The 57671-nt window shown below is 64.1% G+C and carries 53 protein-coding genes and 1 other RNA gene (1 of these 54 running past the window's edge); 34 read left to right on the forward strand and 20 right to left on the reverse strand.

Translation table 11 applies throughout. The annotated features are described in order from the left end of the window. The first annotated feature begins 112 nt into the window (after positions 1-112). Together ACTHN9_RS01980 and ACTHN9_RS01985 are read left to right on the forward strand one after the other, a co-directional pair. On the forward strand, positions 113-739 hold the full coding sequence (locus ACTHN9_RS01980) for a DUF47 domain-containing protein (RefSeq protein ID WP_440535074.1): 627 nt from the start codon (positions 113-115) through the stop codon (positions 737-739). Between the two features lie 18 nt (positions 740-757). Further along, a complete protein-coding gene (locus ACTHN9_RS01985; RefSeq protein ID WP_440535075.1) occupies positions 758-1768 on the forward strand; it encodes an anion permease in 1011 nt (336 codons plus the stop codon). 125 nt (positions 1769-1893) lie between these two features. Here the strand turns inward: ACTHN9_RS01985 and ACTHN9_RS01990 are convergent, their stop codons facing one another. The 11 genes from ACTHN9_RS01990 to ACTHN9_RS02040 form a co-directional block, all read right to left on the reverse strand. Next, positions 1894-2967 (reverse strand): C40 family peptidase, encoded by a 1074-nt coding sequence (locus tag ACTHN9_RS01990; protein ID WP_440535076.1) that lies wholly within the window; start codon positions 2965-2967, stop codon positions 1894-1896. A gap of 305 nt (positions 2968-3272) precedes the next feature. Further along, a complete protein-coding gene (locus ACTHN9_RS01995) occupies positions 3273-5093 on the reverse strand; it encodes a PhoH family protein (RefSeq protein WP_440535077.1) in 1821 nt (606 codons plus the stop codon). 326 nt (positions 5094-5419) lie between these two features. Further along, positions 5420-5881, reverse strand: coding sequence for a peroxiredoxin (locus tag ACTHN9_RS02000; RefSeq protein ID WP_440535078.1), 462 nt, complete (start codon positions 5879-5881; stop codon positions 5420-5422). An 87-nt stretch (positions 5882-5968) separates the two neighbouring features. Continuing rightward, on the reverse strand, positions 5969-6865 hold the full coding sequence (locus tag ACTHN9_RS02005) for a polysaccharide deacetylase family protein (protein ID WP_440535079.1): 897 nt from the start codon (positions 6863-6865) through the stop codon (positions 5969-5971). Positions 6866-6929: 64 nt separating this feature from the next. Next, positions 6930-8006 carry a bifunctional UDP-4-keto-pentose/UDP-xylose synthase gene (locus ACTHN9_RS02010; protein ID WP_440535080.1) on the reverse strand — a complete coding sequence of 359 codons (1077 nt, stop codon included), beginning with the start codon at positions 8004-8006 and terminating at the stop codon, positions 6930-6932. After that, the gene (locus ACTHN9_RS02015; RefSeq protein ID WP_440535081.1) at positions 8003-8980 is read right to left on the reverse strand and encodes a formyltransferase; all 978 of its coding nucleotides are present in this window, start codon (positions 8978-8980) and stop codon (positions 8003-8005) included. The genes ACTHN9_RS02010 and ACTHN9_RS02015 overlap by 4 nt, the downstream gene beginning before the upstream one ends. Continuing rightward, entirely contained in the window at positions 8977-10020 is a 1044-nt protein-coding gene (locus ACTHN9_RS02020) for a glycosyltransferase (RefSeq protein ID WP_440535082.1), read from the reverse strand. Before ACTHN9_RS02020 ends, ACTHN9_RS02015 begins: the two co-directional genes overlap by 4 nt. A gap of 6 nt (positions 10021-10026) precedes the next feature. Continuing rightward, positions 10027-11181 (reverse strand): DegT/DnrJ/EryC1/StrS family aminotransferase, encoded by a 1155-nt coding sequence (locus ACTHN9_RS02025; RefSeq protein ID WP_440535083.1) that lies wholly within the window; start codon positions 11179-11181, stop codon positions 10027-10029. Between the two features lie 126 nt (positions 11182-11307). Then, complete coding sequence (locus ACTHN9_RS02030) at positions 11308-11679, reverse strand: SMR family transporter (RefSeq protein WP_440535084.1); 372 nt, start codon at positions 11677-11679, stop codon at positions 11308-11310. Positions 11680-11716: 37 nt separating this feature from the next. Then, on the reverse strand, positions 11717-13453 hold the full coding sequence (locus ACTHN9_RS02035; protein ID WP_440535085.1) for a glycosyltransferase family 39 protein: 1737 nt from the start codon (positions 13451-13453) through the stop codon (positions 11717-11719). Positions 13454-13570: 117 nt separating this feature from the next. Next, positions 13571-13945: an Mth938-like domain-containing protein gene (locus tag ACTHN9_RS02040; RefSeq protein ID WP_440535086.1), complete on the reverse strand. Its 375-nt coding sequence runs from the start codon at positions 13943-13945 to the stop codon at positions 13571-13573. 351 nt (positions 13946-14296) lie between these two features. Between ACTHN9_RS02040 and ACTHN9_RS02045 the strand changes: the two genes are divergently transcribed. The 6 genes from ACTHN9_RS02045 to moaE all read left to right on the forward strand — a co-directional run bounded on the left by ACTHN9_RS02045 (position 14297) and on the right by moaE (position 20684). After that, the gene (locus ACTHN9_RS02045; protein ID WP_440535087.1) at positions 14297-15544 is read left to right on the forward strand and encodes a pyridoxal phosphate-dependent aminotransferase; all 1248 of its coding nucleotides are present in this window, start codon (positions 14297-14299) and stop codon (positions 15542-15544) included. A 94-nt stretch (positions 15545-15638) separates the two neighbouring features. Further along, positions 15639-16964, forward strand: coding sequence for a homoserine dehydrogenase (locus ACTHN9_RS02050; protein ID WP_440535088.1), 1326 nt, complete (start codon positions 15639-15641; stop codon positions 16962-16964). 34 nt (positions 16965-16998) lie between these two features. Then, positions 16999-18450, forward strand: coding sequence for a threonine synthase (gene thrC / locus ACTHN9_RS02055; protein WP_440535089.1), 1452 nt, complete (start codon positions 16999-17001; stop codon positions 18448-18450). Between the two features lie 151 nt (positions 18451-18601). Further along, positions 18602-19858, forward strand: a complete 1257-nt coding sequence (locus ACTHN9_RS02060) for a molybdopterin molybdotransferase MoeA (protein ID WP_440535090.1) — start codon at positions 18602-18604, stop codon at positions 19856-19858. Positions 19859-19898: 40 nt separating this feature from the next. Beyond that, the gene (gene moaD, locus ACTHN9_RS02065) at positions 19899-20156 is read left to right on the forward strand and encodes a molybdopterin converting factor subunit 1 (RefSeq protein ID WP_440535091.1); all 258 of its coding nucleotides are present in this window, start codon (positions 19899-19901) and stop codon (positions 20154-20156) included. Positions 20157-20192: 36 nt separating this feature from the next. Continuing rightward, positions 20193-20684 carry a molybdopterin synthase catalytic subunit MoaE gene (gene moaE / locus ACTHN9_RS02070; protein WP_440535092.1) on the forward strand — a complete coding sequence of 164 codons (492 nt, stop codon included), beginning with the start codon at positions 20193-20195 and terminating at the stop codon, positions 20682-20684. 109 nt (positions 20685-20793) lie between these two features. Here moaE and ACTHN9_RS02075 read toward each other — a convergent pair whose 3' ends face one another. Beyond that, positions 20794-21432 carry a group III truncated hemoglobin gene (locus tag ACTHN9_RS02075; protein ID WP_440535093.1) on the reverse strand — a complete coding sequence of 213 codons (639 nt, stop codon included), beginning with the start codon at positions 21430-21432 and terminating at the stop codon, positions 20794-20796. 229 nt (positions 21433-21661) lie between these two features. On the opposite strand from ACTHN9_RS02075, the gene ACTHN9_RS02080 reads away from it, so the two are divergent. From ACTHN9_RS02080 to ACTHN9_RS02095, 4 genes are all read left to right on the forward strand, one after another. Then, the gene (locus tag ACTHN9_RS02080; RefSeq protein ID WP_440535094.1) at positions 21662-22153 is read left to right on the forward strand and encodes an Rrf2 family transcriptional regulator; all 492 of its coding nucleotides are present in this window, start codon (positions 21662-21664) and stop codon (positions 22151-22153) included. 101 nt (positions 22154-22254) lie between these two features. Further along, entirely contained in the window at positions 22255-24852 is a 2598-nt protein-coding gene (clpB, locus tag ACTHN9_RS02085; protein ID WP_440535095.1) for an ATP-dependent chaperone ClpB, read from the forward strand. A 152-nt stretch (positions 24853-25004) separates the two neighbouring features. Further along, positions 25005-25475, forward strand: coding sequence for a MerR family transcriptional regulator (locus ACTHN9_RS02090; RefSeq protein WP_440535096.1), 471 nt, complete (start codon positions 25005-25007; stop codon positions 25473-25475). Continuing rightward, the gene (locus ACTHN9_RS02095; RefSeq protein WP_440535097.1) at positions 25415-25831 is read left to right on the forward strand and encodes a carboxymuconolactone decarboxylase family protein; all 417 of its coding nucleotides are present in this window, start codon (positions 25415-25417) and stop codon (positions 25829-25831) included. Before ACTHN9_RS02090 ends, ACTHN9_RS02095 begins: the two co-directional genes overlap by 61 nt. 89 nt (positions 25832-25920) lie before the next feature. On the opposite strand, the gene ACTHN9_RS02100 is transcribed toward ACTHN9_RS02095, so the two are convergent. The 6 genes from ACTHN9_RS02100 to trxA all read right to left on the reverse strand — a co-directional run bounded on the left by ACTHN9_RS02100 (position 25921) and on the right by trxA (position 32489). Beyond that, positions 25921-27285: an MATE family efflux transporter gene (locus ACTHN9_RS02100; RefSeq protein ID WP_440535098.1), complete on the reverse strand. Its 1365-nt coding sequence runs from the start codon at positions 27283-27285 to the stop codon at positions 25921-25923. Between the two features lie 4 nt (positions 27286-27289). Beyond that, positions 27290-29050: an ArnT family glycosyltransferase gene (locus tag ACTHN9_RS02105; RefSeq protein ID WP_440535099.1), complete on the reverse strand. Its 1761-nt coding sequence runs from the start codon at positions 29048-29050 to the stop codon at positions 27290-27292. Positions 29051-29297: 247 nt separating this feature from the next. Then, the gene (locus tag ACTHN9_RS02110; protein ID WP_116136379.1) at positions 29298-29561 is read right to left on the reverse strand and encodes a type B 50S ribosomal protein L31; all 264 of its coding nucleotides are present in this window, start codon (positions 29559-29561) and stop codon (positions 29298-29300) included. Between the two features lie 240 nt (positions 29562-29801). Next, positions 29802-30653, reverse strand: a complete 852-nt coding sequence (locus ACTHN9_RS02115) for a M90 family metallopeptidase (protein ID WP_440535100.1) — start codon at positions 30651-30653, stop codon at positions 29802-29804. A gap of 60 nt (positions 30654-30713) precedes the next feature. Continuing rightward, entirely contained in the window at positions 30714-31976 is a 1263-nt protein-coding gene (gene rho / locus ACTHN9_RS02120; protein ID WP_102646963.1) for a transcription termination factor Rho, read from the reverse strand. A 186-nt stretch (positions 31977-32162) separates the two neighbouring features. Beyond that, positions 32163-32489, reverse strand: a complete 327-nt coding sequence (trxA, locus tag ACTHN9_RS02125) for a thioredoxin TrxA (RefSeq protein ID WP_102647006.1) — start codon at positions 32487-32489, stop codon at positions 32163-32165. A 438-nt stretch (positions 32490-32927) separates the two neighbouring features. Here trxA and ffs point away from each other — a divergent pair. From ffs to ACTHN9_RS02175, 10 genes are all read left to right on the forward strand, one after another. Beyond that, positions 32928-33026: signal recognition particle sRNA small type (gene ffs, locus ACTHN9_RS02130), an RNA gene on the forward strand. 220 nt (positions 33027-33246) lie between these two features. Continuing rightward, positions 33247-35775 carry a DNA polymerase III subunit gamma/tau gene (locus ACTHN9_RS02135; protein ID WP_440535101.1) on the forward strand — a complete coding sequence of 843 codons (2529 nt, stop codon included), beginning with the start codon at positions 33247-33249 and terminating at the stop codon, positions 35773-35775. Between the two features lie 132 nt (positions 35776-35907). Then, positions 35908-36234 (forward strand): YbaB/EbfC family nucleoid-associated protein, encoded by a 327-nt coding sequence (locus ACTHN9_RS02140; protein WP_277426993.1) that lies wholly within the window; start codon positions 35908-35910, stop codon positions 36232-36234. Positions 36235-36276: 42 nt separating this feature from the next. Next, the gene (recR, locus tag ACTHN9_RS02145; RefSeq protein ID WP_440535102.1) at positions 36277-36873 is read left to right on the forward strand and encodes a recombination mediator RecR; all 597 of its coding nucleotides are present in this window, start codon (positions 36277-36279) and stop codon (positions 36871-36873) included. A 54-nt stretch (positions 36874-36927) separates the two neighbouring features. Then, entirely contained in the window at positions 36928-38133 is a 1206-nt protein-coding gene (locus tag ACTHN9_RS02150) for a CaiB/BaiF CoA transferase family protein (RefSeq protein ID WP_440535103.1), read from the forward strand. A gap of 183 nt (positions 38134-38316) precedes the next feature. After that, a complete protein-coding gene (gene surE, locus ACTHN9_RS02155; protein ID WP_440535104.1) occupies positions 38317-39075 on the forward strand; it encodes a 5'/3'-nucleotidase SurE in 759 nt (252 codons plus the stop codon). Beyond that, positions 39072-39932 (forward strand): protein-L-isoaspartate(D-aspartate) O-methyltransferase, encoded by an 861-nt coding sequence (locus ACTHN9_RS02160; RefSeq protein ID WP_440535105.1) that lies wholly within the window; start codon positions 39072-39074, stop codon positions 39930-39932. The genes surE and ACTHN9_RS02160 overlap by 4 nt, the downstream gene beginning before the upstream one ends. Before the next feature lie 5 nt (positions 39933-39937). Then, positions 39938-40894 carry a peptidoglycan DD-metalloendopeptidase family protein gene (locus tag ACTHN9_RS02165; RefSeq protein WP_440535124.1) on the forward strand — a complete coding sequence of 319 codons (957 nt, stop codon included), beginning with the start codon at positions 39938-39940 and terminating at the stop codon, positions 40892-40894. A gap of 11 nt (positions 40895-40905) precedes the next feature. Beyond that, positions 40906-42003 carry an RNA polymerase sigma factor RpoS gene (gene rpoS / locus ACTHN9_RS02170; protein WP_440535106.1) on the forward strand — a complete coding sequence of 366 codons (1098 nt, stop codon included), beginning with the start codon at positions 40906-40908 and terminating at the stop codon, positions 42001-42003. A 40-nt stretch (positions 42004-42043) separates the two neighbouring features. Further along, positions 42044-42853, forward strand: a complete 810-nt coding sequence (locus ACTHN9_RS02175; protein ID WP_440535107.1) for a 3'-5' exonuclease — start codon at positions 42044-42046, stop codon at positions 42851-42853. 38 nt (positions 42854-42891) lie between these two features. On the opposite strand, the gene ACTHN9_RS02180 is transcribed toward ACTHN9_RS02175, so the two are convergent. Further along, the gene (locus ACTHN9_RS02180; RefSeq protein WP_440535108.1) at positions 42892-43746 is read right to left on the reverse strand and encodes an endonuclease/exonuclease/phosphatase family protein; all 855 of its coding nucleotides are present in this window, start codon (positions 43744-43746) and stop codon (positions 42892-42894) included. Positions 43747-43819: 73 nt separating this feature from the next. Here ACTHN9_RS02180 and rlmD point away from each other — a divergent pair, with 73 nt between their 5' ends. Then, positions 43820-45214, forward strand: a complete 1395-nt coding sequence (gene rlmD / locus ACTHN9_RS02185; protein ID WP_440535109.1) for a 23S rRNA (uracil(1939)-C(5))-methyltransferase RlmD — start codon at positions 43820-43822, stop codon at positions 45212-45214. A gap of 170 nt (positions 45215-45384) precedes the next feature. Here rlmD and ACTHN9_RS02190 read toward each other — a convergent pair whose 3' ends face one another. Next, complete coding sequence (locus ACTHN9_RS02190; RefSeq protein ID WP_440535110.1) at positions 45385-46086, reverse strand: Bax inhibitor-1/YccA family protein; 702 nt, start codon at positions 46084-46086, stop codon at positions 45385-45387. Positions 46087-46323: 237 nt separating this feature from the next. On the opposite strand from ACTHN9_RS02190, the gene ndk reads away from it, so the two are divergent. The 11 genes from ndk to hflK form a co-directional block, all read left to right on the forward strand. Further along, positions 46324-46749 carry a nucleoside-diphosphate kinase gene (gene ndk / locus ACTHN9_RS02195; protein WP_440535111.1) on the forward strand — a complete coding sequence of 142 codons (426 nt, stop codon included), beginning with the start codon at positions 46324-46326 and terminating at the stop codon, positions 46747-46749. Positions 46750-46860: 111 nt separating this feature from the next. Further along, complete coding sequence (gene rlmN, locus ACTHN9_RS02200; protein WP_440535112.1) at positions 46861-48063, forward strand: 23S rRNA (adenine(2503)-C(2))-methyltransferase RlmN; 1203 nt, start codon at positions 46861-46863, stop codon at positions 48061-48063. A 139-nt stretch (positions 48064-48202) separates the two neighbouring features. Beyond that, positions 48203-49372: a helix-turn-helix domain-containing protein gene (locus tag ACTHN9_RS02205; RefSeq protein WP_440535113.1), complete on the forward strand. Its 1170-nt coding sequence runs from the start codon at positions 48203-48205 to the stop codon at positions 49370-49372. 92 nt (positions 49373-49464) lie between these two features. Continuing rightward, positions 49465-50769 carry a flavodoxin-dependent (E)-4-hydroxy-3-methylbut-2-enyl-diphosphate synthase gene (gene ispG, locus ACTHN9_RS02210; RefSeq protein WP_440535114.1) on the forward strand — a complete coding sequence of 435 codons (1305 nt, stop codon included), beginning with the start codon at positions 49465-49467 and terminating at the stop codon, positions 50767-50769. Between the two features lie 18 nt (positions 50770-50787). Continuing rightward, entirely contained in the window at positions 50788-52128 is a 1341-nt protein-coding gene (gene hisS, locus ACTHN9_RS02215) for a histidine--tRNA ligase (protein ID WP_440535115.1), read from the forward strand. A gap of 57 nt (positions 52129-52185) precedes the next feature. Further along, positions 52186-52815: a tetratricopeptide repeat protein gene (locus ACTHN9_RS02220; RefSeq protein WP_440535116.1), complete on the forward strand. Its 630-nt coding sequence runs from the start codon at positions 52186-52188 to the stop codon at positions 52813-52815. Positions 52816-52883: 68 nt separating this feature from the next. Beyond that, positions 52884-54029, forward strand: a complete 1146-nt coding sequence (gene bamB / locus ACTHN9_RS02225) for an outer membrane protein assembly factor BamB (RefSeq protein WP_440535117.1) — start codon at positions 52884-52886, stop codon at positions 54027-54029. Positions 54030-54345: 316 nt separating this feature from the next. Further along, complete coding sequence (gene der, locus ACTHN9_RS02230) at positions 54346-55683, forward strand: ribosome biogenesis GTPase Der (protein ID WP_440535118.1); 1338 nt, start codon at positions 54346-54348, stop codon at positions 55681-55683. Between the two features lie 142 nt (positions 55684-55825). Further along, on the forward strand, positions 55826-56062 hold the full coding sequence (gene hfq, locus ACTHN9_RS02235) for an RNA chaperone Hfq (protein WP_102608263.1): 237 nt from the start codon (positions 55826-55828) through the stop codon (positions 56060-56062). 76 nt (positions 56063-56138) lie between these two features. Beyond that, complete coding sequence (hflX, locus tag ACTHN9_RS02240; protein WP_440535119.1) at positions 56139-57338, forward strand: GTPase HflX; 1200 nt, start codon at positions 56139-56141, stop codon at positions 57336-57338. 32 nt (positions 57339-57370) lie between these two features. Then, positions 57371-57671 carry the start of an FtsH protease activity modulator HflK gene (hflK, locus tag ACTHN9_RS02245; protein WP_440535120.1) on the forward strand. It continues 1064 nt past the right edge of the window, so the window shows 301 of its 1365 coding nt (coding positions 1-301); its start codon is at positions 57371-57373; its stop codon lies off the right edge, out of view.

Raw genomic sequence — 57671 nt, forward strand, 5'->3', positions numbered from 1 at the left:
GCCGCTGCGCACGCGTTCGACCCGAACGCGTGCGCAGCGGACGCTTTTCGGTCCGGCGGTGCACGCCGCGGCCGCGTTGGGGCGCCCAATATGACCACCTATCGGGATCTCAATGTTCGGTCGTTTCATGCCCACCGAGGGCAAGTTCTTTGAAATTTTCAACGAGCACGCGAAGTGCATCGTCTCCGCCAGCGAGGAGCTGGAGCGTCTGGTCGACAATCTCAGCGAAGCCGAAGTCCACAAGCAACGTGTGCAGGCCAGCGAGAAGGCGGCAGACAAGCTGACGCACGAAACGATCGATCTGCTGCACAAGACGTTCATCACGCCGCTCGACCGCGACGAAATCCACAAGCTCATCACGACGATGGACGACATCCTCGATCTGATGGAGGACGTCGCCACGGCCGTCTCGCTCTACGACGTGCAGGCGATGACGTCGGAGGCAAGCCAGCTCGCACACATCTGCACGCAAACTGCCAAGCACGTCCAAAATGCGGTGAGCATGCTGTCCGACATGAGCCAAGCTCGCCAGATCCTCTCGGCCTGCGAGGAGATCGATCGACTGGAATCGGAAGCGGATCGCGTGTTGCGCGCGGCGATGTCGAAGCTGTTCCGCGAGGAAGACGACGTCAAGACGCTGATCAAGCTGAAGGCCGTCTACGAATTGCTCGAGTCGATCACGGACAAGTGCGAGGATGTGGCGAACATCATCGAAGGCATCGTGTTGGAAAACGCGTAAGGCGGGCGGACCACACCGATGCAATCGATACAGATCGCCACTTGGGGGCTTGCGACGCTGATCGTCGTCGCACTGGCCTTCGACTTCATGAACGGCTTTCACGATGCGGCCAATTCGATCGCGACCGTCGTCTCGACGGGCGTGCTCAAGCCGCAGCAGGCCGTTGCTTTCGCGGCGGCGTGCAACGTCATCGCTTATTTCATCTTCCACTTGAAGGTTGCGCAAACGGTCGGCAAAGGCACGATCGATCCTAGGATCGTGGATCACTACGTGATCTTCGGCGCGTTGGCCGGCGCGATCGTCTGGAACATCCTGACCTGGCGCTTCGGCATTCCCGCCAGCTCGTCGCACGCGCTGATCGGCGGGCTCGTCGGCGCCGCGTTGGCCAAGTCGGGCTGGTGGGCGCTGAACATCGACGGCATCCTGAAAACCGTCGCGTTCATCTTCATCTCGCCGTTGCTCGGGTTCATCCTGGGGTCGTTCTTTATGACGGCGGTGTCGTGGATCTACTTCAGAACGCCACCCAGTAAGGTCGACCGGCGCTTCCGACGTTTGCAGTTCCTCTCAGCTGGTCTCTATAGCCTCGGGCACGGCGGCAACGACGCGCAAAAGACGATCGGCATCATTTGGATGCTGTTGATCGCGACCGGCTACGCGTCGGCGACGGCGGCGGCGCCGCCGGTCTGGGTGATCGGCGCCTGCTACCTGTCGATGGGCCTCGGTACGCTGTTCGGCGGCTGGCGAATCGTGCGGACGATGGGGCAAAAGATCACGAAGCTCAAGCCCGTTGGCGGGTTCTGTGCCGAAGCGGGCGGGGCGATCACGCTGTTCGTGGCGTCGGCCATGGGCGTACCCGTGTCGACGACGCATACGATCACGGGCGCGATCGTCGGTGTCGGTGCCACGCGCAAGCTGTCGGCCGTGCGTTGGGGCGTCGCCGGCAGCATCGTATGGGCCTGGGTATTGACGATTCCCGCCTCGGCGCTGCTTTCGGCAGCTGCCTGGTGGCTCGGCCGGCGCTTTCTCTAAGCGCGGAACCGATCCCGTCACGCGAAAGCGTCCGTCGTCCGAGGGGCGATGCATGGGCTCACCGCCCCATGCATCGCCCTTGTCGTTTCGGCCTTTCCCTTGTCGTGGCTAGCCGAGCTTGGTCGTCAGTCGCCGTTGTTGGCGAATCGGGCGATGGGGTCGTCGTTCGTCGACGTGGGTGCGGATGCGGGCGCGTTTGCAGAAGAAGCTCGCATGACCGGTACGCTCGATTCCGTGGACGAGGGCTGCAGCGGCATCGCTCCGGCTTGCCGAGCCTGGCGAGCCGCCTGCAGGGCGGCGGGCGGAGGCGGTTCGAAGGCGTCCGCTGCCGCATCGATCGCATCTTCACGAGGGGGTGGGGTGGCCGCCCTGGTAGACGCCTTTGACGCGGCCGGAGCGTCGCTGAGGATCGGCGTAATCGGCGCAATCGACGCAACCGGGCTAACGGGTACGCTCGAAGCGTTGGCCGAGGTCGAGGCCGCCGCCTGCGCGGGCATGGGGGCGATACCATTCGACGGCACCGGCATAGACGACGTTCGGGGGCGCGCGCTTGAGGCCGCCGCGGCGGTCCGCGCGGGCGGCTCGGCCGGCATTGCGGGTGCGGGGCTCGACGGCGTTCTAGGCGCGGCCAATTCGGTCGGCGCATCGAATGGCGAGGGGCTCGTCAGCGGTGGGGCAACGCGTCGAATGCCGTCGAAGTGCCTAGCCCAATAAGGGTTCGTCAGATAGTCGAGCCGGACGGTGCCGCCCGTCGACGGTGCATTCACGAAACGCAGCTTGCCGACGTAGATGCCCACGTGCGAGTGCGCTCTGCCGGTCGTATTGAAGAATATGAGGTCGCCCGGTGCGATCTCGTCGGGTTCGATCGGCTCGCCGCGGCGGCTCATATCGGCTGTCGTTCGCGGCAGGTCGATATCGGCCGCGCGGCCCACTACATATCTCACCAAGCCGCTGCAATCGAATCCGCTATTGGGCGTGTTGCCGCCCCAACGATAGGGGATGCCGATGAGGCTCATGGCTTCGATCGAAATCTCTTCCCGGCCAATGCTGTGATCGACGAACCGCGGCGAGCCCGGCGGCATGGTCCGCAGCGCGTTCTCGCCGTAGGCGCCGCCACCCGTGCGCGCACTCTTTGGCGGTGCACTGGAGCATGCCGCCAACGAGAGCACGACGAAAATGACAAGCCAAGATCGCAGCATGGAGTAATAGCCCCGGCGCCCTGGCACCAGAAGCGGATAGACGAACAAGACGAATAGGTCGATCGAACGGCGCGCGGCCCGCTTGGCTCGCGCGCCCGCCGTTGCGGCCGATAGTAGCCCTGCTGGCGGGGCTTCGGCAAGAATTCTTCATAATTTACTTGAAGTTGTGGGCGCAAGCGTTGCCTAGCCGATACGCTTGCGCGCCATCGGATGGGCCCGGGTGTCCCCAAAAAGAAAAGCGCCCGGGGCAACCGGGCGCCGAAGTGAGCGTGAGGCCAGGGCGAACGCTTCGCCCCGCCGATCGTTCAGAGAATGTCGGAAGCGTAATCCGCAAGCCGCGAGCGTTCGCCGCGGGCCAGCGTGACGTGCCCGCTATGCGTCCAACCCTTGAAGCGATCGACGACGTACGTGAGGCCCGAACTACCCTCGGTCAGATAAGGCGTATCGATCTGGGCGATATTGCCGAGACAGACGATCTTCGTGCCGGGACCCGCGCGCGTGACGAGCGTCTTCATTTGCTTGGGCGTCAGGTTTTGCGCTTCGTCGATGATGAGGTATTTGTCGACGAACGTGCGTCCACGCATGAAATTCATGCTCTTGATCTTCAGGCGCGAGCGGATGAGTTCTTGCGTGGCCGCGCGGCCCCATTCGCCTGCACTGTCGTCGGTCCGTTGCAGCACTTCGAGGTTGTCATCGAACGCACCCATCCAAGGCTGCATCTTCTCCTCCTCGGTGCCCGGCAAAAAGCCGATGTCTTCGCCTACCGGCACGGTGGCGCGCGTCACGATGATCTCGTTGTATCGCTTTTCGTCGAGCACTTGCGCAAGGCCGGCAGCCAGCGCGACGAGCGTCTTACCGGTACCGGCTTGACCCAGCAGCGTCACGAAGTCGATGTCGGGGTTCATGAGCAGGTTCAAGGCGAAATTCTGCTCGCGATTGCGCGCCGTAATGCCCCAAACGTTGTTCTTGTTGTGGCTGTAGTCGCGCAGCGTCTGCAACACCGCCGTCTTGCCGTTCAGTTCGCGCACGATCGCCTGGAACGGCGGCTCGCCCGTTTGCGGTTCGAGATAGACGAACTCGTTGACGAGCAGGGACGGACACAACGGGCCGGTCACGCGGTAATAGGTCGTGCCCGTCTTGTTGTCCTGCCAGCTTTCCATCCCCTTGGCGTGCTTCGTCCAGAAGTCCTGCGGCAGGGCGCGTACGCCCGAGAACAGCAGATCCTTGTCCTCGAGCACCTGGTCGTTGAAGTAGTCTTCGGCCGGCAGCCCGAGCGCGTGGGCTTTGATCCGCATGTTGATGTCTTTCGACACCAACACGACTTGGCGATCCTCGCGGTCGCGTTGCAATGCGCGGACGACACCGAGAATCTGGTTATCGGCCTTGCCCTGCGGCAGCCCTTCGACCGGTTCGATGTCGGTGAGCTTCGTCTGGAAGTACAACCGGCCCAGCGCTTCGCGGCTACCGAGGCCGGCGAGCGGCAGTCCTTCCGAGATCACGCCCGCATTCGCCACGAGCGCGTCGAGCGTGCGGCTGACCTGACGCGCATTGCGCGCCACTTCCGACATGCCCTTCTTGTGGTTGTCGAGTTCTTCGAGCGTCATCATCGGCAGATAGACGTCGTGTTCCTCGAAGCGGAACAGGCAGGTCGGATCGTGCATCAGCACGTTCGTATCGAGTACGAAGAGCTTGCGCAACTCGGTTTCGACAGCGGCCGCCTTGGTCGTGCGAGCCTTGACGGCGCCACGCGGCGCGCTCGCTCGAGCCGGCTCGGCGGGGGCGGCAGGGGTTTGCTGGCGCGCTTGCGCCGGGACGGGCGCGGAAACGGGCACAGGTGCGGGCGTCGCGGGTTGCAAGAGCGCGGCGGTTTGCTTCGACTTGCGGCTGCGCGCGACGGAAGCAGGTTCGGCGGCGGGCGAGGACGGCAACGGGCGCAGCGTTGCGCCGGCATTGGCGGCCGTGCCCATCGGCGCGGCGACGTGCGTGGTCGAGCCGTACTCGGCCGCCTCGGTTTGATCCCCCATCGACCCCTGTTTTTTGGCGCCGCGCGCCGGCCTGGCTTTGGCTTTGAATTCGTCGGGCGGCAACAAGCTGCCGAGTTTGCTGGGCGGGGTAGGCAAAGGCATGGTTTCCCTCAAAGAATCGGGTCGCATCTCGTGCGCCGCCGGACGCTCGGTCCTCGTTCGCGGGGCGAGCCATCAAGCAGCGCGTTTCAGGTTTCGGTTCGCCGGTTCGCCTAGATTTCGATCAGCTCCTTCGCAAGAATCCGGCGGGCGGGAAGCACCCTGCCGCCGAAAAACAAAAAAGCCGCCGCTCCTGTTGCAATTGGAGCAAGCGGCTCGGTTTCGAGCATCGCGCAGCGCCGGACGGATAAAACGTCGATCGGATCGACGGCGCTCGAGCGAACAAGACGAAGTGAACGGGAACTCATTGCAACGCAATATAACGCGCGTCAAAGTGCTTGTACAGCCTCCAGCGTTTCGTCCACATGGCCCGGTACTTTTACCCCTCGCCATTCGCGCCGAAGGACACCTTCCGCATCGATCAAAAACGTCGAACGCTCGATGCCGCGCACTTCCTTGCCATACATCTTTTTCATCTTGATGACGCCGAACAACGAGCACAGCGCCTCGTCGGCATCCGAAATGAGCGGAAACGGCAACTCGAGCTTCGCCTTGAAGTTCTCGTGCGAACGCAAGCTGTCGCGCGAGACGCCAATAATCTCGGCGCCGGCCTTTTTGAACTTCGGATAGAGGTCGCGAAACTGCAAACCCTCAGTGGTGCACCCGGGCGTGTTGTCCTTGGGATAGAAATACAACACGAGCTTCTTGCCGCGCAGGCCGGACAGCGTGATATCGCCGCCCGTCGCAGGGGCTGAAAAATCGGGGACGGGTTGGTCGACTGCAATGGGCACGTGTTTCTCCTGTTGTTATCGCGCAAAGGGGCCAGCGATTCGATACGCCGAACGGCTAGGCGGCGGCGCCCCGGTGCCGGTGGGCCGTCAGTCCGGCTGGACGATCAACTCGCCCGAACGGCCGGGAATCTCGCCCCAGGTGACAGGGTACGATGGCAGCTCGTCGCGGTCCAGCGCGGCATGGTAATCGCCCATCGTCGCGAACGTGTGACCTTGCGCATGCCAGCCCGCCAGCAACTGCTCGAAGATGGGCGCGAGCTTCTGTCCTTCGAGTTCGGCGTGCAGCGTGAACACCTGATCGTGCGGGCTGCGTTCAGTGGCCGCCAGCAACCGCCCGGCGACGTTGCCTTCGTCGCAGCCGTCCACGCCGATCAGCTCGTCCAGCGTCGGCAAGGTGGTGGGCAACTGCACGTGGTCGAGCGTCTTACCATTGACGACAGGCCGATACGGCGAGTGGCCGCGCCCGTCCGAGGCGTAGCGCATGCCCCATGCGTCGATTTGTTCGAAGGCATGCTCGTTCATTTGCCAACCGGCCGAACCGTGCGTGGCGGGCGGCGTCCCGAAGATCTCGACGAAGCGCGCAAAGCTTTTTTGCATCTCGCCGGCGGTCCATTCGCGGCTGCGCGCACGGACGTTGTCCTGCCAATACACGTGATCCCACGTATGGATGCCGCATTCGAAGCCGGCTTCGTGGATCGCGCGCATTTCCGCCGTCGCGCGCCGGCCGATGTCGGGCCCCGGCAACAGCACGCCGTACATCAATTGCTTGATGCCGTAGTGTTCGACCACGGAGGTGCGCGAGACTTTCTTCAGGAAGCCCGGCCGCAGCACGCGCCGTAGGGCCCAGCCCGTGTGGTCCGGGCCGAGGCTGAACAGGAACGTCGCGCGCGCCTTGTAGCGGTCGAGCATGCGTGCGAGATTCGGCACGCCTTCGCGCGTGCCGCGCAGCGTGTCGACGTCGATTTTCAGAACGATACGGGGCAAAGGCGGTCCTCGGCGAGACGGTAGGCTGCGGGCAGACTACGGGCGGGCGACGGCTGCGCCGCGCTTACTGCTGCTCGACGAGTGCGCGGGCCTCGGCCACGTGGCCGCGGTACGCCTCGAAAATCTTGCGCAACGCTTCGTCGAACGTCGCCTTCGGCGCCCACCCGAGTTCAGCCATCGTGTTTTCGATCTTCGGCACGCGATTCTGCACGTCTTGATAACCCTTGCCGTAGTAAGCGCCCGACGACGTTTCGACGAGGTTCACGGCCTTGGCCGATTCGGCGTACTCCGGATACTCGGCGGCCAGCGCGAGCATCTTGTGCGCGAGTTCGCGCACCGAGAAGTTGTTCGTCGGATTGCCGATGTTATAGATCTTGCCCGAGGCGATGCCGTTCGGATTGTCGATGATCTTCATCAGTGCGCTGATGCCGTCGTCGATATCCGTGAACGCGCGCTTTTGCGAGCCGCCGTCGACGAGGCTGATGTTCTCGCCGCGCACGATATGGCCGAGGAACTGCGTGACCACGCGCGAGCTGCCTTCCTTCGGCGTGTAGATCGAATCGAGGCCCGGCCCGATCCAGTTGAACGGCCGGAAGAGCGTGAAGTTCAGCCCTTCTTGCATGCCGTAGCCCCAGATCACGCGGTCCATCAACTGCTTCGAGCACGCGTAGATCCAGCGCGGCTTGTTGATAGGGCCATACGTGAGCGCCGACGCTTCGGGATCGAATTGCTCGTCGGCACACATGCCGTAGACCTCCGAGGTGGACGGAAACACGAGGTGCTTGCGGTACTTGACCGCCGAGCGCACGATCGGCAAGTTCGCCTCGAAATCGAGTTCGAACACGCGCAGGGGCTGCTGCACGTAGGTGGCGGGCGTCGCGATGGCCACGAGCGGCAAGATCACGTCGCACTTCTTGACGTGATACTCGACCCACTCCTTGTTGATCGTGATGTCGCCTTCGAAGAAGTGCATCCGCTCGTGTTGCGTCAGATCGCCGAGGCGGTCCGTCTGCATGTCCATGCCGAACACTTCCCAGTCGGTCGTCTCGAGGATGCGCTTGGACAGATGGTGGCCGATGAAGCCATTGACGCCGAGAATCAGGACTTTCTTGGCGGAACGTTCGGTTTTGGCGGAAGTCATGGATGAGGGGAACGATAAGTGAGCTGAGCGAACTGCTGGGGCGTGACGACGGTTTCTTGCCCGTCGCGCTGGTGCCGCAGCTCGGAAATGACGATGGCGCGCGCGTCGCCGCAAACGCCGAAACACGCATTATCGCTTACGTGCAGACCCGGGGGCAAATCGGTGGGGCCGCCATCGGTCGGGCCGCCGTGGGCCGCGCCGATGCGAGCGATGTCGTCCAAGCCGGCCAAGCGCGCACGTGCGATGACGAAACGCTCCCCGTTCACCTCCGTGAACGCGCCCGGATACGGCGGCGCCACGGCGCGGATCAGGTTGTAGACCTGCTGGGCGGGCTTGGACCAGTCGATGCGGCCGTCCTCGGGTTTGCGTCCGCCGAAGTAGCTGCCTCGGGCGAGGTCGTTAGGCAGATGCGGGGCCTCTCCGGCCAAGAGCGCCGGCAGGACGCGCCAAAGGGTCTGCTCGGCCGCGACGGTCACTTTGTCGAACACTTCTTGCGCCGTGTCGTCGGGCAGAATCGGTACGCTCGTTTGCGCGACGATCGCGCCGGCGTCGGGCTTGGCCGCCATTTCATGCAGCGTCGCCCCGGTCTCGGTCTCGCCGTTCAGGACCGCCCAGTTCGTCGGCACCCGGCCGCTATATTTCGTCAGCAGCGAGCCGTGCATGTTGTAGGCGCCGCGCGGCGCCAGCGCAAGCAACTGCGCCGGCAGCATGTGGCGATAGTAGAACGAGAAGATGAACTCGGGGCGCGCGCGAGCGACGGCCTCGCGCAGCTCGGCGCTTGCCGGGTCGGCCGGCGTGATCGTTTCGATCCCGTGCTCCGCGGCCACTTGCGCGACGCTGCCGAACCAGATGCGTTCGGCCGGATTGTCCTCGTGCGTGACGACGAGCGCCACGTCCACGCCGCGCGCGAGCAGCACGCGCAGGCAACGCACGCCGACATTGTGATAAGCGAAGACGACGGCGCGCGGCTTCATCGGTTGCGCTCCTCGGGATGGACGCGGGGCCCGGCGGCGAATTCGCCGGTCACGGGTGCGCGGGCCGCGGGCGCCGTGTCGCCCGGGCGCGCTTCGAGCACCGTTTGCACGAGGTAGCGAGGCCGTGCGCGCACTTGTTGATAAATGCGGCCGATGTACTCGCCGAGCAGCCCGAGCGCAAAGATGATGACGCCGAGCATGAAGAAGGTGATGGCGAATAGCGTGAACACGCCCTGAACCTCCGCACCGATGACGAAGCGCCGCACGACAAGCAGCAAGAACAGGCCCGCCGAGCCCATCGACAAAATCACGCCGATGAACGAAAGCCACTGCAGCGGCACGACGGAGAAGCCTGTGACGAGATCGAAGTTCAACCGGATGAGGCTGTACAGCGAGTACTTCGACTCGCCCGCGAAGCGCTCTTCGTGCGCCACCTCGACTTCGATCGGATTCTGGGCGAACGTGTAGGCGAGCGCCGGAATGAACGTATTGACTTCGCCGCAACGGTTGATCGTATCGATGATCTGGCGGCTATAGGCGCGCAGCATGCAGCCTTGGTCGGTCATCTTGATATGCGTGATGCGCTCGCGCAGGCGGTTCATCGCGCGCGAGGCCTTGCGCCGCCACAGCGTGTCCTGGCGCTGCATGCGGATCGAGCCGACGTAATCGTAGCCCTCGCGCATTTTGGCGACGAGCTTGCCGATCTCCTCGGGCGGATTCTGCAAATCGGCGTCGAGCGTGATGACGATCTCGCCGCGCGACGCTTCGAAGCCGGCGAGGATCGCCATGTGCTGCCCATAGTTGCCGTTGAGCAGCACGACGCGCGTCGTATCGGGGCGCGCGCGGAACTGCTCGGCCAGCAGCGCGGGCGATTTGTCGCGGCTGCCATCGTTGATGAAGATGACTTCGTAGGTTGTGCCGAGCGCATCCAGCGCCGGATACAGGCGCGCGTACAACGCGTGCAGCCCCGCCTCCTCGTTGTAGACGGGGATGATGATCGAGACTTCCGGTTGGTCCGGTCGGTGTTCCGAATAACTCATGTCCGCTTATTTCCCATATTGTTCGCAGATCTCGTTGACGGCGCCGCACACGCGCGCCACGTCGTGCTCGGTCATCAGCGTGAACAGCGGCAGCGTGACCGTCGTCGCGCAGAAGCGCTCGGCATGGGGGAACATGCCGGGCGCGAACCCGCGCGCGCGGTAGAGCGTAAACAAGTGGATCGCCGGGTAATGCACGCCCGAGCCGATCCGGTAGTCGTCGTTCAGCTTCTGCATGAAACCGGCGCGGTCGATCGTCAGGCGCTCCAGGGGCAGCGTGATCTGGAACATGTGCCAGTTGCCGTTTTCGAAATCGGCTGTCGGCAGACCGACACCGATCGCCGCCGCCGCACCGCCTTCGAACCCCGCGAAGTAGGCGCGCGCCAGCGCCTTGCGCCGAGCCAGGAAGCGCTCGAGATGCGCGAGCTGGCCCAGGCCGACGCGCGCCGCCACGTCGGTCAGATTGTACTTGCCGCCGAGGACGTCGCAATCCATGCCGTCCAACCCCGTACGCGTGACGCCTTGCAGCCGGTATTTGCGCGCCAGCTCGGCTTCGTCTTCGTCGTTGAGCACGAGCGCGCCGCCTTCGATCGACGTCAAGTTCTTGTTCGCATGGAAGCTGAACGAAACGAGGTCGCCGAGCTTGCCGATCCGCTCGCCTCGCCAAGTCGAACCGAACGCCTGCGCCGCATCTTCGATCACGCGCAGCTTGTACGCTCGCGCAATCTCGTAGAGCCGATCCATGTCGACGGGCAGCCCGGCCAGATAGACGGGGATGATCGCCTTGGTGCGCGGCGTGATCGCTTTCTCGAGCAGATTCAAATCGATGTTGCGCGTGACGGGATCGATGTCGACGAAAACGGGCGTGGCGCCCACTTCGAGAATCACGTTGGCCGTCGCCACCCACGAGGCGGGCGTCGTAATGACTTCGTCTCCGATCCCCACGCCTGCAATGCGCAGCCCGATTTCGAGCGTGGCCGTGCCCGAGTTGAAGGTACGCACGGGGCGGCCGCCGCAAAACGCCGAAAGCTGCGCTTCGAATGCCTGATTTTGCGGACCCGTCGTAATCCAGCCGGAGCGCAAGACGTCGGCGACCCCGGCGATCGTCTCTTCGTCGATCTCGGGACGCACGAACGGCAGGAAGGGAAGTGAGTCTTGGGTCATGGGCTTCGCTCGAGTATTTTGTGGTCTTAGGATGTTGACGGCGCGTCTGGCGCCGTGGACTTGCTTGCGTTGGGTGGTTCGGGGCGCGCCGCGACGCGAAGGGCGATTATCCCTTCGCCGCGCCGATCAACTGCGTGCCAATACGAGCACGCCTAGCAAAATGATGCCGATGCCGACGAGCCGTTGCAGACTCAACGCTTCGCCGAACAGATACCAGGCTGCGAATGCGTTGACGACATAGCCGAGCGAGAGCATCGGGTAAGCGATCGAAACATCGACGCGCGAGAGGCCGACGATCCAAACGACGACGCTGATCACATAGCAAGACAGGCCGCCGATGATCGGCACCTGCATGGCGAGTTTCAGGCCGATCGGCACAATATTCGCACGGGTGAATTCGAAGTGTCCAACGGCGTTCACGCCGGCCTTGAGCAGCAATTGCGCGCAGGCGTTCAATGCGACGCCTGCCAGGATACAAAAAAGAGAGATCGGATTCATCGAGTCGGAAAAAAGGTGGGGGCGGCCGAGATTGCAATCAAGGCTTTTCGACGACGACGCGCCGCGCATCGCGCGCGATGACGCGCATCGGGACGTGCTGGCCCTCGAGTTCGGCGTAGCGGTCGGGCCGCATCACGGCGAGCGCGTGCGGATCGGCCTTCCAGCGCGCGATCCATTCGGAAACGGTCGGTACCCACTTCGAGGGCTCTTGGGATACGCCGAAACCCAGCTCGTCGGCGCTTTCGACCATGGTCGTCGTGTGGCCGACGTAGAACGGCAACGTGTGATCGAGGTAGCCGACCGAGTAGAACGGCGTATCGGCCGGCAGCTTGGCGAGCGCCGCCTTGACCGCGGGCGCGAGCAGGGCCCCGGAGCTTTGGCGCCCGAATACTTCGTGCCCGCAGCCGGCGATCGTGCAGAGCATGATCCAAGCCGCCGCGAACGCCACGGCCGAGGGCAGGATGCTGCGCTCGGTGCGCCGCAGCACGGCCAGCGCGGCGAGCGTCAGGACGAGGGCGACGCCGATCGCGGCGAACACCCAGAGTCGGAATTCGCGATACAGCGCATTGGGGGTGCGCGCATCGCCGAAGCGGGCGATGAAGATAGCGCCGATCGCCGCGACGAGGAGGAAAACCGCATAACCGATCAGGTGGCGGCGCCAAGCGGCGCGCGAGACGTGCGGCAAGTACATGCCGATGATGAGCGCGAGCGCCGGCGCGATCGGCAACACGTACGACACGAGCTTCGAGTGGGACGCGCTGAAGAACAGAAAAATGAAAACGGACCAAACGACGAGCAGCTTACCCGGCGCGAAGCCATTCAATTGGCGTGGCTGGGCGAGCGCATAGCGGATGCTTTGCCAACCGACCGACAACCACGGCAGCAAGCCCACGAGCAGGACCCCCACGAAGTAGTACACGGGGCCGGGCCGGTTTTGGGCCGGGGTCAAATATCGATCGAACTGCTGAACGATGAAGAAGAAATTGAAAAATTCGGGATTGCGCTGTTGCACGAGCACGAACCACGGGGTCGCGATCGCGAAGAAGACGACAAGGCCGCTCGGCAGATAAAGGCGCTTCCATAGGGCCCAGTCGCGTTGGAGCAGCGTATAGATCACGAGTACGGCGCCCGGCAGAATAAGGCCAACGAGCCCCTTCGAGAGCACGGCGAGCGCCATCGAGCCCCAGCACAGCCACATCCATCGGCGCGCTTCGCGCGCGCCGATGCCGACGCGCTGCGCCAAGAGCAGCGCGCACAGCGTGATTTCCATCCAAAGGGACAGCCCCATGTCGAGGGTGTTGAAGTGCCCCATCAACTGCCAATACGGGGCGCTGGCCAACACGAGGGCGGCCGCGAAGCCGGCTGCCGGATTGACGAGGCGCGCCGCCGTGTAGCCGGCGACGAGCACGCCTGCGAACCCCGCCAGCGCGGTATAGAGCCGCGCCTGCCATTCGCCGATGCCGAACCAGGCGAACGTGAGCGCATTCATCCAGGTTTGCAGCGGCGGCTTCTCGAAGTACTTATAGCCGTTGTAGCGCGGCGTGATCCAGTCGCCCGTGACGAACATCTCGCGTGCCATCTCGGCGTAGCGGCCCTCGTCGCTCGGCACGAGATGCCGCCAGCCGAGGGGAACGAACCAGACGAGGGCGAGCACCACGAGCAGCAGGACGATCGTCCATCCGCCGACGGGCCAGTTCGTCGCGGCGGCGCCGGACACTGAAGGGCTAGTGGGTCGGACGGCGTTGTCGGCGCGCGAGTAGCGTTGAAAGGGCATAGGGCAACGTGGTGGGTTAGCGGTCGAGGCATCGGGCGGCGCGCAGGGCGCGGCTCGCCGGCGTGCGCGGGCGGGCGTTCGCGAGGCTGGACGCGGGCAGGCGGGCCGCTCGCGCGTTCATTGCTCGATGAGCAGGGCGGCCGCCACGCGCCGGCCTTCGGCCATGAGGATGTTGTAGGTGCGGCAGGCGGCCATGAAGTCCATCGTTTCGACGCCGATGCGCTGGGCGGCGAGCAGGGCCGTGAGCCGGGGATGCGGAAAGCGCAGCCGCGCGCCGCTGCCGAACACGACGAGTTCGGGCGCCTGAGCGAGGATGAACTCGAAATGCTCGGGCGCGAGCGCGTCGAACGACGACACGGGCCATTCGAGCACGGGCGAGTCGGGCAGCAGCAAGATGCTGCTTTCATGACGCACGAGATTGACGTCGACGTAATGGGCGCCGTAGCCGGTCACCGTGTTGAGCGCGCCGCTTGAGTCCTGGTGTAATTTCAAATCGGTTTCCGTGGTTCCGTCTGGCGGAGCGTGGCCGCCACGACCGTTTCGAGGCCGAAAGGGGCTCTCGCGGCGAATGGTGCATTGCGAAAGTCGGCCGAAATCCGCTAAATTATAACTTTTTAGCCGCCCTGCGGCGCCCAGCATCGTGCACGCGCGCGAGCGAACCCCCATCCGTCGCCCTTCGCGCGCGCCACAAGCGCGCCGTTCACGGGCCGAACCCGATGCGTGCGCCGTATCCGGCGAACCCGCCGGCGAACCCGTCGCCACTTGGGCGCAGCAACGCTTTTGGGCGCGTTCGGTGCTCGCGCGCTCGGCCCGCGCCCCGTCTTTCGGCTCTCCCCAGGAACTGTGTCCGCCGTGAAACCGATTCTTAAATCGAACAAGCTGCTCAACGTCTGCTACGACATCCGCGGGCCCGTGCTCGAGCACGCGAAGCGTCTGGAAGACGACGGCCATCGCATCATCAAGCTGAATATCGGCAATCTGGCGCCGTTCGGCTTCGACGCGCCGGACGAAATCATCCAGGACATGATTCGCAATCTGTCGGCCTCGTCGGGGTATTCGGATTCGAAAGGGGTCTTCGCGGCGCGCAAGGCCATCATGCATTACTCGCAGCAAAAGGGCGTGGCCGGCGTCGAATTGGATGACATCTACATCGGCAACGGTGCGTCCGAACTCATCGTGATGGCGATGCAGGGGCTGCTCAACGATGGCGACGAAGTACTGCTGCCCGCGCCCGATTACCCGCTTTGGACGGCGGCGGTCAGCCTGTCGGGCGGTACGCCCGTGCACTATTTGTGCGACGAATCGAACGCCTGGATGCCCGACCTGGACGATCTGCGTGCGAAAATCACGCCGCGTACGCGTGCGCTCGTCGTCATCAATCCGAACAACCCTACAGGCGCGCTGTACTCCGACGAGCTGCTGCTCGATTTGCTGGAGATCGCCCGCCAGCATGGGCTGATCGTCTTCGCCGACGAGGTCTACGACAAAATCGTCTACGACGGCAAGCAGCACACATCGCTCGGGGCGCTGTCGGAAGATGTCGTGACCGTCACGTTCAACAGCCTGTCCAAGAGCTACCGCTCTTGCGGCTACCGCGCGGGCTGGATGTACGTGTCGGGGCTGACGGGCGAGAACCGGCGGCGCGGCAAGGACTACTTCGAAGGGCTCGGCATTTTGGCTTCGATGCGGCTGTGCCCGAATGTCCCGGGCCAGTACGCGATCCAAACGGCGCTGGGCGGCTATCAGAGCATCAACGATCTGATCGCGCCGGGCGGGCGGCTGTACCGCCAGCGGCAGGTCGCCTACGAGATGCTCAATGCGATTCCGGGTGTGAGCTGCGTCAAGCCGGAGGCGGCGTTGTACATGTTCCCGCGGCTCGATCCGAAGATCTACCCGATCGAGAACGACCAGCAGTTCATCCTCGATCTGTTGCTCGAAGAGCGCGTGCTGCTCGTGCAAGGCAGCGGTTTCAACTGGCCGCGGCCCGATCATTTCCGGGTCGTATTTTTGCCGAACGTGGACGACCTGACCGATTCGATCAATCGCATCGGACGCTTTCTCGAAGGCTATCGCAAGCGTTGCGGCACCTAGGCGCGCATTGCACGGCGGCGCTCGCCGCGCCTCGCGCGGCGGAACATACCGGCCGCTCGACCCATTTACGAATCATCTAACCAGAAAACGCTGCATGGAACCGATCAAAGTTGGCTTATTAGGCTTCGGCACGGTGGGTAGCGGCACCTTCACGGTGCTGCGCCGCAACCAGGAAGAAATCAAACGCCGCGCCGGCCGCGGGATCGAGGTCGCGCGCATCGCCGTGCGCAGCCCGGCCAAGGCGCTCGCCGCGCTCGGCGAGGCCGCGGGCACGGTGCAGGTCGGCAGCGATTTCGAAGCCGTCATCGACGATCCGGCGATCGACATCGTCGCCGAAATGGTGGGCGGCACCGGCGTCGCCCGGGAATGGGTGCTGCGCGCCATCGCGAACGGCAAGCACGTCGTGACCGCCAACAAGGCGCTGCTCGCCGTACACGGCACGGAGATCTTCGAAGCGGCGCACGCCAAGGGCGTGATGGTGGCGTTCGAGGCCGCCGTCGCCGGCGGCATTCCGATCATCAAAGCGCTGCGCGAGGGGCTGACGGCCAATCGCATCCAGTCGATCGCCGGCATTATCAACGGTACGACGAACTACATCCTCTCGGAGATGCGCGAGCGCGGGCTGGACTTCGCCACCGCGCTGGCGGGCGCGCAGGCGCTCGGCTATGCGGAAGCGGATCCGACGTTCGATATCGAAGGCGTGGACGCGGCGCACAAGCTCACGATCATGAGCGCAATTGCGTTCGGCATCCCGATGCAGTTCGATCGCGCCTATGTCGAAGGCATCAGCAAGCTGGCATCGATCGACATCAAGTACGCCGAGGATCTCGGCTATCGCATCAAGTTGCTCGGCATCACGCGCCGTACCGAGCGCGGCATCGAGCTGCGCGTGCATCCGACGCTGATCTCGGCGAAGCGTCTGCTCGCGAGCGTCGAGGGCGCGATGAACGCCGTCGAGGTGCATGGCGATGCTGTCGGCACGACGGTGTACTACGGCAAGGGCGCGGGCGCCGAACCGACAGCATCGGCCGTCGTGGCCGACCTCGTCGACGTCACGCGTCTGCACACGGCCGACCCGGGGCATCGCGTGCCGCATCTGGCCTTCCAGCCGCAAAGCATGGCCGATACGCCGGTGCTGCCGATCGACGAAGTGACGAGCGGTTATTACTTGCGTTTGCGCGTGGCCGACGTAACGGGCGTGCTCGCCGACATCACGCGCATCTTGGCCGAGGCCGGTATTTCGATCGATGCGTTGCTGCAAAAGGAAGCGGAGCAGGTGGCCGACAACGGCGAAACCGATGTCGTCATCATCACGCACGACACGCTCGAGAAGAACGTGAACGCGGCCATCGCGCGTATCGAAGCGCTCACGACGGTCGTCTCGAAGGTCACGAAGCTTCGAATCGAAGCCCAAAGCTGAGCCCGTCACCGAATTCGAAGTCATTGAGCCGAACATGAACTACATCTCTACGCGCGGCGCCGGAATCGGCGAGCGTCATACGTTCTCCGACATCTTGCTTACCGGCCTCGCGAAGGACGGCGGCCTTTATCTGCCAGCCGAGTATCCGCGCGTGAGCGCCGAAGAACTCGCGCGCTGGCGCGCGCTGCCGTATGCCGACCTCGCATTCGAGGTACTGAGCAAGTTCTGCGACGACATTCCCGCCGCCGATCTCCATGCGCTCACGCACCGCACGTACCGCGCCGACGTCTATCGCAACGCGCGCGCCGGCGAGGACGCGAGCGAGATCACGCCCTTGATGCCGCTCGGCGTCGAGAACGGCGCGCCCATCTCGCTGCTTGCGCTGTCGAATGGGCCGACGCTCGCGTTCAAGGATATGGCGATGCAGTTGCTCGGCAATCTGTTCGAGTACGCGCTCGCCAAGCACGGACAGACGCTGAACATTCTCGGCGCGACGTCCGGCGATACCGGCAGCGCCGCCGAGTACGCGATGCGCGGCAAAGCCGGGATCCGCGTGTTCATGCTCTCGCCGCACCGCAAGATGAGCGCGTTTCAGACGGCGCAGATGTATAGCTTGCAAGAGCCCAACATCTTCAACTTGGCCGTGGAAGGCGTTTTCGACGACTGTCAGGACATCGTGAAGGCCGTCTCGAACGATCACGCGTTCAAAGCGCAGCATCGTATCGGCACGGTCAATTCGATCAATTGGGCCCGTGTCGTCGCCCAAGTCGTCTACTACTTCAAGGGCTACTTCGAAGCGACGAAGTCGAACGACGAGCGCGCCTCGTTCACGGTGCCCTCCGGCAACTTCGGCAATGTGTGCGCGGGGCACATCGCCCGCATGATGGGCTTGCCGATCGACAAGCTCGTGGTCGCCACGAACGAAAACGACGTGCTCGACGAGTTTTTCCGTACCGGCGCCTACCGCGTCCGCGGCGCGGCGCAAACGTACCATACGAGCAGCCCGAGCATGGATATCTCGAAGGCGTCCAATTTCGAGCGCTTCGTCTTCGATCTGCTCGGCCGCGATCCCGCGCGCGTGCTGCAGCTGTTCCGCGATGTCGAGGAAAAGGGCGGATTCGATCTGGCTGCGAGCGGCGATTTCGCTCGCGTCCGCGAGTTCGGCTTCGTGTCGGGCCGCAGCACGCACGACGATCGCGTGGCGACGATCCGCGACATCGACGCTCGCTACGGCCAGGTGATCGATACCCATACGGCCGACGGGCTCAAGGTAGCGCGCGAGCATTTGGAGCCGGGCGTGCCGATGATCGTGCTCGAAACGGCCCAGCCGATCAAGTTCGGCGAAACGATTCGCGAGGCGCTCGGGCGCGACCCGCAGCGCCCCGCGGCGTTCGCCGGTCTGGAAGCGCTCCCGCAGCGCTTCGAGGTGCTGCCGGCGGACGCGGCGCGCGTTAAGGCGTTCATCGCCGCGCACGCTGCCGATTGATCGAGCGGCGGATGGCGCAAGCGCGCGCCATCCGCCGTCGCTCGCTCCGGCATACTCGATGCGGACCTCTCCGCGGCTTGCCGTTCGGCCTATGTGCGGCGGGCCGGTGCCTCGCTACAATAAAGGCTTTCGCAGCGAGAATCGCTTGCCGATGTCCACGCCATCCCAATCCGCCCCCCGCCCACCGCTCTTGTCCACGGCCGAAGCGCTTGCCGCGTTGCTATCCGCCGCCGTTCCCATCGCCGAAACGGAAACGGTCGCGACGCTCGACGCGCTCGGGCGCGTCCTGGCGACCGACATCGTCTCCGAATTGGATGTGCCGCCTGTCGATACCAGTGCGATGGACGGCTATGCGGTGCGGGTAGGCGATTTATTGCACGGCGAGCGCCGTTTGCCGGTCTCGCAGCGGGTTCCCGCCGGGCATTCGCCGCAGCCATTGGCGTTTGGAACCGCCGCTCGCATTTTCACGGGGGCGCCGGTGCCCCCCGGCGCGGATGCCGTGGTCATGCAGGAACAAACCGAAGCGGACGGCGAGGCCGTCGCGATCTTGCACACGCCGAAAGCGGGCGAATGGATCACCCCGCAAGGCGCCGACATTCGGCGCGGTGGCGTTATCCTGCCGGCCGGCACGCGGTTGTCGCCCCAGGCGCTTGGCTTGGCGGCGTCGATCGGCGCGGCTCGCCTCGCTGTGACGCGGCGCCTGAAGGTCGCCGTGTTCTTCACGGGCGACGAATTGACGATGCCGGGCGAGCCATTGCAGCCGGGCGGCATCTACAATTCGAACCGCTTTGTGTTGACAGGCCTGCTGTCCCGTCTGAACTGCGAGGTGACGGATTTCGGAATCGTCCCCGATCGCCTCGACGCGACCTGCGCGGCCTTGACGGCGGCCGCGCGAGACCACGATCTGATCCTCACCTCGGGCGGCGTCTCGGTCGGCGAAGAGGATCACGTGAAGCCGGCTGTGGAGTCGCTGGGCCGGATTGCGCTGTGGCAGATCGCCATGAAGCCGGGCAAACCGCTGGCGTTCGGCGCCGTGCGGCGCGATCGGGCCGGCGAACCGGCTGCCGAGGCGCACTTCATCGGCTTGCCGGGCAACCCCGTGTCCAGCTTCGTGACGTTCCTGTTGTTCGTTCGGCCGTTCCTGCTGCGGCTCGCGGGGGTGCGCGAGGTCGAGCCGCGGGCCGTGTCGCTGCGCGCGGATTTCACGCAGGCCAAGAGCGACCGCCGCAACGAGTTCTTGCGGGCGCGCGTGAACCATGCGGGCGGGCTCGATTTGTTCGCGAATCAGAGTTCCGCGGTGCTGACCTCCACCGTGTGGGGCGATGGCCTCATCGACAACCCGCCGAATCATGCGATCAGCGCCGGCGAGACGGTGCGTTTTCTTCCTTTTTCCGAATTGCTCGGCTGATGGTGCGCGCGAGCGCGGCATTTTGAAGCGGCCCTCCGATATGAACATCGAATTGAAATATTTTGCGAGCGTGCGCGAGGCGTTGGGCCTCGCCGCCGAATCGGTCCAGGTGCCCGATGGCGTGGCGACCGTCGGCGACGTGCGTGCGTGGTTGCGTGCTCGCGGCGGCGTGTGGGCTGAGACCCTCGCGGAAGGTCGGGCGCTGCGTATGGCCTGCAACCACACGATGACCGATGCGGGAGCCCGGCTCACCGACGGCTGCGAAGTTGCGTTTTTCCCGCCCGTCACGGGCGGCTGAGGCCGGGTGGCGGCCAAGCATCCGGAGCCCAATGACATGACTGTCCGCGTACAAACCGAAGATTTCGATCTGTCGACTGAAATCGCGGCGCTGCGAGCCGAAAATCCGAAAATCGGAGCCGTGGTCGCATTCGTCGGGACCGTCCGCGATCTGAACGATGGCGAAGACGTTGCCGCGATGGAACTCGAGCACTATCCCGGTATGACGGAAAAGGCGCTAGCGGCCATCGTCGATGAAGCGAAACGGCGTTGGCCCGGATCGTCGCTGCTGATCGTGCATCGGGTCGGCAAGCTCGCGCCGCTCGATCAGATCGTCCTGGCAGCGGCCACGTCCGCGCATCGGCACGATGCATTCGACGCCTGTGCCTTCGTCATGGATTATTTGAAAACGCAGGCGCCTTTCTGGAAGAAAGAGACGACCGCAAGCGGCGCGCGCTGGGTGGATGCGCGCGTCTCGGACGACGCCGCGCTCGCGCGCTGGGGGATTGCCGGGGCAAACGCCAAACCCGACGACGGCACGCCGCGTTGATAGGCACGTGCGGGTAGCGCGCTGCTCGGCGCGACCGTGGCGGATCGCGAGCGGGGAGGGCCGGTCGGCTCCTGCAATCGACGAACGGCCGCGAAGCCGTGGGGCGAGCTTAGTCGGACTGACCTCGTTCGGTGTCGGACTTGGCGGATCGGCCGATGATTTTCGTCGGGAACGGTTCCCGCCGTTTTGCGGGGGCAACGTGGGACGTATCGTCGCCCGGTTTTTCGTGGCCCGGCCTCCCATGGCCCGGCCTCTCGTGATGCGACTCATCGTCCCGCGGGCGTTTGGGGGCGATGCGCTCGAGCAAGGCTTGCTGTTCCGGCGGGATCGTGTAGTCCCAACCGAAGCGGCTCAGTTGCAGGCTCTGCGCGATGCGAAGCGCCGGTTCCATGAAGCGTACGGCTGCGGCGCTCTCGTAGCGATCGCACACCGTGTCGAGGAACAGATGCAGCCAGCGGCTGAAATGACGCGGCTCGATGCCCGCGATCGGCTGATGGGCTTGCTGCACGTTGCCGCGGTAGCGCTTATCGCCGAGCACGAGGCTGCCCCAGAACACGCACATCTTCGGCAAATGATCGTCCCATCGGCCGGCGAGGACCGCGTCGAATACAGGCCCGAGCAGCGGATCCGCGCGTACTCGGTCGTAAAAGGCATAGACCAGTTCGCGAATATTCGCTTCCGTGGGTTCGGGATGGCGTATCGGGTTTGCGTCGCCGCCCGAATCGCCTAGAGGAGTAGAGGTGGACATGAAAAGCCGTGTTGTGCCCGGTTTGGGGCCAAATCCTACGCAAATTGCCCGCAAAGCGAGCTAAATTATCGAAAAGCGTCGTTAGAGCAAGCATCATGATACCTGCGTATCTAATGCATGTTATGGTCACGCCATCACTCGTACAACCCTTCGCACGGTGCGGTCTTGCCGCGGGACGCCTTTCGTCCCGGCTAATCGCCCCGTGTTCCACTCGAGCCGTTGCCCGCCAATGAGACTGACCGATTACACCGACTACGCGTTGCGCGTGCTGCTGTTCCTAGCCGTTCGCGACGAAGGGCTGACGACGATTCAAGACATCTCGGAAGCCTACGGCATTTCCAAGAACCACCTGATGAAGGTCGTCCAACGGCTCGGGGAATTGGGCTGGATCGAGACGGTGCGAGGGCGCAACGGCGGACTGCGCCTCAATGCGCGCTCGCTCGGCCTGACGATCGGCGAGGTCGTGCGCGGGACCGAGAGCGATTTTGCGCTGGTCGGCTGCTTTCCGCGTGAGGGGGCCGAGGTGCGCCACTGCGTCATCGAGCCGCAGTGCCGGCTCAAGCACGTCTTCGAGGCGGCTCGCGGCGCGTTCCTTGCGGAACTGGACCGGCATACGCTGGGCGAACTCGCGGGGCCGGCGGCGCCGCTGGCCGAATTGCTCGGCCTGCCTGCCTCGGCAAGCGCGAAAGCCCGGCCTGTCGTGCCGATTACCGCCGCATAGGCTGGAGCGTGATTGCCGGGCGATGGCCTGAGCGAAAAAATCGCTTGAAACGAGCCAAGAGCGCCTCATTTTGGTGATAGTCAAAAATTGGAGGTCTCTTCATGAGAATCGACAAGCTCACCACCAAGTTTCAAGAAGCGCTCGCCGATGCCCAGAGCCTTGCGGTCGGTCGCGGTCAGCAATATATCGAGCCCGTGCATGTGCTGGCGGCGCTCGTCGCTCAACAGGACGGCTCGGCGCGTTCGCTGCTTTCGCGCGCCGGCGTGCACGTGCAGGCGCTGCAAACGGCGCTGAACGAGGCCATCTCGCGGCTGCCGCAGGTGCAGGGCACCGACGGTAACGTCCAAATCAGCCGCGAGTTGAACGGCTTGCTCAATCAAGCGGACAAGGAAGCGCAGCAACTGAACGACACGTACATCGCGAGCGAGATGTTCCTGCTCGCTTGTGCCGACGACAAGGGCGAGGCGGGGCGGCTCGCCCGTCAGTACGGTCTAGCGCGCAAGGCGCTCGAATCGGCGATCGCGGCGGTGCGCGGCGGTGGGCAAGTGCATAGCGCGGACGCGGAAAGCCAGCGCGAAGCACTCAAAAAGTACACGATCGATCTGACCGAACGCGCGCGGGCCGGCAAGCTCGATCCCGTCATCGGCCGTGACGACGAAATCCGGCGATCGATTCAGATCCTGCAGCGTCGAACGAAGAACAACCCGGTGCTGATCGGCGAACCGGGCGTCGGCAAGACGGCCATCGTGGAGGGCTTGGCGCAGCGCATCGTCAATGGCGAGGTGCCCGAATCGCTGAAGAGCAAGCGTGTCTTGTCGCTCGACATGGCGGGGCTGCTCGCGGGCGCGAAGTATCGCGGCGAGTTCGAGGAGCGGCTCAAGGCCGTGTTGCACGACATCGCGAAGGACGAAGGCCAGACGATCGTCTTCATCGATGAAATTCACACGATGGTCGGCGCGGGCAAGGCCGAGGGCGCGATGGACGCCGGCAATATGCTGAAGCCGGCTCTGGCGCGCGGCGAGCTGCACTGTATCGGCGCGACGACGCTCGACGAATATCGCAAGTACATCGAAAAAGACGCGGCACTCGAGCGGCGCTTTCAAAAGGTGCTCGTCGACGAACCTTCGGTCGAAGCGACGATCGCGATCCTGCGCGGGCTGCAGGAAAAGTACGAGCTGCACCACGGCGTGGAAATCACCGACCCGGCCATCGTTGCGGCGGCGGAACTCTCGCATCGCTACATCACCGATCGCTTCTTGCCGGATAAGGCGATCGACTTGATCGACGAAGCCGCTTCGAAGATCAAGATGGAGATCGACTCGAAGCCCGAGGAGATGGACCGGCTCGACCGGCGCCTGATCCAGCTCAAAATCGAACGCGAAGCGGTGAAGAAGGAGAAGGACGAAGCGTCGCAAAAGCGGCTGCAACTGATCGAAGAAGAAATCGAGCGGCTAAACCGCGAGTACTCCGACCTCGAAGAGATCTGGACGGCCGAAAAAGCAGCCGTGCAAGGCAGCGCGCAGTTGAAGGAGGAAATCGAGAAGACGCGCGCCGAGATCGCGCGCTTGCAGCGCGAAGGCAAGCTCGAGAAAGTAGCGGAGCTTCAGTACGGCAAGCTCCCCGAGCTGGAAACGCGCCTGAAGCAAGTGACGCAAGCGGAGGCCACGGAGCAGCACAACCCAACGCGCCGGCGGCTGTTGCGCACGCAAGTGGGCGCCGAAGAGATCGCCGAGGTCGTGTCGCGCGCAACGGGCATCCCCGTTTCGCGCATGATGCAAGGCGAGCGCGAAAAGCTCTTGCAGATCGAGTCGAAGCTCCATGAGCGCGTGGTGGGACAAGACGAGGCGATCGTCGCCGTGGCCGATGCGATCCGTCGCTCGCGCGCGGGCCTGGCCGATCCGAACCGGCCTTATGGCTCGTTCCTGTTCCTCGGTCCGACGGGTGTCGGCAAGACGGAACTGTGCAAGGCGCTGGCGTCGTTCCTGTTCGATTCGGAGGAGCATCTGATCCGAATCGATATGAGCGAGTTCATGGAAAAGCACAGCGTTGCCCGGCTGATCGGCGCGCCGCCGGGCTACATCGGCTACGAGGAAGGCGGCTATTTGACCGAGGCGGTTCGGCGCAAGCCGTACAGCGTGATCCTGCTCGACGAAATCGAAAAGGCGCATCCGGACGTGTTCAACGTTCTGCTGCAAGTGCTCGACGACGGGCGCATGACGGATGGCCAAGGCCGCACGGTCGACTTCAAGAACACGGTCATCGTCATGACGTCGAACCTCGGTTCGCAGATGATTCAGTCGATGAGCGACGAGCCGCAGGAAGCGGTGCGCGATGCGGTTTGGGCCGAGGTCAAACAGCATTTCCGCCCCGAATTCTTGAACCGGATCGACGAAGTGGTCGTGTTCCACTCGCTCGATCGCAGCAATATCGAGTCGATCGCGAAGATCCAACTGCAGCGTTTGCACGAACGGCTCGCGAAGCTCGACATGCAGCTTTTGGTGTCCGATGCCGCGCTCGAGCAAATCGCGAAGGTCGGCTACGATCCGCTGTTCGGCGCGCGGCCGCTCAAGCGCGCGATTCAACAGGAGATCGAAAATCCGGTGGCCAAGCTGATTTTGGCGGGCAGGTTCGGTCCGAAGGACGTGATACCGGTCGAAGTGGAAGGCGGCAAACTGGTGTTCGAGCGGGTCGTGCATTGACGTCGGTGCCGAGCGCCAAGCTCGGCATCGATCCCGCATTGCCCTGGCTCCGAAGCGGCCGAGCGTTCGCGCGCTCGGCCGCTTGTTTTCATCGAATGCGCGTAAATGCGCTTGACTTCGAGTGCACTCGAAGTCTTAACGTTGAGGTCGTCATGTCGGAAGCACTCACCATCGGCCGGATGGCCGAAGTACTCGGCGTTTCGACGCACACGCTGCGATTCTACGAACAAGCCGGGCTGATTCAGCCGGTCTCGCGCTCCGGCGCGGGGCATCGCCTGTACTCGCCCGCCGATATCGAATGGCTGCGCTTCGTGATGCGTCTAAAGGCGACGGGAATGCCGATCGCTCGCATCCAGGCCATCGCGGTGCTGCGGGCCGAAGGCCCCGCTACGGCGGCGCAGCGCCGCGCACTGCTCGTGGAACATCGCGAGGCGGTGCTAGCGGAGCTGCAGCAGTGGCAGGCGAATCTGGCCGCGATCGAGCAGAAAATCCTCGACTACGACGCGATGGTGCGCGACATGACGAATGACAAGCAAAACCCTCAATCGTCAAAGGATCGACCATGGCAAACGACACGAACGCAAACCACAACGACCGCTACACGCGCGGATGGGCAAAGCTGAAGGAGGTCGACGGCGAAGTCGGAGAGCGTGTCGTCGCCTCGCTGGCAGCGATCGCGCCGGATTTCTCGCGGCTGTTGGTCGAATTCGGGTTTGGCGACATTTACAGCCGGCCGGGGCTCGATCTGAAGGCGCGCGAAATAGCGACGATTGCCGCACTGGCCACGCTCGGCAATGCGCAGCCGCAATTGAAGGTGCACATCGAGGGTGCGCTGAACGTCGGTTGCACGCGGGAGGAGATCGTCGAAGTGTTCATGCAGATGGCGCTTTATGCGGGTTTCCCGGCCGCGCTGAACGCGTTGTTTGCGGCCCGCGAGGTGTTCGAGGCGCGCGATGCGCTCGCTGCCGAGGCTGCATGAACGTACCCGGGTAGGCGTGGCGTTGCGGCGGCGACAGGATGATCGGCTCGCCCGGTCGTCCGACAGTCCGCTACGGCGCGGGGCGCGCGCTACTGCGCCACCGCTTCGCCGAGTGCGCGGCGCCCGCTGATCGAACGCCAATGCAGGAACAGCCCGCAGCCGGCGACGGCGAGACTAGCGGCACTCGCCGCCCAAAATCCGCGCGCGCCCGTCAGCCACCGCGGTACCGCGCCGCCGATGTCGAAGCCGAGCAGGTAGCCGCCTCCCAAGCCAACGCCCCACAGCGCAATCGCATAGATCACGGTGGGTACGACGGCGACCTTGTACGCGCGTAAGACGAAGGCCGTCACCGTCTGGAACGTATCGAAGATGTGGTAGACGAGCATGATCGGCAGCAGCGGCATCGCGGCGGCAACGACAGCGGCGTTGGTCGTGTAGCCGGAGAGAATCGCCGGCCTCAGGACGAACCCGATCGCGGCGTAGCCGAGCCCGATGGCACAGGCCATGACGATGCCGTGCCGCGCCAGCGTGCGGGCCTCGTCGTGTCGATGGGCGCCCAGCGCTTGCGCGACCAGCGTCGAGGTGGCGATCCCGATCGACATCGGCGTCATATAAAGTACGGCGCCGAAATTGCCTGTGATTTGATGTCCGGCCAGCGTCGTCGTACCGAAGCGCGCGATGAACAACGCCATGAACGTGTACGACGTCACTTCGATCAGGTACGACAACCCCATCGGCACGCCGAGCTTGAGCAACGCGATTTGCCGCTTGCGCTCGGGCCAACAAAACCGTTTGAAGATTTCGAAGGGCTCGAACAGATCCAGTTTGGCAAGCAGCGTCAAACCGATCCCGGCGAGCGCATAGTTGATGACCGTGCTGGCGAGCGCACAACCGGGGCCGCCGAGCGCCGGCACGCCGAAGCCGCCGAAGATGAACCATAGGTTCAGCGGAATCTTGATCAGCAGCGCGCACACTTGCAGCATCATGACGAGGCGCGGCTTACCGACGCCGTTCGCAAGCGACGAATAGACGCGAAACACGAGGCTCGCGGGCAAGCCGAACGCGGCGATGCGCAAATAAGCCTCGGTCCGCTCGTATAGCGCCGGCGGCACATGCGAAATCGTGAGCAACGGCCCCGGGAAGAACATCACCACGAAGCCGACTACGGTCAGCCCCGCCGACAGCCACAGGGCTTGGCGGACTTCCTCGCCGATTTCCGTATAGCGCCGCGCACCGAAGAGCTGTCCCGCGATCGGTTGCAGCGCGAGCACGACGCCCATCAACCCCACGAACACCGAGACGTAGACGGACGAGCCCAACCCGAGCGCCGCGAGATCGACGGCCGAGAAGCGGCCCACCATGACCGTGTCCATCACCCCGAAAGCGATGACGGCGAGTTGCCCGATCAGCACCGGCCATGCGAGGCCGGCGATCTTGCGTATGTCGGTGAACATGGCGTTAAGAACGACGCTTGCGAATGAGGGGCCGATGCCGTTCGATTTTCGGCTTGGGTCGATCGACGCGCACGTAGAGCCGGAACCGCTCGTCGCGGTCGGCCGCGCGCCGGCCTTCCCAGACGAGCTTCCACGCGTAGTTCAGCATGGGACTCGGCGCGCTGAAATCGGCGCTGTCTTGCCGCAGCAGCACGTCGCAATCCTGACTGAACGAGAACTGCATGTCGGCGAAATAAGCGAACGATGCGAGCTGCGCATCGCCAAGCCGGACCGGGGAGATGCAGGTGTAATCGTCGGGCAGGTGCTCGGCGATCTGCAGCGCGACGTCGCGATAGGTACGGCTATAGTTGACCATCGGCAGCCAGAGCGTCATCAACAGCACCCACATCAGCGTGGTGCCGGCGCTCGAAAGGATCACGCTGCGCCAGAGCACCTTCGGATGACGCGCGATGCGCCAGCGCACCAGCATGAGCCAGGAGAGCGTTGCCGCCACCGCGCAGGCGAACGCCAGGACGCTGAACTGCGGTGCGAAACCGGGCACGAGGCGGGCAAGATTGCGCGCCAACGGATGCGGAAAGCCGGTTTGTGCCGCGAGCCACACGAGCCACACGAAGATGCCGAGGATCGAGAAACTCAAGACGGCGAACCAATCGATGGCGTTGATCGCGCCGCGCTTGAGCGTCGGCAACGCGAACGCGGCTAGTGTTGCGAGCGGCGGCAGCAGCAGCATGTAGAGCCGATTCGTTTGATGGCTCTGCAGGACCGCTAAAATCAGCAACGGCAACGCGACCGATACGGGAATCGCGACATGGGGCTTGCGGCGCAGCCCGCCCCAGCTCACCCAGGCCCACAGCGCCAGCGGCCAGGCCGGCCACGTGAACAGCGGCAGATTCTTGAACGCATAGAGCCAGACATGGCCTGACGGGGCGGTGAAACGATCGATGCTGCCGTTGATCCATTGCTGGACGAACCAACGCGCGTCGTCGGGATAAAGGTGCAGCACGACGAGCGGCCACGCGAGCGAGAGCGCGACGGCGAGCGGCAGTCCGACGAGCGGTAGCCATATCGAACGCAATTCGCGCACGAAGACGACCATCGCCAGCGTGCTCGCGAGCAGCGCAACGACGAGCAAGGGGTTGGCCGACAACGCGAGCACGCCGAGCGCGAGCGCCCAGCAAAGCGCTCCTTGCAACGGCTTGTCGGCGCTGCGCACGAGCCCGTAGACGAGCATGGCCACGCCCAGGAATTGCGCGAGTTGCGGCGTGGTTTCGTGGCCGCGCTCGGCCAGCCCGAAGCAAGCGACGAGAATCAGCAGGGCGCCGTCGGCGAGCGTGCGGCCGTAATCGCGCGGCTCGGGTTCGCCCCCGAAGGCATATTTGAACGGCTGCACTTCGGCGCGGCGGCCGAGCAGGTAGGCGGCGTACCAGACGCATGCGCAAGTTGCGCAAAAGAGCAAACCCGTGGCGACGCGCGAGGCATCGGCCGCATCGACCCACGGCGCGAGGCCGCGGATCGAGAGGGCGCCGAGCCAGTACCCGATCGGTCCGTCCTCGGTGATGAACTTGCCTACGAGATTCGGCAGCAGCCAATCGTGCGCGTTGCCGCCGGCCATCGTCCACATGACCCCGAAGCCCGCGGCATCTTCGTTTTTCCAAGGGTCGCGGCCGAACAGGCCGAACGCCGCATAAACGATGCAAAGGGTGAGCAACAGCCAGCGCGGAAGCGCGCGCGTGGCGGAAGCGGTGAGGCGAACGACGGGTCTCATGCAGGCTGCGGATCTCGGACGACGGTTGTCATGCTTATGGTGCGGGCGTCTCGGCGCGCGATCCGGCATTGTAGACGCGCCACGCTTTGCCCGCCATGAAGCGTCGCGAATGCGCCTCTCGCACCAAAGCAAATGGGCAGCGACACGCTGCCCATTTCACAAAAAAAGGGCAGCGCGTTGCTGCCCTTTCGTTCGATCCGGCGAGAAAGCCGGGCGCATCTGTTGCGGCGCGTAATGACTTCGCTGCTTACTTCGCTGCCTTGCCGGCTGCGCGTGCACCGAACTTCTTGTTGAACTTCTCGACGCGGCCTGCCGTGTCCATGATCTTTTGTTGACCCGTGTAGAACGGATGCGATTCCGACGAAACTTCGATCTTGGCGAGCGGGTAGGTCTTGCCGTTGTGCTCGATCGTTTCGCGCGTTTGAATCGTGGAGCGCGTCACGAACATGAAGCCGTTCGACAGGTCGTGGAAAACGACTTCGCGGTAATCGGGGTGAATGCCTTCTTTCATGATGTTTCCTTTAGTCTGGCGGTAGCCAACCCACGCTGCATTGCCGCCCGATCCAGCTCGCCAGGGAGCGGACGCTTGGCATGCCGAAGGCGCGAGCCACTTGCCTAAGGTCGAAAAACGGCGATTATGCCAGAAAATCAGGCGGTTGACGATTTATTCGTACGCGTGCGGCAGGGGGAGGCAGCTCGTGTCGAATCGGCACTGAACCATCGAGCCATTGGGCCATCGGGCCATCGGGACTCAGCCGGCGTTCGTCTCAGTCGGCATATCGGCGAGCACGCCTTTGCGCGCCGGGTCCTGCCGATAGTAGCGGGCGAGCAGGCGGTAGAGTTCGGGATATTGGGCCTCGAACGCTTGCGGCTGCACGAACAGCGCTTCGCTGCATACGGCAAAGAACTCGGACGGATGATCGGCGGCGTACGGATCGATCAGCGATTCGCGCTCGAAACGCGCCCAACGGCGGCGAGGGACGGCGTCCACGCTGGCGCAAAAGCGGTCGTACGCATGATCGAATACATCGGCCCAAGCTTGTGCGTCCAGCGGTGCGTGCCAGCGTCGAAAGAGCGGCGGGTGGCCGTCCGTTTCGCCCGTGAGCATGTCGATTTTGTGCGCGAACTCATGGATGACGACGTTGTAAGCGTCCTGGCCATCGGTGAGCTGGGCATCTTCCCAAGAGAGGATGACGGGACCGCCTTCCCACGCCTCGCCGCTGGCATCGTGCTCGACTTCATGCACGACGCCGTCCTCGTCCTCGACGGTCTTGCGAATCACGAACTCGCCCGGATAGACGGTGATGCCCACCCAGCCGCGATACAGATCGAGACTCAGGTTCAGAACGGGCAGGCAGGCTTGCACGGCGATACCGACGATCATCCGATCGGTCAGTTCCAGCGCGTGGGCGGTGGAAAATTGCTTGTGCGCGATGAATAGACACGTCATCTCGCGCAATCGCGCGAGATCGGCCGAATCGAGATAGCCGAGAAAGGGCAAGCCTTCGAGCGTGGCTTGCCACAATGCGTCGTCGATGGCGTGCTCGCGTAGCGCCCGTTCGCGACGGCGCGTATCGAGCCAGCGCGTGAGCTTGGAGAACATCGGGGAGGGCGATCGCAAACAAGTGCCGCCTTCGTCGAGAGAAGAAGGCGGCGCGATACCTTAGCCGCCGCGGCGCATCAGATCGAAGAACTCGGAATTGCTCTTCGTTTGGCGAATCTTGTCGAGCAGGAATTCCATGGCTTCGACTTCATCCATGTCGTGGATGAATTTGCGCAGCACCCAAATCTTTTGCAGGATTTCCGGCTTGATGAGCAATTCTTCGCGGCGCGTGCCCGATTTGTTCAAGTTGATCGAGGGGTAGACGCGCTTTTCGGCAAGGCGACGCTCGAGGTGCACTTCCATGTTGCCCGTGCCCTTGAACTCTTCGTAGATGACGTCGTCCATGCGGCTGCCCGTCTCGATCAGCGCCGTTCCGATGATCGTCAGCGAACCGCCTTCCTCGATGTTGCGCGCCGCGCCGAAGAAGCGCTTCGGACGTTGCAGCGCATTGGCATCGACACCGCCGGTGAGCACTTTGCCCGAAGCCGGAATGACGGTGTTGTAAGCGCGCGCCAAACGCGTGATCGAATCGAGCAGAATCACGACGTCTTGCTTCATCTCGACGAGACGCTTGGCCTTTTCGATCACCATCTCGGCCACTTGCACGTGGCGCGTGGCGGGTTCGTCGAACGTGGAGGCGATCACTTCGCCGGCCACCGAGCGCTGCATTTCGGTCACTTCTTCGGGGCGCTCGTCGATGAGCAGCACGAACAGCACGACGTCCGGATGGTTCTGCTTGATCGCGTGGGCGATGTGCTGAAGCATGACCGTCTTGCCCGACTTCGGCGAAGCGACGAGCAGCCCGCGCTGGCCTTTGCCGATCGGCGCGATCATGTCGATGATACGGCCGGTCACGTTTTCCTCGCCGCGCATTTCGCGTTCGAGCAAGAGCGGCTTGTTCGGATGCAGCGGCGTGAGGTTCTCGAACATGATCTTATGTTTCGAGGCCTCGGGCGGCTGTCCGTTAACCTTGTCGACTTTCACGAGCGCGAAGTAGCGCTCGCCGTCCTTCGGCGTGCGCACTTCGCCTTCGATCGTGTCGCCCGTATGCAGGTTGAAGCGACGGATTTGCGACGGGCTGATGTAGATGTCGTCCGTGCTCGCGAGGTACGACATTTCCGGCGAACGCAGGAAGCCGAAGCCATCGGGCAAGACTTCGAGCGTGCCGTCGCCAAAGATGGTCTCGCCGGTTTTGGCGCGCTTCTTCAAAATGGCGAACATCAGCTCTTGCTTGCGCAAACGGTTCGCGCTCTCGATCTCGAGGCCGTTCGCCATCTCGATCAATTGAGACACGTGCTGAGACTTAAGCTCGGATAAATGCATACGGAAATCCCGCCGGGGAAGGTGCGACGAAAAGAAATGTGGGAGGAGAGTTGAGCGGAACCGCTCAGAGACTTATACGTCTTGAAGTCTTATGATTCTAGCATAGCACACGCCGCGCGCGGCTCGATTCGCCGCTGCGTTGCGCGCTGCGCCTGTTGTCCTATTGCAACAGGCGCAGCCCGTTCATTACAGGTGGCTGTCGAGGAATGCCGTCAATTGCGACTTCGACAACGCGCCGACCTTCTGCGCCGCCACCGCCCCGTTCTTGAACAGGATCAGGGTGGGGATGCCGCGCACGCCGAACTTCGCCGGCGTGGATTGATGCTCGTCGACGTTGATCTTGGCGATCTGAAGACGGTCGCCGTAATCCTTGGCGACTTCGTCGAGAATCGGGGCAATCATTTTGCACGGGCCGCACCACTCGGCCCAAAAATCGAGAAGCACGGGCTTATCGGATTTCACGACGTCCTGTTCGAACGATGCGTCGCTGATGTGCTTGATTTGTTCGCTCATGTAAAAGTACCTCTTCGGGTTCGAAGCCCGCGTCTGAAATTGCTCGCCACGATACACCAAAACGGGAAATCGTTCCGAGTGCACACGGCCGATCGGACAAGCCGGGAACGGATACGGCGCCGGCTTTGAGGGAAAGCGTGGGAGCCAGTCGATGCAAAAGGCTCGGTCGGCTCGCTCGGTTGCGGGTCGTCTGGGTGTCATATTAGCCCAAATCGCTATGCGTCGTACGAAGCCGATAGCCGCGCACGCGCGCTGCCGCACGCGCGTGAAAGCGCGCAGGGCAGCGGCCCGACATTGCGGCGATGCGCGCGGGATAGGGCGCCTTCTCGACGTTTCGCCAACCGCCAACGTATCGCTCGACGTCACGCCATAAAAGAATCCGCCAGAATCCGCGCGCCGTGCTCGCGTCATGCGGGAACCGGTGATAGAATGCGCCGTGACGGGCCTCCTCGCATGGAGGGGCGGTCAACCTGGTCAGGTCGGGAACGAAGCAGCCACAGCCGTTTTCCACCAGTGCCGAGGGTCGGGCTCGTCACCTTACGCTTTCCATCGTTGTCTTCTTGTCGTTCTCGCAGTCGTCCCTCGCCGGTTCTCGGCATCGCTACGCGGCACCGTTCAGCACCGTTTTCGAATTCCCTTTTCGTATTCCCGTTGTCTCGCATCGCGTCGTCGAGCGTCGCATGGGTCGCGTTCGTCGTGCGTTGGCCGCGCATTCGCAGTTGCCTTGGCGGCGCGACGTTGCTGATACAATTTCGCGATGACCTACCAAGTTCTCGCACGCAAGTGGCGACCGAGGGATTTCGCTTCGCTCGTCGGACAAGAACACGTCGTGCGCGCGCTCACGCACGCGCTCGACGGCGCGCGTCTGCACCACGCCTATCTGTTCACCGGAACGCGCGGCGTCGGCAAGACCACGCTCTCACGCATTTTCGCCAAGGCGCTCAATTGCGAGACGGGCATCACGGCCACGCCGTGCGGCGTCTGCCGCGCCTGTCGCGAGATCGACGAGGGACGTTTCGTCGATTACGTCGAAATGGATGCGGCGAGCAATCGCGGCGTCGACGAAATGGCCGCGTTGCTCGAACGGGCGGTCTATGCCCCCGTCGATGCGCGCTTCAAGGTCTACATGATCGACGAAGTGCACATGCTGACGAACCACGCCTTCAACGCGATGCTGAAGACGCTGGAAGAACCGCCGCCGCACATCAAGTTCATCCTCGCGACGACCGATCCGCAAAAGATTCCCGTCACGGTGCTGTCGCGTTGCCTTCAATTCAATCTGAAGCAGATGCCGGCCGGACACATCGTCGGTCATCTCGAAAGGATTCTCGCAGCCGAACAGATCGTGTTCGAGCCGCAGGCCTTGCGTCTGCTCGCGCGCGCGGCGGAAGGCAGCATGCGCGACGCGCTGTCGCTGACCGATCAGGCGATCGCCTATTCGGCTAATCAGGTGACGGAAGAGGCCGTGCGCGGCATGCTGGGCGCGCTCGATCAGAGCTACCTCGTTCGCCTGCTCGATGCGATCGTCGCGGGCGACGGTCAGCTCGTGCTGTCGATCGCGGACGAAATGGCGTTGCGTAGCCTGTCGTTTTCGACAGCGCTGCAAGATTTGGCGAGTCTGCTTCACCGTGTGGCTTGGGCGCAGTTTGCACCGGCATCGGTGCTGGACGAGTGGCCCGAGGCCAGCGATTTGCGCCGATTTGCCGAGGCGCTGGAGCCCGAGCAAGTCCAATTGTTCTATCAGATCGCGACGCTCGGACGCGCCGAACTCGGCCTGGCGCCCGACGAGTACGCGGGCTTCACGATGACATTGCTGCGCATGCTTGCCTTCGAACCGGCCTTGCCGCCGGGGTCGGGGCCAGCCGGGCCCGGGCACAAGGGGGCAGGGGCGCCGGGTACGTCGGCGGGACCGGTGGGCCAGCGCGGTGCCGCTCTCGCTGCGCAGACGAGTCGCGGCGCGGCGGGCACGGCGGCCGCGACGTCTTCGGCGGTGCCCAAAGTACCGACGGACACACAAGAGCGTCCGGCAGCCGTTCAAGCGGCCAAGCCGGCTATGCCAGCTCCGATAAGGGATACCGCCTCGGGCCTTTCCGCCGCGGCGGCAGCAAAGGCGCCTGTCGCGCAGGGCGAGACGTCCCTGACGTCCGCATCGTCCGCATCGTCCGAGCGTCCGGTCGCGGGTTCCGGCTCGAGCGCCGCCAGTCGGCGCGACGAGGATGAGCGCGCGCCGAACGTTGCCGAACGTCGGCCGGCGCAGCGCACGGAGATCGAGTCTGCGCCGGCACTGCCTGCCGAGCCTTCGCCCGAGCCGCCGAACGCGGCGCCGGCACCTACGGAGGCTACCGCGCAGGACACCCCGGCAGACACACGGCGTGCACCGGTGCAATCCGTCGCGCCCGTTTCCCCCAAGGCGGGGGAGCCGCTCCCGGAGCCCGACTTCGACACGCGGCCGCGCATGGGTGGGGCGAGTGCCGCACTCGACGTGTTGCGTAACGCGGGGTTGCGCGTTTCCACCGACCGTAATCGAGCGGCCGCCGCGAAGCCGGCCGCCGCGCCGGCCGCTCCTGCTAAGCCTGCGCCGCCGCGCGCGCCCATCGTCGTGCCCACGCCGCGCCCGCGTGCGCAGGAGGCCGCGCCGGCACGGCCCGAGCGCGCATCGGCGCCCGCACCATGGGACGACATGCCGCCGCTGGACGATTACCCGCCACCGTCCTCGGAAGACGATTACTTTGCCGGGCCGCCCGACGACGGATTCGTGCCCGTATTCGGTGCCGGTCCCGACGACGTGCGGCTCGACGCGCGCCCCGATGCGCCGGTCGTGCCGTCGACGCCCGCGGTCGATCTCAGCAAGCTGCCGCCGCCCATCGCACTCGATCCGGTGGGATTCTCGGGCGACTGGCCGACACTTGCGGCCAGCCTCGGGCTGACGGGCGTCGCGCATCAGCTCGCGTTCAACAGCGAACTCACCGAATTGGACGGCCGCACGCTCGCGCTGAGTGTCCCGGTGCCGCAGTATGCGGACGCGGCGCAAGTCGCCAAGCTGAAAACCGCGCTGGCGGAAACGCTCGGCGCGGCCGTCGATGTGCGTGTGACGGTCGGCCCTGCGCGGCGCACCGCCGCGTTGCTGGAAGCCGCCGCACGCGCGGAGCGCCAGCGCGAAGCCGAACGTGAGATCGGTGCCGATCCGTTCGTGCAATCGTTGATTCGCGAGTTCGGCGCGAGTATCGTGCCGGGCTCGGTAAGACCGGTGGCGCCCGACGGCGAGGCCGGTGCCGGTGCGCGCTGAGCGCCGAGCCACCGGCGCTTACGCTTAACCTACCGCGACGAACGAAAACACCTTCCCAGAACCATGCGCGGCGCCGTGTCCGTGCCGATACGACGGCCGCATGCAACCTCGTACGATCCAAGGAGCAGATCCATGATGAAAGGTCAACTCGCCGGGCTGATGAAGCAAGCCCAGCAGATGCAGGAAAACATGAAGAAGATGCAGGAGCAGCTTGCACAGATCGAGGTCGAGGGCCAATCCGGCGCCGGCCTCGTGAAGGTGACGATGACCTGCAAGAACGACGTGCGCCGCGTGTCGATCGACCCGAGCCTGCTTGCCGACGACAAGGACATGCTCGAAGACCTCGTGGCCGCGGCGTTCAACGACGCGGTGCGCAAGGCCGAGGCGACCGCGCAGGAAAAGATGAGCGGTATGACCTCGGGGCTGCCGCTGCCGCCGGGTTTCAAGCTGCCGTTCTAACGACGCGTTGCCCCCGATCCGCTTGGCGAAGCTACCGTCGATATGAAACAGCCTTCCGCACTCGTCGCGCTCGTCGAGGCGCTGCGCACGCTGCCCGGCGTCGGCCCGAAGTCGGCGCAGCGCATGGCGTATCACTTGATGCAGCACGACCGGGAAGGGGCCGAACGGCTCGGCCGTTCGTTGCTCTTCGCGACCGAGCATCTGCGTCACTGCGAGAAGTGCAATACGTTCACGGAAGCCCGCGTGTGCGACGTATGCAGCGACGAGTCGCGCGACCCGACGCTGCTTTGCGTCGTCGAGACGCCGGCGGATCAGATCATGCTCGAGCAGACGATGACCTATCGGGGGCTCTATTTCGTCCTGATGGGACGTTTGAGCCCGCTCGACGGTATCGGCCCGAAGGAAATCCACTTCGAGCGGCTTGTGAAGCGCGCGTCGGACGGGATAGTCAAGGAAGTCGTGCTCGCGACGAATTTCACGAACGAGGGCGAGGCGACGGCCCATTACCTTGCGCAGACGCTCAAAGCGCGCGAGCTCTCGGTCACGCGCCTCGCTCGCGGCGTGCCGGTGGGCGGCGAACTCGAATACGTCGATGCCGGCACCATCGCCCGCGCGATGCTCGATCGGCGCTCGCTCTAGCTTCGAGCCGCTGCGTTCGAGGTCGCCGCAACGGCCTTTCAGGATACGATAGACATGAGCGTATCGGCTGGCCCGCTCGCGGGCGTCAAGGTGCTCGAACTCGGCACGCTGATTGCCGGCCCCTTTGCGTCGCGCCTGCTTGGCGAATTCGGCGCCGAAGTCATCAAGATCGAAGATCCGAACGGCGGCGATCCGCTACGCAAGTGGCGCATGCTGTATCCGGAAGTGGGCGGCACCTCGCTGTGGTGGGCGGTGCAGGCGCGAAATAAGAAATCGGTGACGCTGAACCTCAAGGCGCAAGAGGGCAAGCAGATCCTTCGCGAGCTGGCGCGCGAAGCCGATATCGTCGTCGAAAACTTTCGCCCGGGATTGCTGGAGAAACTCGGCCTCGGGTACGACGTGCTGAGCGCGGACAATCCCGGCCTCGTCATGGTCCGCCTGTCGGGCTACGGCCAGAGCGGGCCGTATCGGGATCGGCCCGGATTCGGATCGATCGCCGAGGCGATGGGCGGATTGCGGCACATCACCGGCTATCCCGAGTTGCCGCCGCCGCGCATCGGCATTTCGATCGGCGATTCGATTGCCGCGCTGCATGCCGTGATCGGCGCGCTCATGGCACTGCACCATCGGCAGGCGAACGGCGGCAAAGGGCAGATCGTGGACGTCGCGCTCTACGAGGCCGTGTTCAACATGATGGAGAGCATCGTGCCCGAGTACGGCGTCTACGGTGCCGTGCGCGAGCGGACCGGGGCATCGCTGCCCGGCATCGTGCCGTCGAACACCTATGCATGCAAAGACGGCAGCATTGTGATCGGGGGCAACAGCGATCCGATTTTCAAGCGGCTGATGGTGGCGATCGAGCGGCCCGACTTGGCCGACGATCCCGCGCTGGCCCACAACGACGGCCGCGTACCGCGTACGCACGAGATCGACGAGGCCATCGCGGCTTGGCTCGCACCGCGCACGATCGACGAAGCGCTCGATATCTTGAACGCGGCGGACGTGCCGGTCGGCCGCATTTACAGCGCCGCCGATATGTTCGCCGATCCGCAGTTCGCTGCCCGCAAGATGATCGAGCATTTCAAGTGGCAAGACGGGCTCGATATCGCACTGCCCAACGTGACGCCGAAATTCTCGGAAACGCCCGGCGGCACGCGTTGGCTCGGGCCAGCGCTCGGCGAGCATACGAACGAAGTGCTGGCCGCGCTCGGCTACGACGCAGCGGCAATTGCCGACTTGCGCGATCGTAAGATCGTGTAGGGCCCGCGCCGGCGGGACTGCGGCTGCGTCGCCGCTTCGCCGCGTCGCCGCGTCGTTGAAGCGGGGGCATCGACGCCGTGCGGATCGAGTCGAACGACCGTACCATTTTTCAATCGGAACGATTCGATGCGGAGCCGGTCGGCAGGCGTTCAGGCGGCCGCGGTCCTCGGTTACAATCGCCGGATGCGAATCCTACTGAGCAACGACGACGGTTATCTCGCGCCCGGACTCGCGGCGCTCTATCACGCGCTGCAGCCGTTGGGCGAGGTGACGGTGATGGCGCCGGAGCAGAACTGCAGCGGCGCTTCCAACTCGCTGACGCTGTCGCGGCCGCTTTCGGTCTGGCGCTCGGCGAACGGGTTCTATTACGTCAACGGTACGCCGACCGATTCCGTCCACATTGCGCTGACAGGCATGCTCGATCACAAGCCCGATCTGGTCGTCTCGGGCATCAACAACGGCCAAAATGTCGGCGAGGATACGCTGTACTCGGGCACGGTCGCGGCGGCGACGGAAGGCGTGATGTTCGGCGTGCCGGCCATCGCGTTCTCGCTCGTCGAAAAGGACTGGGCGCATCTGGACGATGCGGCGCGTATCGCAGCCGACATCGTCCGCCACTTTCTGTCTCATCCGTTGCCTTCGCATCCGCTGCTCAACGTCAACATTCCCAATCTGCCGTACGAGCAACTGGGCGAATGGGAGGTGACGCGGCTCGGTAAGCGCCACCCATCGCAGCCGGTCATCCGCCAACACAATCCGCGCGGCGAACCGATCTACTGGATCGGCCCGTCCGGGGCGGCGCTCGATGCCAGCGAGGGAACCGATTTCCACGCGCTCGCGAATGGCCGCGTGTCGATCACGCCGCTGCAACTCGATCTCACCCACACCCAAATGATGGCTGCCACGCGCGAGTGGGCCCGTGCGGGGCGTCGCGCTTCATGACGGGCGAACGCGCCAAGCGCTTTCCGCTCGGGCTGGCCGATCTCGAGCGCAAGCCGCGTGCACCGGCCGATGCGCGCGCGCGTTCGGACGAGCGCGCCCGCCTGCGCGACCCGGTCGGCGCGCGCGAGCACCCGGCACGCCGCGCTGACACGCATCCGTCGTACACGGGCGACAAAATGGGCGCGCCCAACGTGCCGCTGACGAGCGCGCTCGCGCTGACCTCGGAACGGGTGCGCGAGCGGATGGTCGAACGGCTCAGGGCGAACGGGATCGGCGACGCGCGCGTCCTCGATGCGATTGCCGCCGTGCCGCGCCACATGTTCGTCGACCCGGGCCTCGCGGCGCAGGCCTACGAAGATGCGGCACTGCCGATCGGGCACCACCAAACGATTTCGAAGCCGTCGGTGGTCGCGCGCATGCTGGAACTTGCGGCCGCCGGCCGTCCGCTCGATCGCGTACTCGAGATCGGCACGGGCTGCGGGTATCAGGCGGCAGTGCTGAGCCGTGTCGCGCGCGATGTCTATTCGATCGAGCGCATCAAGCCGCTTTACGAGCGCGCCAAGCTCAACTTGCGGCCGTTGCGCGTGCCGAACATTCGCTTGCATTACGGCGACGGTCGCGTGGGTTTGCCCGCCGCCGCGCCGTTCGATGCGATCGTCATCGCGGCGGCGGGGCTGGACGTGCCGCAAGCGTTGCTCGAGCAATTGGCGATCGGCGGCAGGCTCGTGGCACCCGTCGGTTCACAGAGTGGGCAGGCCCAGGTGCTCACGCTGGTCGAGCGCGTTGCGCCGACCCAATGGCGGGAGTCTCGTCTTGATCGCGTTTTCTTTGTACCTTTAAAATCCGGAGTGATTTGACACCGATGTTTACGTTGCGCGCGATGCAAACGAACAACAAACAGACTTGGCTGACCGCCACTCAGCGCGTCGTCTGTGTGCTAGCCCTCACAACGCTCGCCGCGTGCGCGACGCGGCTCGATCAAGCGCCCGTCGTCGACCGCTCGAGCACGCTCTCGACGGGCGCCGCGGCCGGCGCACCGGGCGCGGCGCAGCCGGCCGTGCCGCTCGGTCCGCCGCCACCGGGCTACTATCGCGTGAAGCCTGGCGATACGCTTTATCGCATCGCACTCGAAAACGGGCAGAACTATCGCGACATTGCCGCGTGGAACAATCTGTCGAATCCCAATCAGATCGAAGTCGATCAACTGCTCCGTGTGGTGCCGCCGGGCGCCAACGCGGCGGCAGTGACGCCGGGTGTCGCAACGGCACCTGTGACGGCGGGTGCCGCGGTGCAAGGCGCGCCGCTCGCTCCTTCGGGTACGTCGGGCGCGGCGGCTGCGAACGCGAATGCCGGTGTGCCGCCGGTCTACGGCACAGGGCCGGGTGCGACCGCGACAACCATTCCGCCGCAGCCCGCGGCGAGTGCAGCGGCGAGTTCGCCGGCCGCCGGGGGCGAGGTGACGTTCGGCTGGCCCGTGCGCGGCCCGGTCGTCAATGCGTTCGACGACAACACGAACAAAGGGCTGAACATCGGCGGAAAAGCGGGCGAGCCGGTGAAGGCTGCCGCGGCAGGACGTGTTGTCTACGCAGGAAATGGGCTGCGCGGTTACGGCAATCTCATTATCATCAAACACAACGCGACGTATCTCACCGCCTATGCACACAACCGCACTTTGATGGTAAAAGAGGGGGATGCGGTGACGAAGGGGCAGGAGATCGCTCAGATGGGCGACACCGATGCCGACCGCGTGATGCTGCATTTCGAGATCCGTCGACAGGGCAAACCTGTCGATCCGATGAAATACTTGCCGCCGCAATAAGCGATACGACCATGCCGACATCGAAGCGCCGCAAGCAGCAAGCCGAAACGGACACGCTCAGCCGCGTCACGCACGACCTGGTGCACGACACCGGCGCTTCGACGAACGAGCCCGAGGACGACCCTGCGGAGTCAGAAGGCGAAATGGAGCAGGAAGGCGCCGCGGAGCGCGCCGAGGACGAAGGCGAGGAACGCGAGGGTGCGGCCGAGCCGGGCCCCGATCCGGACGACTTCCGAGCCCTGTTGCAGGCCGAACTGACCGCCGACACGATTCAGCATTACCTGAATCGCATCAGCATCAAGCCGCTGTTGACGGTCGAGGAGGAGCAGCGCTATTCGCGCCTGGCCAAGGCCGGCGAGTTCGAAGCTCGGCAGGTGATGATCGAGCGCAACCTGCGCCTGGTCGTCAGTATCGCGAAGGGCTATCTCAATCGCGGCGTGCCGCTGCTCGATCTAATCGAAGAAGGCAATCTCGGCCTCATGCACGCGATCGAAAAATTCGATCCGACGCGTGGTTTCCGCTTTTCGACTTATGCGACCTGGTGGATCCGCCAGAGCATCGAACGCGCGATCATGAACCAAGCGCGCACGGTGCGGCTGCCGGTGCATGTGATCCGCGAACTGAATCAGGTACTACGCGCGAAGCGGCACCTCGAGAAGAACTCGATGAACTCCGGCGAGCCGGTGGAGCGGCGCGACGCCAGTATCGACGATATCGCCTACCTGACGGGCAAGACCACCGACGAAGTCACCGATATCCTCGCGCTCAACGAGCATACGGCTTCGCTCGATGCACCGCTGGATCTCGATCCGGCCAGCAGCTTGCTCGATTTACTGTCCGACGATCAAAGCCAGTCTCCCGACGCGGAAGTGCAGCATCGCGAATTGGAAACGCTTACGCGGGCGTGGTTGTCGCGTTTGTCCGACAAGCATCGGCACGTCATCGAGCGGCGCTTCGGGCTCAATCACATCGAGCCGGCGACGCTTGAAGAGCTGGCCGACGAAATGGGCCTCACGCGCGAACGCGTGCGGCAAATCCAGCAAGAGGCGCTCGTGCGCTTGAAGCGCTTTTTCGCGTCCAACGGCGTGCGCAAGGACGCCGTCCTTTGAGCGGCGCACGTCCTGTCCGGACGCAGTTCTATCGATATTCATGATTCCGATTCTCGTTTTCGACATCGAGACGATCCCCGATGTCGTCGGCATTCGCCGTCTCGACGATTTACCCGATTCGATGAGCGACGCCGAGGTCGCCGAACACGCCTTTGCGGCACGGCGCGAAAAGACCGGCAGCGATTTCCTTCCTCATCACTTGCAGCGCGTCGCCGCGATCTCTTGCGTGTTTCGCGATCGGACGGGGTTGCGCGTACGTTCGCTCGGCACCGTCGAGGATGGCGAGGCGGTGCTGATTCAGTCGTTTTACCGCGTGATCGAAAAGTACACGCCGCAACTCGTCTCGTGGAACGGCGGCGGGTTCGATTTGCCGGTCTTGCATTATCGTGCGCTCGTGCACGGCATCCCCGCATCGCGGTATTGGGACCTCGGCGAGGACGATCGCGACTTTAAGTGGAACAACTACATTAGCCGGTATCACTCGCGCCATACCGATCTGATGGATGTTCTGGCGATGTACCAAGCTCGCGCGAATGCGCCGCTCGATGCGCTGGCCAAGCTCTGCGGCTTTCCGGGCAAGCTCGGGATGGACGGCGGCCAAGTGTGGACGGCCTTTCGCGAAGGGCGGATCGAAGAGATCCGCAATTACTGCGAAACGGACGTCGTCAATACCTACCTGCTGTATTGCCGCTTCCAGCTCATGCGAGGCGCATTTTCGCCGGACGAATATGCGGACGAAGTGGCCTTCGTGAAACAGGCGCTCGCGCAGGAAAGCGCGCCCCATTGGCGCGAATATCTCGCTGCTTTCGCCGAACCCGCCGTGGTTCCGGCCGCGGCTGCGCCGCGCTGAATGCGCGACGAACCGCGTGTTCGTTCGACCTCCATCGATCAATCCAGCTCGAGCACGATCGGCTGATGATCCGATGCCTGTGTCGTGCCGTCGATTTCGCAGGTTCGTAAGCGGCCCCTCAAATCCTCGGTGACGAAGACGAAGTCGCAGGCTATCGGCCCGTCGCTCCATTGCGCGGTGTCGTACACGCCGGCCGTGGGCGGCGGCGTGGCACCCGGATGGCGCGCCGTCCAGGCATCGATGAAACCGGGGCTGTTCGCCAGTGGGGCAAGAAAGGCTCGGTAGGCTTCGGATCCGAATGCGCTATTGAAATCCCCGCAGACGATGGCACTGACCGGACGCGAGGTCGCCGCGAATGGGCCGGTTGCATTCTCGGCCGGAGCGGGATGGGCCGCGTGGTCTGCCGCTTCGAGCTGCATGCGGCGCAATGCGTCGACTTGCGCGAGGCGCTGCGTCAGCGAATAAAATTCCAGATGGGTGACGACGATCCGTAGCGGACCGCGGTCGGTCTCGACCACCGCCTCCAGCGCAACCCGCTGCATCGACGGCGCGCCGGCATCGGCGGGCCAGGGCAACGAATGGCGGATCGCCAGGGAGACGGGCAATCGCGTGGCGATCGCGTTGCCGAATTGGCGGCGTCGCGGCGAACCGTCGAGCGACGGCAGGTCGGCGCCGATCGCGTCGAGCACGGTGAAGCCGGGCAGGCGGCGGGCGATTTCTTCGAATTGATCGGGGCTCGGGCCGCCGGGCAAGGCGCCGAAGCCGCGCGTGATCTCCTGCATGCAGAGCACGTCGAAATCGGCCAGACGCCTGGCCGTGTCGATCGTTCGCCCGAGATCGACGTGACCTTGGGCGTTTCGCCCCCATTGGACGTTCCAACTCACGAGCTTCACGATTCGCCTCCGTCCGATTGCGCTGTTCGTCTACAATCTCGCCTTCCGTCCCATGTCCCTCAGGAAACCGCAGGTGTCCGAATTTCCCCGTAGTATCGCGCGTCGCCCCGAGGGCGGCGCATCGCCCGTCGAACGGCCCGCAATCGAGATCGATTCGCTCGATATGGAGGCGCGTGGAGTGGGGCGTTTGACGACCGAAAACGGCGAGCCCGGCAAGGTCATTTTCGTCGAAGGCGCACTGCCTGGGGAGCGCGTCACCTATTCGAGCTATCGGAAAAAACCGAGCTTCGAGCAGGCGCAGCTCGTCGATGTCTTGCGAGCAAGCGCTATGCGCACCGCGCCGCAATGCCGCTTTTTCGGCACCTGCGGCGGTTGTTCGATGCAACATCTCGACGAGCGCGCGCAGGTGGCCATCAAGCAACGCGTGCTGGAAGACAACCTCTGGCATCTGTCGAAGCTGCGTGCCGAAACCGTCTTCCGGCCGATCCACGGACCGACGTGGGGGTATCGGTACCGCGCGCGGCTTACCGTGCGCCACGTCGCCAAGAAAGGGGGCGTGCTCGTCGGTTTCCACGAGAAAAAGAGCAGCTACGTGGCCGATATGACGAGTTGCGAGGTTCTGCCCCCGCATGTGTCGGCAATGCTGGTGCCGCTGCGTCGTCTGGTCGAAAGCCTGTCCATTCGCGATCGCTTGCCGCAGATCGAGCTGGCCGTCGGCACGAGCGTCACGGCGCTCGTACTGCGCGTGCTCGAGCCCATGACACCCGAGGACGAAGCGCACGTGCGGACGTTCGCCGACGAGCATGGCGTGCAATTCTGGGTCCAGCCGAAAGGCCCGGACACAGCGGTGCCGTTCTATCCGCTCGACGTCGAACTGGACTACACGCTGCCCGAATTCGGCATCCGCATGCCGTTCAAGCCGACCGACTTCACGCAGGTCAATCACGCCATCAACCGTGTGCTCGTGGGGCGGGCGCTGCGGCTCCTGTCGCCCGCACGCACCGATCGTGTCCTGGACCTATTTTGTGGTCTCGGGAATTTCACGCTGCCGCTCGCGCGTCTTGCTCGCGAAGTGGTGGGGATCGAAGGCAGCGAGGCGCTGACGAGCCGGGCGCTCGCGAATGCGAAGGTCAACGGCGTCGATCGCCATACTTCATTCGCCTGCCGTAATCTGTTCGAGGTCACGGCCGACGATTTGCGCGCGCTGGGCCCGTTCGACAAATTCCTCGTAGACCCGCCGCGCGAAGGCGCGCTAGCCGTCTCCAAGGCGTTGGCTCAGATCGCCCAAAGCGGGGAAGGGCCGCTGCCGAAGCGGATCGTCTACGTATCGTGCAATCCGGCCACACTTGCGCGCGACGCCGGACTGCTCGTGCACGAAGCGGGCTACCGGCTCAAGGGGGCAGGCGTCGTCAACATGTTCCCGCATACTTCGCACGTGGAATCGATTGCGTTATTCGAGCGCGCTTGATGGGTGCGCTCGATGGGTGCGATTGATCAGGCAGGCCGGCTCCGAGCCGGCCTGCGGGCGAAAAAAAGCCCCCATTTTTGAGATGGGGGCTTTTTTGTCGATGGCTCGCCGCTTTGCCGGCGAGCGCGCCGACCTGCGTGACGGCGAACGGGCGTTACCACCCGCGTCGATCAATTACGGTTGTTACCGCCGAAAATACCGAGCAGCGAAAGCAGGTTGACGAACACGTTGTAAAGATCGAGATAGATCGCCAGCGTGGCCGTGATGTAGTTCGTTTCGCCGCCATTCACGACGCGCTGCACGTCGAACAGCATGAAGCCCGAGAAAATGACGATCGCGAGCACGGAAACCGTCAGCATCAGGGCCGGCAAATGCAGGAACATGTTGGCGACCATCGCCACGAGGATGACGATCACGCCCATGAAGAGCCACTGGCCGAGGCCCGAAAAGTCGCGCTTGCTGACCGTGGCGATCGACGCCATCGCGGCGAAGATGACGGCCGTGCCGCCGAATGCCAGCATGATCAGCGAGGGACCATTCGAGAAGTGCAGGATCATCGTCAGGAGCCGCGAGAGCATGAGCCCCATGAAGAAGGTGAATCCCAACAGGAAGACCACGCCTAGCCCGCTTTCCTTCGTGCGCTCGATCGCGAACATGAAGCCGAACGCGATCGCGAAAAAGGCCAGCATGCTCATCATCGGGCTCGTCGCGGCGAACAGCGAGAAGCCGGTGACGACGCCGATCCATGCACCCACGACCGTCGGCACCATCGACAGCGCGAGCAGCCAGTAGGTGTTGCGCAGCACGCGATTGCGGGCGGCCGCTGAACCGACTGCTCCGCCGCGGGCGACGTTGTACGGGTACTCGTTCATGCTTTCTCCTTGCGTAAAAACGCACTCGAATCGGGTCGTGCCCCGCGCCGGCTTACGTGCCGCGCATTTGGCCACCCGCTTCCTAAGATCGGTCCTACGAGCGCGAGTTTCAAGCTCCCCATCGACTTTTCGGACGAACTTTCGTCTGAGCTAGGGATCGATCGCAATCATACACTGGAACATGCTACAATTGCAGATTCATTAGAATTCGTAACCCCTTAATTTTTTGGAGTTTTTATGGCGATCGAGCGTACCCTGTCGATTATCAAGCCCGATGCAGTGGCGAAGAACGTGATTGGCCAGATCTACAGCCGCTTCGAAAACGCAGGCCTGAAGATCGTCGCAGCACGCCTGGCACAGCTTTCGCGCGCCGACGCGGAGAAGTTCTACGCCGTGCACGCCGCTCGTCCGTTCTTCAAGGATCTCGTGGAATTCATGATTTCGGGCCCGGTGATGATCCAAGTGCTCGAAGGCGAGAACGCCATCCTGAAGAACCGCGACCTCATGGGCGCGACGGATCCGAAGAAGGCCGAGGCGGGCACGATCCGCGCCGATTTTGCCGACAGCATCGACGCGAACGCCGTGCACGGCTCGGACGCCGCGGAAACGGCTGCCGTGGAAATCGCATTCTTTTTCCCGGAAATCAACGTCTACTCGCGCTGATCGCCGGGCACGACGTTAGCGTATTACGCTTGGCGCGCGCGGCCGCCCGGCGTGTCGCCGCGCTAGGCGCGGCGGCCGCGGGCAAGCCGCATTGAAACAGCAGGATCCGACATGACGAGCAGTCCTTCCGTCAATCTTCTCGACCTCGATGCCGCGGGGCTGGTCGCCTATTGCGACAGCCTCGGCGAAAAGGCGTTTCGCGCCAAGCAGCTGCAACGCTGGATTCACCAGTACAACGCCGCCGATTTCGACGGCATGACCGATCTTGCCAAGTCGCTGCGCACGAAGCTCAAGGATCGCGCGGCGATCGTGATGCCGCCGATCGTCAGCGATCACGTTTCGGCCGACGGCACGCGCAAGTGGCTCGTCGACGTCGGTAACGGCAACGCCGTGGAAACGGTGTTCATTCCCGAAGAAACGCGCGGGACGCTGTGCGTCTCGTCGCAGGCCGGCTGCGCCGTCAACTGCCGGTTTTGCTCGACGGGCAAGCAGGGTTTTTCGCGCAATCTCACCACGGGCGAGATCATCGGCCAGTTGCGCATGGCCGAATTCGCCTTGCGCGCGGCGCTTGGCCGTCCGCATGCACCGGATAACAAGGGCGAGCGCGTCATTACCAACGTCGTGATGATGGGCATGGGCGAGCCGCTGCTCAATTACGACGCGCTCGTACCGGCGCTGCGCCTCATGCTCGACGACAACGCCTATGGCCTGTCCCGGCGACGGGTGACGGTATCGACCTCGGGCGTCGTACCGATGATGGATCGGCTCGGGGCGGACCTGCCGGTGGCGCTGGCCGTCTCGCTGCATGCGCCGAACGATGCGCTGCGCGACATGTTGGTGCCGCTGAATAAGAAGTATCCTCTGCGCGAGCTGATGGCCGCGTGTCGGCGTTATCTCGCGGTAGCGCCACGCGATTTCATCACGTTCGAGTACTGCATGCTCGATGGCGTGAACGACACTGACGCGCACGCGCGCGAATTGCTTGCGCTGACGGCCGACGTGCCGTGCAAGTTCAATTTGATTCCGTTCAATCCGTTTCCGGAATCGGGGCTCGTGCGCTCCAAAGCCGATCGGATCAAGCGGTTTGCGCAGATCCTGATCGATGCCGGCGTGGTCACGACGGTGCGCAAAACGCGCGGCGACGATATCGACGCCGCGTGCGGCCAGCTCGCGGGTGCGGTGAAAGATCGCACGCGCGTGGCCGAGCGAATGGGCCGGGCCACGAATGGCCGGGCCACGAATGACCGGGTCGGGGATGGCCCGGTGGGGGATGGTCGCACGAGCAAGGTCATCGAAGTGCGGCCCGTGCGCTGACGCAGTCGGCCGCACGACCGAGGCGGCGCTGTGTGCGCGCCGCCGATGAGCAGTGAGACAGACGGTCTGCACGCCGAGGGCATCGAAAGAGCCCTTGGGGTGTGGAGTGGAAAAAAGAGAATCGACGCGAGGATCAGGGATGAGCGAGTCGCAGCATCCGCAATCAGAAGGCACACAGACCAGCGGGGGACGTTCGGGCGCAGGGGCAGGCACCGTGCCGCAGACGGCGCCGGGCGCCGCCTACGCGCCCCTCGATTCGCTGGCTGCGGTCGGCGCTCGCCTTGCCCAGTTGCGGGAAGCGAAAGGGTGGTCCGTCGACGACGTATCGGCTCGGCTGAAGGTTTCGCCGAACAAGATGCGAGCGCTCGAAGCAGGCGACATCAGCCAATTGCCCGGGACGACGTTCGCGCTGGGTGTCATCCGCAGTTACGCTAAGATGCTCGGGACCGACCCGGAGCCGTTCGCGCAGGCGCTTCGGCGCGTGAAAGGCGAGCCCGAGCCGGATTTGTCCATGCCCGCCTCGACGGGTGCCGATTTGCCGCGCGGCCGCGTTTCCGTGTCGCTCGGCGGCACGCCCAAGCACCGGTCCTGGTGGTGGGGCGTCGCGGCCGGCGTCATCGTCGTCATCGCCCTCGCCATGTGGCACCAAGGTGGCGAGTCGGCAGCATGGCTTGCGCGCCTGAAGTCCAGCGCGGGCGGAATGGCGGCTAATCCGGGCGGCACGGCATCGAGCGCGGGGGCGTCGGCTTCGGCGGTGACGTCGACCGGGGGCGTCGTGACCCAGGGCGCCGCGGCCGCATCGTCGGCAAGCATGGCCGCCTCCACGGACGCGAGCACGCCGGCGATCACGCCGCTCGAACCGACGGCGCAGGCGTTGGCCTCGCAGCCGGCTCCGGTGCAAGGCGCCTCGGCAACGGTGGCCGCGCCCGCGTCGCTATCGGCCGCCACGCAAGCGCAGGCGCAAACCGAGGCCGCCGCGTCGGTGCCCGCCGCGCAGCCCGAATCGAGCGCCGCGACGTCGGCTGCCGCAGCCTCGGCCGCATCGCCCGCCGCCGCTTCGGGCGCCGCGACGCTCGCAGTCAAGGTGTCGCAAGACAGCTGGTTTAGCGTGCGCGACAAGAGCGGCAAGGAAGTGTTTTCGGGGATGATCCATGCCGGCGACACGAAGGAAGTGTCGGGCGTGCCGCCCTTCAAGGTCACGGCGGGTAACCGCGCAGGGCTCGAATCGGTGACGCTCGACGGGCAAGCCGTCGATGCGGCGAAGTTCGGTCCTAACAAGGGCAACGTCGCGCATTTCACGTTGCCGTAACGATCCAACGCCGCGGCGAGCCCGCCGCGGCCCGTTCTCCATTCGGGTGTGCAGCCGTTCGGCGTACTGCGCACGCAGCGTAACCAGGACTCATGGGTCTTTCGATGCCTACCGACAGCAGCAGTCAGATTTGTTCTTCCGTGCCGATTTTCGGCGGTCCCGCGAAGCGTCGCGCCTCGCACGCGGTGGATGTCCGCTGGGGCGGCCAGCTCGTGACCATCGGCGGCGACGCGCCCGTGCGCGTGCAGTCGATGACGAATACCGATACGGCCGACGCGATCGGCACGGCTATCCAAGTGAAGGAACTCGCCCAGGCGGGCTCGGAACTCGTTCGGATTACCGTCAACACGCCTGAAGCCGCGCAAGCCGTGCCGGTCGTTCGCGAACAACTCGACCGCATGGGCGTGACGGTGCCGCTCGTCGGCGATTTCCATTACAACGGCCACTTGTTGCTGCGCGATTATCCCGCTTGCGCCGAAGCGTTGTCGAAGTACCGGATCAATCCCGGCAACGTGGGCCATGGCGCGAAACGCGACACGCAGTTCGCACAGATGATCGAAGCGGCAGCCCGCTACGACAAGCCGGTTCGGATCGGCGTGAATTGGGGCAGTCTCGATCAAGATTTGCTCGCGCGCATGATGGACGAAAACGCTGCGCGTAGCGAGCCGTGGGAAGCCCAGAGCGTCATGTACGAGGCGCTGATTCAATCGGCGATCGGCTCGGCCGAACGCGCTGTCGAATTGGGCCTCGGCCGCGACAAGATCGTCCTATCGTGCAAGGTCAGCGGCGTGCAGGATCTGATCGCCGTCTACCGCGAACTCTCGCGCCGCTGCTCGTTCGCGCTTCATCTGGGCCTGACCGAAGCCGGTATGGGCTCGAAAGGGATCGTCGCGTCGACGGCCGCCCTTGGCGTGCTGCTGCAGGAAGGCATCGGCGATACCATCCGCATTTCGCTCACGCCCGAACCCGGTGCGTCGCGCACGGGGGAAGTCATCGTCGGCCAGGAAATCTTGCAAACGATGGGGTTGCGTTCGTTCACGCCGATGGTCATTGCCTGCCCGGGCTGCGGCCGCACCACGAGCACGCTGTTTCAGGAACTCGCGTCTCAAATCCAGAATTATCTGCGTGCGCAGATGCCGGTCTGGCGCGACCAATACCCCGGCGTCGAGAAAATGCACGTGGCGGTCATGGGCTGCATCGTCAACGGGCCGGGCGAATCGAAGCAAGCCAACATCGGCATCAGCTTGCCCGGTTCGGGGGAAAACCCGGCCGCGCCCGTCTTCATCGACGGCGAAAAGGTCAAGACGCTGCGCGGCGAGCGGATTGCCGAGGAATTCCAGCAAATCGTGAGCGACTATGTCGAGCGCCGTTACGGCCGCGCGAGCGTCGCGAATTAACGACTCAACCGAATAACGATGACAGAACAGAAGAGAAAGCTCGAGAAGCTTGCCGGCGTCAAAGGCATGAACGACATCCTGCCGGCCGATGCCGCCCTGTGGGACTTTTTCGAGGCCACGGTCAAATCGATGCTGCGCGCGTACGGCTATCAGAATATCCGCACGCCGATCGTCGAGCACACGCAGCTATTTACGCGCGGCATCGGCGAAGTGACGGACATCGTCGAAAAGGAGATGTACAGCTTCGTCGATTCGCTCAATGGCGAGCATCTCACGCTTCGCCCGGAAAATACCGCCGCGGTCGTGCGTTCGGCCATCGAGCACAATCTGCTGTACGACGGCCCCAAGCGGCTGTGGTACATCGGGCCGATGTTCCGTCACGAACGCCCGCAACGCGGCCGCTATCGCCAGTTCCACCAAGTGGGCGTGGAAGCGCTCGGCTTCGCGGGTCCAGATACCGATGCCGAAATCATCTTGATGTGCCAGCGGCTCTGGGATGATTTGGGCTTGACCGGCATTCGGCTCGAAATCAACTCGCTGGGCCTCGCCGAAGAACGCGCGGCGCATCGCGTCGAACTCATCGCCTATCTCGAACAGCACGTCGATCTGCTCGACGAGGACGCCAAGCGCCGGCTCTATACGAACCCGCTGCGCGTGCTCGATACGAAGAACCCCGCGCTGCAGGAGATCGCGCAAAACGCGCCGAAGCTTATCGATTTCCTCGGCGAGGTGTCGCTGGCGCACTTCGAAGGGCTGCAACGCCTGCTCAAAGCGAACAACATTCCCTTCACGGTCAATCCGCGTCTCGTGCGCGGGCTCGATTACTACAATCTCACGGTGTTCGAGTGGGTCACCGATAAGCTCGGCGCGCAAGGTACCGTCGCCGCCGGCGGCCGCTACGATCCGCTCATCGAGCAACTGGGCGGCAAGCCGACGGCTGCCTGCGGTTGGGCAATGGGTGTCGAGCGTATCCTCGAATTGCTGAAGGAGGAATCGCTCGTGCCGCAGGAGGATGGGTGCGACGTCTATGTCGTCCACCAGGGCGATAGCGCGCGCGAGCAAGCCTTCATCATCGCGGAGCGCCTGCGCGATACGGGCCTCGACGTGATCCTCCATTGCAGCGCCGATGGCGCTTCGGCCAGCTTCAAGTCGCAAATGAAGCGGGCCGACGCGAGCGGCGCGGCTTTCGCGGTCATCCTCGGGGACGACGAGGTCGAGAACGGGACGGTGGGGATCAAACCGCTGCGCGATACGGCGGGCGGTGGCGAAAAGAGCGAGCAACGCACCGTGGCGGTCGAAAACTTGACCGAATTTCTAATCAATGCGATGGTTGCAACCGCCGAAGACGGCGACGACTGACGCAACCGTCGCCGCTCATGACAAGAACGGCGCGAGACAAGAAGGAATCGCTTTGCGATGAGTTATCACGACGAACAAGAATCGATTGAGAGTTTCAAGGCTTGGTGGGCGCAGTGGGGCAATACGTCCACGTGGATCGTGCTCGTGGCGCTCGTTGCCGCGGCGGCATGGAACGGCTGGCACTTCTGGCAGCGGCGTCAGGCGACTCAAGCCGCGGTGCTCTACGAGCAGGTGCTGCAGTCCGTTGCGGCCAAGGACAAGGCCGCCGTCGCACGCGATGCCGGGGACATGGAATCGCGTTACGGCCATACCGCGTACGGCGAAATGACGGCGCTCGCGGCGGCCAAGGCGCTCTATGAAGCGGGCGACGCGGCGGGTGCGAAAGCGCAGTTGCAGTGGGCGATCGATCACGCGAAGGACGACGAGTACAAGCAGATCGCGAAGCTGCGCCTGGCCGCCGTACTGCTCGACGAAAAGGCTTACGACGCCGGCCTCGCGCTGCTCGACGGCACGCCGCTCGAGGGCTTCCAAGGCGTCGTGGCGGATCGACGGGGCGACCTGCTGGCGGCTGCCGGCAAGCGGGCCGATGCGCGCAGCGCCTATGGGGTCGCGCTCTCGTCGCTGGGCAAGAGCGATACGTCCGCGCGCCAGCTCATTCAATTCAAGCTCGACGCGCTTGGCGGTTGAGCGGCGTACGTCCGTACCGCCGTCGGCCGCGCTTACCTGAACAACCTTTGACGAAGCCTCGCTCACCGATGAATTTGCTGAAACGTTTCGCTGTGCCCGTCGCTTGCGCGATGACCGTCCTCGCGATGGCAGCTTGCTCGTCCACCAAGGACCCGCGCCGTGAGCCGGTGCCGCTCACCGAGTTCAAGCCTGTCTTCAACGTCGAGCAATCCTGGAAGACGAGCGTCGGCAAGGCGGGGCGTTACTTCTTCTCGCCGGTCGTCGTAGGCGACGCCGTCTACGCGGCCGGCTCGAACGGCACGGTGGCGAAGATCGACGGGAAGACGGGGCAGACGCTCTGGAGTACCAAGGTTCACGCCGACCTGACTTCCGGCGTGGGTAGCGACGGCACCTATACCGCGGTCGGTGCGGAAAAGGGCGGCGTCGACGTGCTCGACGCTAACGGCAAGCTGCTCTGGAAGACGACGGTGCCGGGCGAAATCGTCTCGCCGCCGCTCGTCGGCAACGGCTACGTGATCGTGCGCACGATCGACGGTCAGATCAGCGCGTTCAATGCGTCCACCGGCGAGCTGCGTTGGCAGTACCGCAATCGCGCCGTGCCGCTCAACCTGCGCGTGTCGGCCGGGATGGCGTTCGCGGGCGATGCCGCCGTACTGGCCGGCTTTCCGGGCGGTTCGTTGTCGGCAGTCAACCTGAAAACGGGCGACGATTATTGGCAGGCGCCGGTGTCGTTCCCGAAGGGCGTGACGGAGGTGGAACGGATCAACGACGTGACGGGTGCGCCGACCTTGGTGGGCGCCGAAGCGTGCGCGGTGACGTTCCAAGGACGCATCAGCTGCTTCGATGCGAATAGCGGCCAGCCTGTCTGGGAGCAACCGTTTTCCGGCGTGAGCGGGCTTGCCGCAGACCGCACCGCGGTGGTGGCGCCCGACGATTGGTCGGTACTGCAAGCGTTCGACGCGACGTCGGGCAAGCCGCTGTGGAAGAACGACAAGCTCAAGAATCGCGACCTGAGCACGCCGTATTTGCTCGGGCCCGATGTCGTGGTCGGCGATTACAAGGGTTACGTTCACTTCCTGTCGCGCGACGACGGCAAGTTCCTCGCGCGCGTCAAGACGGACGGCAGCCCGATTACGGCCGCACCGGTAGCGGTCGGCAACACGCTGATCGTGCAAACGCACGACGGCCATTTGTACGGCTTCGTTTCGCACTGAGCGCAACGACCGTCGAGTCCTAGCCCGTGGCCGGCGAAGCCGGCTGCGGGCGTTTTCGAGCGCCGGTGCGTGTAGTGCGCGACCGGCCGATCGATACGAGGTGCCTCGCGCACCGCCGTATCGTGATAATTTTCGAGCAGCGGCGTGCTTCGGTGCGCTGGCGCTGGCCTCGGCCGTTCGCCTGAAGGACGTTGCCGCAAGCCGGCGCGTCATGCCGGTCCATGCCGCATGCGGCATATCGATGCGCCGATGGTCCCGCAACTCGCCGCTCCGGCGAGCCGGTGCGGTGGCGCATGCCTCACTTAGACAACGTCAGATGAAACCCGTAATTGCCCTAGTCGGGCGCCCCAATGTGGGGAAATCCACTCTGTTCAACCGGCTCACGCGTTCGCGCGATGCGCTTGTCGCCGATTTGCCCGGCTTGACGCGCGATCGGCACTACGGCGAGGGGCGTGTGGGCGACCGTGCCTATCTGGTCGTCGATACAGGCGGCTTCGAGCCTGTCGCCAAGGACGGGATCCTGCACGAGATGGCGCGCCAAACGCGGCAGGCGGTCGAGGAGTCGGACGTCGTCGTGTTTATCGTGGACGGGCGCAATGGGCTCGCGCCGCAAGACAAATCGATTGCCGATTACCTGCGCAAAACGGGCCGGCCGATCGTGCTCGTCGTGAACAAGGCCGAGGGGATGAAGTACACGGCCGTGGCGTCCGATTTCTACGAACTCGGATTGGGCGATCCGCGCGCGATTTCGGCGGCGCACGGCGACGGCGTGACCGAAACGATCAACGACGCCCTCGAAATCGCCTACGCGGGGCACCCCGAGGAAACAGAGGAGGACAACGCGGCGCGCGGGATCAAGATCGCAATCGTCGGACGGCCGAACGTCGGCAAGTCGACGCTCGTCAACACGTTGATCGGTGAAGATCGCGTGATCGCCTTCGACATGCCCGGTACGACGCGCGATTCGATCTACGTCGATTTCGAGCGCCAGGGCAGGAAATACACGCTGATCGACACGGCCGGATTGCGGCGGCGGGGCAAAGTATTCGAAGCGATCGAGAAATTTTCGGTTGTGAAAACGCTGCAGTCGATCGCCGACGCGAACGTTGTTATCTTGCTGCTCGACGCTCGTCAGGACATCTCGGACCAAGACGCTCACATTGCGGGTTTCGTGGTCGAGCAAGGCCGCGCGCTCGTGGTGGGCGTGAACAAATGGGATGGGCTCGACGCGCACGTGCGCGAGCGGACGAAAGCAGACTTGATGCGCAAGCTCAAATTCTTGGAGTTTGCGAAATTTCATTTCGTGTCGGCCACCGAGAAGACCGGCATCGGTCCGCTCATGCGCTCGGTCGACGACGCCTACGCCGCCGCCATGGCCAAGCTGCCCACGCCAAAATTGACGCGCGCGCTGATCGAGGCGGTGGAGTTCCAGCAGCCTCGCCGTCGCGGCCCCGTCCGTCCGAAGTTGCGTTACGCGCACCAGGGCGGCCAGAACCCGCCGATCATCGTCATCCACGGCAACGCGCTCGACGCCGTGACGGAGACGTACAAGCGGTATCTCGAAAATCGTTTCCGCGAAACTTTCTCGCTGACGGGAACTCCATTGCGCATAGAGTTCCGCTCATCGACGAATCCTTACGCGGACAAGGGCTGATTCGGGGCTCTCGCGCCTTGGCCGGATGGCCTGGGCGCCCCGTGCCACAACGAAAATCGGCTATAGTGTAGCGATTGGCGGCGGATTTCTTTTTCTTCGTCCCAATCTGGATCCAACCTGCAAAAAAACGACGGAGTTTGCTATGAGCAACAAAGGGCAACTGTTACAAGACCCGTTTCTGAACGCACTGCGCAAAGAGCACGTGCCGGTTTCCATCTATTTGGTCAACGGCATCAAGCTTCAAGGGAACATCGAATCGTTCGACCAGTACGTTGTGTTGCTCCGAAACACCGTGACTCAGATGGTCTACAAGCACGCCATTTCGACGGTCGTGCCGGCCCGTCCGGTCAATTTCCATCCCGATTCGGAAACGGCCTGATTCCATCCTAGCGGCCGGCGCGGTGCCGACTAATCGGCGCTGGCACCGGCCGCTTCCTATTTAGACGCCCATCAATTTGATCAACGCAGCGCTCGTCGGCATCGATTTCGGCAAGATCGACTTCGAAGCCAGTCTCGAAGAACTCAGTCTGCTCGCGCAAAGTGCGGGCGCCCATCCCGCCGTGACCTTGACCGGGCGTCGTTCCAGTCCCGATGCCGCGTTGTTCGTCGGCAGCGGCAAGGCCGAGGAATTGCGCCTCGCTTGCGAGGCCAACGATGTCGAAATCGTCATCTTCAACCACGCATTGGCACCGGCGCAGCAGCGCAATTTGGAGCGGGCGCTTAACCGCCGCGTCGTCGATCGCACGAGTCTGATCCTCGATATCTTCGCTCAGCGTGCGCGCAGCCACGAAGGCAAGCTGCAGGTGGAGCTGGCGCAACTGCAATACCTCGCCACGCGCCTCGTGCGCGCTTGGACCCACCTCGAGCGCCAGAAAGGCGGTATTGGCTTGCGCGGCCCGGGCGAGACGCAGCTCGAAACCGATCGCCGTTTGATCGGCGAGCGCATCAAGATGCTCAAGGGGCGGCTCGAGAAGCTGCGTCGTCAGCACGGCACGCAGCGGCGCCAGCGCGCGCGCAATCGTGCGATGTCGGTGTCGCTCGTCGGGTACACCAACGCCGGAAAATCGACGTTGTTCAATGCGCTTACCAAGGCGCAAGCCTACGCGGCCAACCAACTGTTCGCCACGCTCGACACGACCTCTCGCCGGTTGTACCTCGGCGACGAGGCAGGGCAGGTGATCGTTTCCGATACCGTCGGCTTCATTCGCGAATTGCCGCACCAATTGGTTGCCGCGTTTCGGGCGACGCTCGAGGAAACGATCCACGCCGATTTGCTGCTGCACGTCGTCGATGCATCGAGCGCGGTGCGGCTCGACCAGATCGATCAGGTGAACGAGGTCCTGGCGGCAATCGGCGCGAATACGGTGCGACAGATCCTCGTCTTCAACAAGATCGACGCCGTGCCGGAACTGGCGGCCCGCGGCGACGCGGTCGAGCGGGACGAGTATGGTAATATTTCGCGCGTCTTTTTGAGCGCGCGCACGGGGCAGGGTTTGGATACGCTGCGCGCAGCCATCGCCGAAATCGCCACCTCAGAACATCTCCCCGATAGCGGGGGCGCGCTGCCAGAAGCGGCGCCGCCGGCGCAGGGGCACGAAGATTCAGACGCATCGGCGTCGTCCGATGCGCGGACATGGCGCTCCGATTTGCATTGACCGGCTCTCCCAACTCGAGCGAACGAACACAGGTGAACGAATACAACGAGCGGAGTTTCTGGCTGCGTGCGCGCGCCATTCTGTCGATCAGCGATCCTCGCTGGGGTCGGGGCGACGGCAACGGCAGCCGGCAGCGGCCTAATGAGCCGAAGCGCGGGCCCGGCGGCGACGGTGACGGCCCGCCGGATCTCGACGAAATGTGGCGCGAGTTCAACCGGCGCTTGTCGCGGTTCTTCGGCGGCAAGGGGCCGGGCTCGGGTCCGGGCGATCGGCGTCCCGACAACGGGCGCGCTGCGCGTATCGGCGTGGGCATCGTCATCGGCGTGCTCGTCG

Origin of the sequence: Trinickia sp., assembly GCF_051953405.1 — a bacterium.
GTDB lineage: Bacteria > Pseudomonadota > Gammaproteobacteria > Burkholderiales > Burkholderiaceae > Trinickia.

Coding starts and splice junctions, on each gene's coding strand:
- ACTHN9_RS01980 (WP_440535074.1), top strand. CDS start 113: ATGTTCGGTCGTTTCATGCCCACCGAGGGCAAGTTCTTTGAAATTTTC.
- ACTHN9_RS01985 (WP_440535075.1), top strand. CDS start 758: ATGCAATCGATACAGATCGCCACTTGGGGGCTTGCGACGCTGATCGTC.
- ACTHN9_RS01990 (WP_440535076.1), bottom strand. CDS start 2,967: ATGCTGCGATCTTGGCTTGTCATTTTCGTCGTGCTCTCGTTGGCGGCA.
- ACTHN9_RS01995 (WP_440535077.1), bottom strand. CDS start 5,093: ATGCCTTTGCCTACCCCGCCCAGCAAACTCGGCAGCTTGTTGCCGCCC.
- ACTHN9_RS02010 (WP_440535080.1), bottom strand. CDS start 8,006: ATGACTTCCGCCAAAACCGAACGTTCCGCCAAGAAAGTCCTGATTCTC.
- ACTHN9_RS02015 (WP_440535081.1), bottom strand. CDS start 8,980: ATGAAGCCGCGCGCCGTCGTCTTCGCTTATCACAATGTCGGCGTGCGT.
- ACTHN9_RS02020 (WP_440535082.1), bottom strand. CDS start 10,020: ATGAGTTATTCGGAACACCGACCGGACCAACCGGAAGTCTCGATCATC.
- ACTHN9_RS02025 (WP_440535083.1), bottom strand. CDS start 11,181: ATGACCCAAGACTCACTTCCCTTCCTGCCGTTCGTGCGTCCCGAGATC.
- ACTHN9_RS02030 (WP_440535084.1), bottom strand. CDS start 11,679: ATGAATCCGATCTCTCTTTTTTGTATCCTGGCAGGCGTCGCATTGAAC.
- ACTHN9_RS02035 (WP_440535085.1), bottom strand. CDS start 13,453: ATGCCCTTTCAACGCTACTCGCGCGCCGACAACGCCGTCCGACCCACT.
- ACTHN9_RS02050 (WP_440535088.1), top strand. CDS start 15,639: ATGGAACCGATCAAAGTTGGCTTATTAGGCTTCGGCACGGTGGGTAGC.
- thrC (WP_440535089.1), top strand. CDS start 16,999: ATGAACTACATCTCTACGCGCGGCGCCGGAATCGGCGAGCGTCATACG.
- ACTHN9_RS02060 (WP_440535090.1), top strand. CDS start 18,602: ATGTCCACGCCATCCCAATCCGCCCCCCGCCCACCGCTCTTGTCCACG.
- moaD (WP_440535091.1), top strand. CDS start 19,899: ATGAACATCGAATTGAAATATTTTGCGAGCGTGCGCGAGGCGTTGGGC.
- moaE (WP_440535092.1), top strand. CDS start 20,193: ATGACTGTCCGCGTACAAACCGAAGATTTCGATCTGTCGACTGAAATC.
- ACTHN9_RS02075 (WP_440535093.1), bottom strand. CDS start 21,432: ATGTCCACCTCTACTCCTCTAGGCGATTCGGGCGGCGACGCAAACCCG.
- ACTHN9_RS02080 (WP_440535094.1), top strand. CDS start 21,662: ATGAGACTGACCGATTACACCGACTACGCGTTGCGCGTGCTGCTGTTC.
- clpB (WP_440535095.1), top strand. CDS start 22,255: ATGAGAATCGACAAGCTCACCACCAAGTTTCAAGAAGCGCTCGCCGAT.
- ACTHN9_RS02090 (WP_440535096.1), top strand. CDS start 25,005: ATGTCGGAAGCACTCACCATCGGCCGGATGGCCGAAGTACTCGGCGTT.
- ACTHN9_RS02095 (WP_440535097.1), top strand. CDS start 25,415: ATGGCAAACGACACGAACGCAAACCACAACGACCGCTACACGCGCGGA.
- ACTHN9_RS02100 (WP_440535098.1), bottom strand. CDS start 27,285: ATGTTCACCGACATACGCAAGATCGCCGGCCTCGCATGGCCGGTGCTG.
- ACTHN9_RS02105 (WP_440535099.1), bottom strand. CDS start 29,050: ATGAGACCCGTCGTTCGCCTCACCGCTTCCGCCACGCGCGCGCTTCCG.
- ACTHN9_RS02110 (WP_116136379.1), bottom strand. CDS start 29,561: ATGAAAGAAGGCATTCACCCCGATTACCGCGAAGTCGTTTTCCACGAC.
- ACTHN9_RS02115 (WP_440535100.1), bottom strand. CDS start 30,653: ATGTTCTCCAAGCTCACGCGCTGGCTCGATACGCGCCGTCGCGAACGG.
- rho (WP_102646963.1), bottom strand. CDS start 31,976: ATGCATTTATCCGAGCTTAAGTCTCAGCACGTGTCTCAATTGATCGAG.
- trxA (WP_102647006.1), bottom strand. CDS start 32,489: ATGAGCGAACAAATCAAGCACATCAGCGACGCATCGTTCGAACAGGAC.
- ACTHN9_RS02135 (WP_440535101.1), top strand. CDS start 33,247: ATGACCTACCAAGTTCTCGCACGCAAGTGGCGACCGAGGGATTTCGCT.
- ACTHN9_RS02140 (WP_277426993.1), top strand. CDS start 35,908: ATGATGAAAGGTCAACTCGCCGGGCTGATGAAGCAAGCCCAGCAGATG.
- recR (WP_440535102.1), top strand. CDS start 36,277: ATGAAACAGCCTTCCGCACTCGTCGCGCTCGTCGAGGCGCTGCGCACG.
- ACTHN9_RS02150 (WP_440535103.1), top strand. CDS start 36,928: ATGAGCGTATCGGCTGGCCCGCTCGCGGGCGTCAAGGTGCTCGAACTC.
- surE (WP_440535104.1), top strand. CDS start 38,317: ATGCGAATCCTACTGAGCAACGACGACGGTTATCTCGCGCCCGGACTC.
- ACTHN9_RS02160 (WP_440535105.1), top strand. CDS start 39,072: ATGACGGGCGAACGCGCCAAGCGCTTTCCGCTCGGGCTGGCCGATCTC.
- ACTHN9_RS02165 (WP_440535124.1), top strand. CDS start 39,938: ATGTTTACGTTGCGCGCGATGCAAACGAACAACAAACAGACTTGGCTG.
- rpoS (WP_440535106.1), top strand. CDS start 40,906: ATGCCGACATCGAAGCGCCGCAAGCAGCAAGCCGAAACGGACACGCTC.
- ACTHN9_RS02175 (WP_440535107.1), top strand. CDS start 42,044: ATGATTCCGATTCTCGTTTTCGACATCGAGACGATCCCCGATGTCGTC.
- ACTHN9_RS02190 (WP_440535110.1), bottom strand. CDS start 46,086: ATGAACGAGTACCCGTACAACGTCGCCCGCGGCGGAGCAGTCGGTTCA.
- ndk (WP_440535111.1), top strand. CDS start 46,324: ATGGCGATCGAGCGTACCCTGTCGATTATCAAGCCCGATGCAGTGGCG.
- rlmN (WP_440535112.1), top strand. CDS start 46,861: ATGACGAGCAGTCCTTCCGTCAATCTTCTCGACCTCGATGCCGCGGGG.
- ACTHN9_RS02205 (WP_440535113.1), top strand. CDS start 48,203: ATGAGCGAGTCGCAGCATCCGCAATCAGAAGGCACACAGACCAGCGGG.
- ispG (WP_440535114.1), top strand. CDS start 49,465: ATGGGTCTTTCGATGCCTACCGACAGCAGCAGTCAGATTTGTTCTTCC.
- hisS (WP_440535115.1), top strand. CDS start 50,788: ATGACAGAACAGAAGAGAAAGCTCGAGAAGCTTGCCGGCGTCAAAGGC.
- ACTHN9_RS02220 (WP_440535116.1), top strand. CDS start 52,186: ATGAGTTATCACGACGAACAAGAATCGATTGAGAGTTTCAAGGCTTGG.
- bamB (WP_440535117.1), top strand. CDS start 52,884: ATGAATTTGCTGAAACGTTTCGCTGTGCCCGTCGCTTGCGCGATGACC.
- der (WP_440535118.1), top strand. CDS start 54,346: ATGAAACCCGTAATTGCCCTAGTCGGGCGCCCCAATGTGGGGAAATCC.
- hfq (WP_102608263.1), top strand. CDS start 55,826: ATGAGCAACAAAGGGCAACTGTTACAAGACCCGTTTCTGAACGCACTG.